The 57,671-nt window shown below is 52.9% G+C and carries 55 protein-coding genes and 4 tRNA genes (2 of these 59 running past the window's edge); 15 read left to right on the top strand and 44 right to left on the bottom strand.

Features of this window, described 5'->3' with window-relative positions:
* The 3 genes in view from NQF89_RS02485 to NQF89_RS02495 are tightly spaced (at most 14 nt apart) and all read right to left on the bottom strand, a layout consistent with a single transcriptional unit that may run on beyond the window.
* Positions 1-259 carry the start of a shikimate dehydrogenase gene (locus tag NQF89_RS02485; RefSeq protein WP_266137496.1) on the bottom strand. Its footprint begins 572 nt before the window's first position, so 259 of the gene's 831 nt are visible here — the first part of the coding sequence; its start codon is at positions 257-259; its stop codon lies off the left edge, out of view.
* On the bottom strand, positions 259-1,026 hold the full coding sequence (locus NQF89_RS02490; protein WP_407652347.1) for an N-formylglutamate amidohydrolase: 768 nt from the start codon (positions 1,024-1,026) through the stop codon (positions 259-261). Before NQF89_RS02490 ends, NQF89_RS02485 begins: the two co-directional genes overlap by 1 nt.
* A gap of 14 nt (positions 1,027-1,040) precedes the next feature.
* Positions 1,041-1,613, bottom strand: coding sequence for a TlpA family protein disulfide reductase (locus tag NQF89_RS02495; protein WP_196424596.1), 573 nt, complete (start codon positions 1,611-1,613; stop codon positions 1,041-1,043).
* Between the two features lie 10 nt (positions 1,614-1,623).
* Here NQF89_RS02495 and argH point away from each other — a divergent pair, with 10 nt between their 5' ends.
* A complete protein-coding gene (gene argH, locus NQF89_RS02500; protein WP_155573259.1) occupies positions 1,624-3,078 on the top strand; it encodes an argininosuccinate lyase in 1,455 nt (484 codons plus the stop codon).
* A gap of 1 nt (position 3,079) precedes the next feature.
* Complete coding sequence (locus NQF89_RS02505) at positions 3,080-3,238, top strand: hypothetical protein (protein WP_196424597.1); 159 nt, start codon at positions 3,080-3,082, stop codon at positions 3,236-3,238.
* 43 nt (positions 3,239-3,281) lie between these two features.
* Here NQF89_RS02505 and NQF89_RS02510 read toward each other — a convergent pair whose 3' ends face one another.
* From NQF89_RS02510 to NQF89_RS02540, 7 genes are all read right to left on the bottom strand, one after another.
* Positions 3,282-4,070, bottom strand: coding sequence for an MBL fold metallo-hydrolase (locus tag NQF89_RS02510; RefSeq protein ID WP_155573260.1), 789 nt, complete (start codon positions 4,068-4,070; stop codon positions 3,282-3,284).
* Positions 4,067-4,852 carry a TatD family hydrolase gene (locus NQF89_RS02515; protein WP_155573261.1) on the bottom strand — a complete coding sequence of 262 codons (786 nt, stop codon included), beginning with the start codon at positions 4,850-4,852 and terminating at the stop codon, positions 4,067-4,069. Before NQF89_RS02515 ends, NQF89_RS02510 begins: the two co-directional genes overlap by 4 nt.
* On the bottom strand, positions 4,849-6,390 hold the full coding sequence (gene metG, locus NQF89_RS02520; protein WP_155573262.1) for a methionine--tRNA ligase: 1,542 nt from the start codon (positions 6,388-6,390) through the stop codon (positions 4,849-4,851). Before metG ends, NQF89_RS02515 begins: the two co-directional genes overlap by 4 nt.
* Positions 6,391-6,444: 54 nt before the next feature.
* Positions 6,445-7,362, bottom strand: a complete 918-nt coding sequence (locus NQF89_RS02525) for an AAA family ATPase (protein ID WP_266137497.1) — start codon at positions 7,360-7,362, stop codon at positions 6,445-6,447.
* A 2-nt stretch (positions 7,363-7,364) separates the two neighbouring features.
* Positions 7,365-8,024 carry a dTMP kinase gene (tmk, locus tag NQF89_RS02530; RefSeq protein ID WP_155579379.1) on the bottom strand — a complete coding sequence of 220 codons (660 nt, stop codon included), beginning with the start codon at positions 8,022-8,024 and terminating at the stop codon, positions 7,365-7,367.
* Complete coding sequence (locus NQF89_RS02535) at positions 8,011-9,240, bottom strand: D-alanyl-D-alanine carboxypeptidase family protein (RefSeq protein WP_266137498.1); 1,230 nt, start codon at positions 9,238-9,240, stop codon at positions 8,011-8,013. The genes tmk and NQF89_RS02535 overlap by 14 nt, the downstream gene beginning before the upstream one ends.
* A gap of 102 nt (positions 9,241-9,342) precedes the next feature.
* Complete coding sequence (locus NQF89_RS02540; protein ID WP_155579380.1) at positions 9,343-10,359, bottom strand: lytic murein transglycosylase; 1,017 nt, start codon at positions 10,357-10,359, stop codon at positions 9,343-9,345.
* Positions 10,360-10,483: 124 nt separating this feature from the next.
* On the opposite strand from NQF89_RS02540, the gene NQF89_RS02545 reads away from it, so the two are divergent.
* Positions 10,484-11,056 carry a DedA family protein gene (locus NQF89_RS02545; RefSeq protein ID WP_266137436.1) on the top strand — a complete coding sequence of 191 codons (573 nt, stop codon included), beginning with the start codon at positions 10,484-10,486 and terminating at the stop codon, positions 11,054-11,056.
* On the top strand, positions 11,053-12,120 hold the full coding sequence (locus NQF89_RS02550; RefSeq protein WP_155573265.1) for an ATP-grasp domain-containing protein: 1,068 nt from the start codon (positions 11,053-11,055) through the stop codon (positions 12,118-12,120). The genes NQF89_RS02545 and NQF89_RS02550 overlap by 4 nt, the downstream gene beginning before the upstream one ends.
* A 13-nt stretch (positions 12,121-12,133) precedes the next feature.
* Here the strand turns inward: NQF89_RS02550 and NQF89_RS02555 are convergent, their stop codons facing one another.
* Positions 12,134-12,592, bottom strand: coding sequence for an MlaD family protein (locus NQF89_RS02555; protein ID WP_155573266.1), 459 nt, complete (start codon positions 12,590-12,592; stop codon positions 12,134-12,136).
* 162 nt (positions 12,593-12,754) lie between these two features.
* Here NQF89_RS02555 and NQF89_RS02560 point away from each other — a divergent pair, with 162 nt between their 5' ends.
* The 3 genes from NQF89_RS02560 to NQF89_RS02570 are packed head-to-tail and all read left to right on the top strand — an operon-like array spanning position 12,755 to position 16,838.
* Positions 12,755-13,624, top strand: a complete 870-nt coding sequence (locus NQF89_RS02560) for an undecaprenyl-diphosphate phosphatase (RefSeq protein WP_266137437.1) — start codon at positions 12,755-12,757, stop codon at positions 13,622-13,624.
* A 48-nt stretch (positions 13,625-13,672) separates the two neighbouring features.
* Entirely contained in the window at positions 13,673-15,244 is a 1,572-nt protein-coding gene (locus NQF89_RS02565; RefSeq protein ID WP_266137438.1) for an APC family permease, read from the top strand.
* 28 nt (positions 15,245-15,272) lie between these two features.
* Positions 15,273-16,838, top strand: a complete 1,566-nt coding sequence (locus tag NQF89_RS02570; RefSeq protein ID WP_155573268.1) for an amino acid permease — start codon at positions 15,273-15,275, stop codon at positions 16,836-16,838.
* Here the strand turns inward: NQF89_RS02570 and NQF89_RS02575 are convergent.
* On the bottom strand, positions 16,826-18,028 hold the full coding sequence (locus NQF89_RS02575; RefSeq protein WP_155573269.1) for a mechanosensitive ion channel family protein: 1,203 nt from the start codon (positions 18,026-18,028) through the stop codon (positions 16,826-16,828). The genes NQF89_RS02570 and NQF89_RS02575 overlap by 13 nt on opposite strands.
* A gap of 190 nt (positions 18,029-18,218) precedes the next feature.
* Here NQF89_RS02575 and NQF89_RS02580 point away from each other — a divergent pair.
* Positions 18,219-18,293: transfer RNA gene (locus NQF89_RS02580), tRNA-Met, on the top strand.
* Positions 18,294-18,449: 156 nt separating this feature from the next.
* Here NQF89_RS02580 and NQF89_RS02585 read toward each other — a convergent pair.
* The gene (locus NQF89_RS02585; protein WP_099027112.1) at positions 18,450-18,923 is read right to left on the bottom strand and encodes a DUF4167 domain-containing protein; all 474 of its coding nucleotides are present in this window, start codon (positions 18,921-18,923) and stop codon (positions 18,450-18,452) included.
* 179 nt (positions 18,924-19,102) lie between these two features.
* The gene (prmC, locus tag NQF89_RS02590) at positions 19,103-19,942 is read right to left on the bottom strand and encodes a peptide chain release factor N(5)-glutamine methyltransferase (protein WP_266137439.1); all 840 of its coding nucleotides are present in this window, start codon (positions 19,940-19,942) and stop codon (positions 19,103-19,105) included.
* 44 nt (positions 19,943-19,986) lie between these two features.
* Here prmC and NQF89_RS02595 point away from each other — a divergent pair, with 44 nt between their 5' ends.
* Positions 19,987-20,475, top strand: a complete 489-nt coding sequence (locus NQF89_RS02595) for a hypothetical protein (protein WP_155573271.1) — start codon at positions 19,987-19,989, stop codon at positions 20,473-20,475.
* Between the two features lie 9 nt (positions 20,476-20,484).
* On the opposite strand, the gene prfA is transcribed toward NQF89_RS02595, so the two are convergent.
* The 6 genes from prfA to NQF89_RS02625 all read right to left on the bottom strand — a co-directional run bounded on the left by prfA (position 20,485) and on the right by NQF89_RS02625 (position 27,552).
* On the bottom strand, positions 20,485-21,558 hold the full coding sequence (prfA, locus tag NQF89_RS02600; protein ID WP_155579383.1) for a peptide chain release factor 1: 1,074 nt from the start codon (positions 21,556-21,558) through the stop codon (positions 20,485-20,487).
* On the bottom strand, positions 21,555-22,805 hold the full coding sequence (hisS, locus tag NQF89_RS02605) for a histidine--tRNA ligase (protein WP_266137440.1): 1,251 nt from the start codon (positions 22,803-22,805) through the stop codon (positions 21,555-21,557). Before hisS ends, prfA begins: the two co-directional genes overlap by 4 nt.
* A complete protein-coding gene (gene ispG / locus NQF89_RS02610) occupies positions 22,805-23,926 on the bottom strand; it encodes a flavodoxin-dependent (E)-4-hydroxy-3-methylbut-2-enyl-diphosphate synthase (RefSeq protein ID WP_155579384.1) in 1,122 nt (373 codons plus the stop codon). Before ispG ends, hisS begins: the two co-directional genes overlap by 1 nt.
* 90 nt (positions 23,927-24,016) lie before the next feature.
* On the bottom strand, positions 24,017-25,183 hold the full coding sequence (locus tag NQF89_RS02615; protein WP_266137441.1) for a RodZ domain-containing protein: 1,167 nt from the start codon (positions 25,181-25,183) through the stop codon (positions 24,017-24,019).
* An 18-nt stretch (positions 25,184-25,201) separates the two neighbouring features.
* The gene (locus NQF89_RS02620; RefSeq protein ID WP_155573276.1) at positions 25,202-26,245 is read right to left on the bottom strand and encodes an NAD(P)H-dependent flavin oxidoreductase; all 1,044 of its coding nucleotides are present in this window, start codon (positions 26,243-26,245) and stop codon (positions 25,202-25,204) included.
* Positions 26,242-27,552 carry an aspartate kinase gene (locus NQF89_RS02625; RefSeq protein ID WP_407652345.1) on the bottom strand — a complete coding sequence of 437 codons (1,311 nt, stop codon included), beginning with the start codon at positions 27,550-27,552 and terminating at the stop codon, positions 26,242-26,244. Before NQF89_RS02625 ends, NQF89_RS02620 begins: the two co-directional genes overlap by 4 nt.
* Before the next feature lie 125 nt (positions 27,553-27,677).
* Here NQF89_RS02625 and ubiG point away from each other — a divergent pair, with 125 nt between their 5' ends.
* Complete coding sequence (gene ubiG, locus NQF89_RS02630) at positions 27,678-28,439, top strand: bifunctional 2-polyprenyl-6-hydroxyphenol methylase/3-demethylubiquinol 3-O-methyltransferase UbiG (protein WP_266137442.1); 762 nt, start codon at positions 27,678-27,680, stop codon at positions 28,437-28,439.
* A 72-nt stretch (positions 28,440-28,511) separates the two neighbouring features.
* Here ubiG and NQF89_RS02635 read toward each other — a convergent pair whose 3' ends face one another.
* From NQF89_RS02635 to NQF89_RS02665, 7 genes are all read right to left on the bottom strand, one after another.
* Entirely contained in the window at positions 28,512-29,753 is a 1,242-nt protein-coding gene (locus tag NQF89_RS02635) for a lactonase family protein (protein WP_155573279.1), read from the bottom strand.
* A gap of 104 nt (positions 29,754-29,857) precedes the next feature.
* The gene (locus NQF89_RS02640; RefSeq protein WP_155573280.1) at positions 29,858-30,343 is read right to left on the bottom strand and encodes a DUF2147 domain-containing protein; all 486 of its coding nucleotides are present in this window, start codon (positions 30,341-30,343) and stop codon (positions 29,858-29,860) included.
* A complete protein-coding gene (grxC, locus tag NQF89_RS02645; RefSeq protein WP_099027124.1) occupies positions 30,321-30,581 on the bottom strand; it encodes a glutaredoxin 3 in 261 nt (86 codons plus the stop codon). Before grxC ends, NQF89_RS02640 begins: the two co-directional genes overlap by 23 nt.
* A gap of 18 nt (positions 30,582-30,599) precedes the next feature.
* On the bottom strand, positions 30,600-31,370 hold the full coding sequence (locus NQF89_RS02650; protein ID WP_155573281.1) for a ComF family protein: 771 nt from the start codon (positions 31,368-31,370) through the stop codon (positions 30,600-30,602).
* 11 nt (positions 31,371-31,381) lie between these two features.
* Positions 31,382-32,791 carry a phosphoglucomutase/phosphomannomutase PgmG gene (gene pgmG, locus NQF89_RS02655; protein WP_155573282.1) on the bottom strand — a complete coding sequence of 470 codons (1,410 nt, stop codon included), beginning with the start codon at positions 32,789-32,791 and terminating at the stop codon, positions 31,382-31,384.
* 15 nt (positions 32,792-32,806) lie between these two features.
* Positions 32,807-33,676, bottom strand: coding sequence for a UTP--glucose-1-phosphate uridylyltransferase GalU (galU, locus tag NQF89_RS02660; RefSeq protein ID WP_155579388.1), 870 nt, complete (start codon positions 33,674-33,676; stop codon positions 32,807-32,809).
* A gap of 224 nt (positions 33,677-33,900) precedes the next feature.
* Positions 33,901-33,987: transfer RNA gene (locus NQF89_RS02665), tRNA-Leu, on the bottom strand.
* An 83-nt stretch (positions 33,988-34,070) separates the two neighbouring features.
* Between NQF89_RS02665 and lipB the strand changes: the two genes are divergently transcribed.
* Positions 34,071-34,754, top strand: a complete 684-nt coding sequence (lipB, locus tag NQF89_RS02670) for a lipoyl(octanoyl) transferase LipB (RefSeq protein ID WP_370513433.1) — start codon at positions 34,071-34,073, stop codon at positions 34,752-34,754.
* Here lipB and NQF89_RS02675 read toward each other — a convergent pair.
* Positions 34,738-35,385 (bottom strand): LolA family protein, encoded by a 648-nt coding sequence (locus NQF89_RS02675; protein ID WP_266137443.1) that lies wholly within the window; start codon positions 35,383-35,385, stop codon positions 34,738-34,740. The two genes, lipB and NQF89_RS02675, sit on opposite strands and share 17 nt — an antisense overlap.
* A complete protein-coding gene (locus NQF89_RS02680) occupies positions 35,382-35,681 on the bottom strand; it encodes a BolA family protein (RefSeq protein WP_155573285.1) in 300 nt (99 codons plus the stop codon). The genes NQF89_RS02675 and NQF89_RS02680 overlap by 4 nt, the downstream gene beginning before the upstream one ends.
* 133 nt (positions 35,682-35,814) lie before the next feature.
* Here NQF89_RS02680 and NQF89_RS02685 point away from each other — a divergent pair, with 133 nt between their 5' ends.
* The 4 genes from NQF89_RS02685 (at position 35,815) to NQF89_RS02700 (ending at position 40,301) form a co-directional block, all read left to right on the top strand.
* Positions 35,815-36,426 carry a J domain-containing protein gene (locus NQF89_RS02685; protein ID WP_155579390.1) on the top strand — a complete coding sequence of 204 codons (612 nt, stop codon included), beginning with the start codon at positions 35,815-35,817 and terminating at the stop codon, positions 36,424-36,426.
* A gap of 116 nt (positions 36,427-36,542) precedes the next feature.
* Positions 36,543-37,511 (top strand): AAA family ATPase, encoded by a 969-nt coding sequence (locus NQF89_RS02690; protein WP_266137444.1) that lies wholly within the window; start codon positions 36,543-36,545, stop codon positions 37,509-37,511.
* Between the two features lie 3 nt (positions 37,512-37,514).
* Positions 37,515-39,347 carry a cobaltochelatase CobT-related protein gene (locus NQF89_RS02695; RefSeq protein ID WP_266137445.1) on the top strand — a complete coding sequence of 611 codons (1,833 nt, stop codon included), beginning with the start codon at positions 37,515-37,517 and terminating at the stop codon, positions 39,345-39,347.
* A gap of 54 nt (positions 39,348-39,401) precedes the next feature.
* Positions 39,402-40,301, top strand: coding sequence for a hypothetical protein (locus tag NQF89_RS02700; protein WP_266137446.1), 900 nt, complete (start codon positions 39,402-39,404; stop codon positions 40,299-40,301).
* A gap of 56 nt (positions 40,302-40,357) precedes the next feature.
* Here NQF89_RS02700 and dnaE read toward each other — a convergent pair whose 3' ends face one another.
* The 15 genes from dnaE to NQF89_RS02775 all read right to left on the bottom strand — a co-directional run.
* A complete protein-coding gene (gene dnaE / locus NQF89_RS02705) occupies positions 40,358-43,786 on the bottom strand; it encodes a DNA polymerase III subunit alpha (RefSeq protein WP_266137500.1) in 3,429 nt (1,142 codons plus the stop codon).
* Between the two features lie 48 nt (positions 43,787-43,834).
* Positions 43,835-44,533 (bottom strand): ABC transporter ATP-binding protein, encoded by a 699-nt coding sequence (locus NQF89_RS02710; RefSeq protein ID WP_155579393.1) that lies wholly within the window; start codon positions 44,531-44,533, stop codon positions 43,835-43,837.
* The gene (locus NQF89_RS02715; protein ID WP_099027134.1) at positions 44,526-45,773 is read right to left on the bottom strand and encodes a lipoprotein-releasing ABC transporter permease subunit; all 1,248 of its coding nucleotides are present in this window, start codon (positions 45,771-45,773) and stop codon (positions 44,526-44,528) included. The genes NQF89_RS02710 and NQF89_RS02715 overlap by 8 nt, the downstream gene beginning before the upstream one ends.
* Before the next feature lies 1 nt (position 45,774).
* Positions 45,775-47,091 carry a proline--tRNA ligase gene (gene proS / locus NQF89_RS02720; protein WP_099027135.1) on the bottom strand — a complete coding sequence of 439 codons (1,317 nt, stop codon included), beginning with the start codon at positions 47,089-47,091 and terminating at the stop codon, positions 45,775-45,777.
* Positions 47,092-47,103: 12 nt separating this feature from the next.
* Positions 47,104-48,762: a ribonuclease J gene (locus tag NQF89_RS02725; RefSeq protein WP_155573292.1), complete on the bottom strand. Its 1,659-nt coding sequence runs from the start codon at positions 48,760-48,762 to the stop codon at positions 47,104-47,106.
* An 18-nt stretch (positions 48,763-48,780) separates the two neighbouring features.
* Positions 48,781-49,614 (bottom strand): type III pantothenate kinase, encoded by an 834-nt coding sequence (locus tag NQF89_RS02730; protein WP_266137447.1) that lies wholly within the window; start codon positions 49,612-49,614, stop codon positions 48,781-48,783.
* 8 nt (positions 49,615-49,622) lie between these two features.
* Positions 49,623-50,360, bottom strand: a complete 738-nt coding sequence (locus tag NQF89_RS02735) for a biotin--[acetyl-CoA-carboxylase] ligase (protein WP_155573293.1) — start codon at positions 50,358-50,360, stop codon at positions 49,623-49,625.
* 21 nt (positions 50,361-50,381) lie between these two features.
* Positions 50,382-50,456: transfer RNA gene (locus tag NQF89_RS02740), tRNA-Val, on the bottom strand.
* Between the two features lie 89 nt (positions 50,457-50,545).
* The gene (locus NQF89_RS02745) at positions 50,546-50,833 is read right to left on the bottom strand and encodes an HU family DNA-binding protein (protein ID WP_155573294.1); all 288 of its coding nucleotides are present in this window, start codon (positions 50,831-50,833) and stop codon (positions 50,546-50,548) included.
* A 126-nt stretch (positions 50,834-50,959) separates the two neighbouring features.
* The gene (gene lon, locus NQF89_RS02750; RefSeq protein ID WP_266137448.1) at positions 50,960-53,524 is read right to left on the bottom strand and encodes an endopeptidase La; all 2,565 of its coding nucleotides are present in this window, start codon (positions 53,522-53,524) and stop codon (positions 50,960-50,962) included.
* A gap of 165 nt (positions 53,525-53,689) precedes the next feature.
* On the bottom strand, positions 53,690-54,955 hold the full coding sequence (gene clpX / locus NQF89_RS02755) for an ATP-dependent Clp protease ATP-binding subunit ClpX (RefSeq protein ID WP_155573296.1): 1,266 nt from the start codon (positions 54,953-54,955) through the stop codon (positions 53,690-53,692).
* 33 nt (positions 54,956-54,988) lie between these two features.
* A complete protein-coding gene (locus NQF89_RS02760; RefSeq protein WP_155573297.1) occupies positions 54,989-55,633 on the bottom strand; it encodes an ATP-dependent Clp protease proteolytic subunit in 645 nt (214 codons plus the stop codon).
* A gap of 159 nt (positions 55,634-55,792) precedes the next feature.
* Entirely contained in the window at positions 55,793-57,121 is a 1,329-nt protein-coding gene (gene tig, locus NQF89_RS02765) for a trigger factor (protein WP_155573298.1), read from the bottom strand.
* Positions 57,122-57,188: 67 nt separating this feature from the next.
* Positions 57,189-57,273 (bottom strand) — tRNA-Leu (locus tag NQF89_RS02770).
* 129 nt (positions 57,274-57,402) lie between these two features.
* A protein-coding gene (locus NQF89_RS02775) for an NAD(P)H-hydrate dehydratase (protein WP_266137449.1) crosses the window boundary here: on the bottom strand, positions 57,403-57,671 show its 3' portion. 1,207 nt of this gene lie beyond the right edge of the window; 269 of the gene's 1,476 nt are visible here — the last part of the coding sequence; its start codon lies beyond the right edge, outside the window; its stop codon occupies positions 57,403-57,405.

Below are 57,671 nucleotides of genomic sequence, written 5' to 3' on the forward strand. Positions count from 1 at the left end.
CCCGCTTTGCGGTCATTGTTAGCTCATCACATAAGCGAAAAGCCTCCTCCTTATGGGGGATTGTAACATTCACGCCGCGAAATCCCGCTGCTGCCAAGCCACGCAACGCGACCTCTAACTGCCCCGGCGCAACAGGCAGAGGGACATAAGCCCCATTGATCTGATGCACCTTACACCAATGATTATGCAACATAGGCGAGCGTGAATGGGCAACAGGCCACCCAATAACGCCCGCTAAAACCGTTTTACCATTAATCATCATGCTCTCTCTTTGCGTTGCGCCCATAAAAGCGGCAAGAGACGTGCCAAACGCTCCGCCCATGCGCGTTGCCCAGCGTCATCGGAGATTAAATCTTGCCTAATTTCAATCTCCAAAGCAGGGAGCTGACGCCGCCCTGCATGATAAGGCACGCTATATTCATTATGGCTATTTAACACATAAGGCTGATTATCCCCCACACATAACCCGCCTTCTGCCTCCAAAAGGGTACGCATAAGGCGCGCTGAATGTGGGTCATGATCATGCAAAAGGCCAATCTCCCACGGGCGCGGCTCTCCACCCTCCATAGCGGGGGTAAAGCTATGGAGAGAAACAAACAAAAACTCCCCTTTATCCCGCTGAGCAAGATGACGCTCTATCTCATCATGATAAGCATGGAGTATCTCCTCCTCCCGCGCATACCGCTCTTGCTGGGAAAGATTCTGATTCCCCGCAATCGCCGTGCCATCACTCACCGGCGGGATAGACGTTGGATGCCCTGCGGCTCGGTTACAATCAATCACCAGGCGAGAATAGACCTGCTCAATCAACAAACATCCCAAGGCGTTTTGCAGATGCCGCCCAACCTCCTTAATGCCAATATCATAAGCGATATGCCGCTCCCATGCCTGAGGGGGCACCCCCATATCCCTCAGAGATGAGGGCACAGCCTGCCCGGCATGGTCGCTAATCATCACAAAGGGACTTTCCTCCCTTGCAGGGAGGATATGATAAGGCAAAGGGTCTGCCGCACTTAATAACGGCATGGTTGGCGCGCGCGTCATTCAGTCTCCTGCAATAAATTACGAATTATAGACGCAGCCTGAGCTTCATCCCATGTCACCCCACCATCGGAGATAGCCCGCACCTGACCGCTTGCATCAATGAGCAGCGTCATCGGCAAGCCCGGATCTTTCACCGTTTTGATGAAAGGTTGCACATGCTCACGCTCTGCGACCCATACGGGTAAACCGACAGCATGCAGGCGGGGCAAGGCCGCTGCTACTTGCTCTGCTGACCCACTATCTAACGCTACAGGCACAATGGGAAGATCGGGATGTGCCTTTAACAAAGCTGCAAGCTTAGGCAATTCCTCCCGGCAAGGCAGGCACCATGTCGCCCATAAATGCAGCATATAAGGCTTATTTTCATGCAATGGGAGGGTCGCCTTCTGCCCTGCTACGCCAGTGACGGGAAGCATCACCGGGGCAGAGAGAGCGGGCTCTGGCTCCAATTCTTGCAGATTCTGCAATCCATCAGCCTGCGCGTAATTGTGCCTTACCCCCACAGCCGCTACAGTAAGGAGAGCCAAACAAACGGCACCTACGCGAATCTTCTTTAAGTATCTCATCATATCGGTCCTCATGACGCACCCTAATACCAGCAACGCCTCCCCTGCAAATAAACCAGCCGCTCCCGAAGCTGCCAACCCCCAATGGGGTGGACGTTTTGCCAGTGGCCCCGCCGCGATTATGGAGGAAATCAACGCCTCCATTGGGTTTGATAAAACCCTCTGGCGACAAGATATTCGCGGCTCGCTCGCTCATGCAGCTATGCTGCGCAAGGTTGGCCTACTTACAGCCCAAGAAGAAGCCGAGATTCAGAGCGGCTTAGCAGCCATTGGTAAGGAGATTGAGGAAGGGACATTCCCCTTCTCCCCCGCTTTGGAAGATATTCATATGAATATCGAATCCCGCCTCTCTGAGCGCATTGGTGAGGCTGGTAAACGTCTACACACCGCCCGCTCTCGCAATGACCAAATCGCAACGGATTTCCGCCTTTGGGTGCGGGATTCCATTGATGGCATCATAGAGCAAACCGAAGCCCTCATGCGGACCCTCGCCCGCCGCGCTTTGGAGTATCACGATACCCCCATGCCGGGCTTTACGCATCTTCAAGTTGCTCAGCCTGTGACCTTTGGGCATCATTTACTCGCCTATGTGGAGATGCTCTCCCGCGATGCCTCTCGCCTGCGTGATGCGCGCCGCCGGATGAATGAGTGCCCCCTTGGCTCTGCCGCGCTTGCGGGGACCTCTTTTCCCATCGACCGCGAGATGACGGCCCAATCCCTAGGGTTTGACCGCCCTACAGCTAACTCTCTTGATGCTGTATCTGACCGTGATTTCGCGTTGGAATATCTCTCCGCCCTCTCTCTAGAGGCGATGCATCTCTCTCGTCTCTCTGAAGAGATTGTACAATGGGCGTCTGCCGCGTTTAATTTTGTGCATCTCTCAGATGCCTTCACAACGGGCTCCTCCATCATGCCGCAAAAGCGTAACCCTGATGCGGCGGAGCTTGTCCGCGCCAAAGTCGGCCGCATTACGGGAGACCTCATCGGCTTACTAACCGTCATGAAGGGCCTACCCCTCGCTTATGCGAAAGATACGCAAGAGGATAAAGAGCCTGTTTTTGACGCAACAACGGCCATCACCCTCTCCCTCGCCGCGATGGAAGGTATGATTCGGGACCTCAAAGCCAATAAGGCACGCATGAGGGAGCTAGCGGGGGCAGGTTTCTCCACCGCCACAGACCTTGCCGATTGGCTTGTACGCGCACTGCGCCTCCCCTTCCGCACGGCGCATCATGTTACAGGGCGGCTTGTGAGTTTGGCCGAGCAAAAAGGCTGTGACCTTGCCGACCTCTCCTTAGAGGAGATGCAGGCTGTAGAGCCCGGGATTAATGCCTCTCTCTATGAGGTTTTGACGGTTGAATCCTCCCTCGCGTCACGCACGAGCAAGGGCGGGACCGCTCCGCAGAATGTACATGCTCAAGCCACTGCATGGCTAGAACGCCTTAATCATCATAAAGAAGGAGAGTAAGATGCGCTCCATCCGTACGACACTCATCAAACTAAGCCTTCTTGCCCTTGTGGGGGGAAGCATGCTGTTTGGGCTAAATGCTTGCGGTCAATATGATGACCCGCAACCACCCGGCCCCGCTAACAAAGTAACGTACCCGCAGCCTTATCCGCCAGAATAAGGCTAAGACAGTAAACATCATCTAATGCATGGTGCTGCAACATTTAAGGGGACAGCACCATGCCATCCCATGCGGGCCTTACATCCTCTGGCAATAAGCGGCAGAGGGACTCATAATCCATATCCGGCCCCATATGGGTCAGGACTGTATGACGGGGGCGGAGTTGTTCACGCCACTCCAACACGCGCCCTACCCACCCATGAGAGGGATGAGCCTTCCGTTGAAAGCACCCTACCACCCACATGGATAGATTCTGCAAAACCGTGAGGGATTCAGGGGGGAAGCTCTCAACATCAGTGCAATAAGCAAAATCCCCTACCCTAAGGCCGAGGCTCCTCGTCCAACCATGCTTCTGCGGGAAGATATGGCCTGTTAAAGGGCCAAGACTAAAGGGGCCATAATCTGGGACCTCTTGTACGTCAAAAGCCGGGCAATAGAAATTACCGCCCTCCCACGGGCGAAAAGCGTAAGAGAAACGCTGCCGCAATTCACTCAATACCACCTGGCTCGCTAACAGTTGGATGGGACGGCCAATCACACGATTCACCGCCCGTAATTCATCTAGCCCTGCGATATGATCACTATGTGCATGGGTGTAAAAGACTGCATCAATATGCGTCAGCCCATTATGAAGCATTTGCTGGCGGAGGTCTGGCCCGCTATCGACTAACAGACGAAACCCCTCATACTCTATCACAATAGAAGAGCGCAGCCGATAATTCCGCTGATTAGCAGGGTCACACACGCCCCATATCCCCGTAGCAGCTCCTTCAGCACCCCCAATCATCGGGACACCGGCCGAGCCACCACAACCGAGGATTGTCACCTTCATGCAGCACTCTTTGTAAAAAGACGCTGCGTATTAGCCCGCGTCACTGCCGCAAGCTGCTCCATCGTCATCCCACGCTCCTCAGCTAAACGCTGCGCCGTATGCACAACATAACCCGGCGTATTGGGCTTGCCACGCTTAGGCACAGGGGCCAAGAAGGGGCTATCAGTCTCCACCAAAAGCCGATCTTCAGGGGCATGACGCGCGACCTCGCGGATTTCCTCGCATTTTTTAAAGGTCAAAAGACCAGAGAAGCTAAGATACCCCCCCAACGCCAAAGCCGCCTCAGCAAGCTTCGCCCCAGAGGCAAAACAATGGATTAAGAAAGGGAACGCCCCTTTCTCATGCTCATCCCGCAAGATAGCAATCGTATCGTCATCAGCTTGACGCGTATGAATCACCAACGGCAAACCCGTTACCCGCGCGGCCTCGATATGACGGCGAAAAGAGGCTTGTTGCGCAGGCTTCACCGCCTCTGTCCCGTGGAAATAATCCAACCCAGATTCCCCAATCGCCACAACTTGCGGGGCCTCAAGGGCTGTGAGCATCTCATCAAGACTAGGGAGGGCCTCCTCATGGGCATGGTCGGGATGTGTCCCCAACGCACACCACACACGCAGCTCCGGGCTATCATGCGCGGTTAAAGCCAGTTGGCGCGCCCGCTCTGACCAGCGCGTGCCAATCGTAATCATCCCCGCTAACCCATGATGCCGCGCAAACTCCAAAGCGGCTGGCACGTCCTCTAGCCGGTCCAAATGGCAATGAGTATCAATCAGCCCCTTCATGCGCCTTTTTCATCCTCCACAAAGCGCGGGAATAGCCCTTGCGGTTTTGGCAACACCCGCCCGCCGGGGAGGGGTGTTTCCAACGCTTTAAAACAACGCTCAGCCTCCTCAACCCCTAGCTGGTCGAGCATCTTCGCCATCGTATCAGGCATATAAGGTTGGAGCAAAGTCGCCACTGTGCGGATAACATCGACCAACACGCGCAATACATCAGCCATGCGGGCGGGGTTTTCCTTCTTCAACACCCAAGGGGCTTGCCTATCAATATACGCATTCGCCTCACGGATGAGTTTCCAAATCTCCTCCAACGCATCACTAATGGCCAAACGCCCGATATAATCACGCGTCATAGAGGGCAGAAGGCTAGCTTGTGCTAAAATATGCTCATCATCTTCCTGCAATGCGCCACGCTCTGGCAACACACCATCAAGATTACGCGCAATCTGGCTGAGTGTTCTTTGAGCAAGATTGCCGAGGTCATTGGCTAATTCGACATTCATCCGCGTAATGAGCGACCGGCGGCTAAAGTTAGAATCCCCTCCAAAGGGGACTTCCCGCATTAAAAAGAAGCGCAGCTGGTCTAGCCCGAACTCATCAGCAAGGGCTTTGGGGTCCAACACATTACCAAGCGATTTGCTCATTTTCTCGCCTTCAACGGTCCACCATCCATGAGCAAAAACACGTTTAGGCAAGGGCAAACCTGCGGCCATGAGGAAGGCAGGCCAATAAATGCAATGGAAGCGGATAATCTCCTTACCCACCACATGCACATCCGCTGGCCAATGCACATGCCGCGGGTCCTTCATATCAGGATAGCCCACGGCGGTGAGGTAATTCGCCAAAGCATCGAACCACACATACATGACATGGTCCGCATCGCCGGGTACCTCAATGCCCCATTTAAAGCTCGTCCGGCTGATGGAGAGGTCCCGCAGACCCTGCTTTACAAAGCTAATCACTTCTCGCTTTGGCCCATGAGGGCCGATAAAGTCGGGGTTCTCCTCATATAACGCCAATAATTTGTCTTGGAAGTCAGACAGGCGGAAGAAGTAAGAGGGCTCCCGCACCCATTCTAGCGGAGCCCCAGAGGGAGCCGTCCGGCTGCCATCGGGATGTTTGGTAATCTCATCCTCGCCCACGAACATCTCATCGCGTGTGGAGTACCACCCCTCATAAGCATCCAAATAGATATGGCCATTTTCCGCCACTTTTTCCCATAATGCTTGGGCGGCCTTTTTATGGCGCGGCTCTGTCGTGCGGATGAACTCATCAGTCTGCACCGCCATATCACGCTGCATCTGACGGAAGCTTTGGGAGATACGATCGGCAAACTCTTGCGGCGGAACAGACTGCGCTTTTGCGCTTTGCTCCACTTTTTGACCATGCTCATCCGTCCCGCTGACAAACAACACCTCTTGGCCATCTAACCGATGGAAACGTGCAATGACATCACACGCAATAGAGGTATAGGCATGGCCAATATGTGGCGCGCCATTCACATAAAAAATGGGGGTCGTGATGGTAAAACGCCGCGTCATAAGCCGTCCTATCTCGCTTCAAGTCTTTATACTGCCACCTGTTATTGCCAGCCTTTAGGGGGCTAGAGCAAGGGCTTCTCGGAGTGCTTCTGCTTTATCAAGGTTAAAGCGTTCTGTCTGCTGGCGCAGTTGCGCTAGCTGACGAACACGCTCCGCCCGCTCTGCGGCTTGTAGGCTGTTGCCTTCCATCGCCGCATCCCGCGCTTGCGTGGCTAAAGCCTCACTAAACAAATCACAAAAAAGGGCAAAGCCCTCCCCTTCGCGCGCAATCTGCTTAACACGCTCCCACATCTCGGAATCCATAGCCGTGCCTGCCATCACTTGCTCAACCAAGCCCGCGCATAAGCCATCACGATCTTGTGCCAAAAAGAGCGCACGCCCCGGTGAGCCATGAGCGCGGCGTAGCAAATCAGCAGATATATCGGGAATCAAGGCCCGCATGGCCTGCTCATCCAAGCCAGAAAGCGTTAAAGACCGACAACGGCTCCGCAGCGTAGGCAATAACGCGCCGGGAGCTGATGTTGTCAAAAATAACACAGCCTCAGGGGGAGGTTCTTCTAGAATCTTTAACAGCGCATTCGCCGCAAAGCGATTTAAGCTCTCCACCCCATCTACAATCACAACGCGCCACCCGCCCTCTGTAGCGGTATGATGAAGAAACGTTTGTACCGGCTGGACCTCTGCAACCGTAATCTCGCCCTTCAACCGCCCTTTGCGCGGGTCAATCTTACGAGCAATCTCCAACAAATCCCCATGTGTACCAGCGGAGATGCGCCGCCCGGCAGGGCTATTTAGGTCACTCCCCCCCAATAATTTACGCGCAAGATGAAAGGCCAAAGTCGCCTTCCCCACCCCCGCTGGGCCAGAAATCAACCACGCATGATGCAAACGCCCAGACTGCCACGACTCCTCAAACCGTTGTACAGCCGCTTCATGCCCCCATAAACGCGCGGCCTGTCGCGGTTCTGGCAGGCTCACGATGCTCCCCTCTTTTGGGCGAGATATTGGGTCACAACCTCATATAAACGGGCTTGTACCTCTGCCTCTGAAGGCTCTGCATCCACCCGAACAATGCGCTCCAAATCGCACTCAGCCATGGCCTGAAAGCCTTCACGCACGCGCTCATGAAAAGCCGCTTGCTGGCCCTCGTAACGGTCCAGCTTGCCCCCACGTTGTGCGATACGTTTATGAGCGACCTCACAAGGGAGGTCCAACCATAAGGTCAGGTCTGGCTCCCCACCAACAAGCTGACGCAACGCATTGATGAAGGCTAAAACCTCCGGCTTCTTCTGGCCTATCCCATAACCTTGATACGCCCATGTGGAATCGTGGTACCGATCACACACCACAATCTGCCCCTCAGCTAAGGCGGGGTGAATCACTTTGGCGAGATGGTCCGCTCTAGCTGCCATATGCGCCATAATCTCGGCCTGCCAGCAAAACTCCGCCTCGCCAAAAAGGAGAAGATTCCGCAAGGCTTCCGCCGCAGGGGTACCACCGGGCTCGCGCGTTTGATAAACGCGCCATCCATCCGCCCGCAAACGCTCACTCAAAAGGTGGGATTGGGTAGTTTTACCCCCGCCTTCTCCACCTTCTAGCGTAATGAAAATACCGGGATGCTTACTCCGGCGCATGGCCAAATCGTGCCATAAGCCGCCCCACAATGCCCAACTCCTCCACAGAATCCACCGTATAAAGCGGTGAATATACACGCGGCTGACCGGGCAACCCAGCCGATACATGGCCGGACTTCTGCCCTACAACAACGGGTGCAGCAATCGGAGATGGATAATCCACGCTAATTTGCACCCTCGAGGACCAGCCGATAGGGATTGTCAAACTAACATCCTCTGCCACGGCAAGGGCCACGCTGCGATGCTCTCCCATCCAAACAGCCGCTTTAGGCTCGACCACCTGCCCACGACTTAGGAACTTAACTGTCTCAAAGCTAGAAAACGCCCAGCTCATCAATCGTTCCCCTTCATGAGCGCGCTCATTGGTAGAAGAAGTCCCGTTAATGACGACAATAATGCGATTCCCATTATGCTCCGAGCTTGCACAGAGGCCAAAGCCACCCGCATCCGTATGGCCTGTTTTTAAACCATCGGCTAACCCTTTATCGACAAGAACATTTCTGTTGCCTTGGCGAATATGATTAAAGGTAAACTCCTTCTCCCCAAAGAAGTGATAATAACGCGGGAAGTCAGAGATGAGATGTTGGGCCAGTGCTGCCACATCCCGCGCGCACATATAATGGTCATCCGCAGGCAGGCCGGTCACATTCATAAAATGAGAATTATGCAAGCCGATACGATGGGAGGCTTCATTCATCAAGGTGACAAATCGTTCCTCAGAGCCAGCAATCCCCTCCGCTAAGACCACGCAGGCATCGTTACCCGACTGGATGAGCATGCCGCGGATTAAGTCCTCCACGCTGACAGAACTCCCCAGCGGCACGAACATACGCGAGCCTTCCATCCGCCACGCCTTATGACTAACGGGGAACATCTGCTCCAGCCGAATACGACCAGAGGCGAGAAAGGCAAAAACAACATAAGCCGTCATCATTTTTGTTAAGGATGATGGCGGCATGCGCTCCTCCGCATTGCGGCTGAGCAATACGGTGTTGGTCGTACTATCAAGAATATAAGCCCAACGCGCAGAGGTTGGCATCGGCCCCATAGGGGTTGTGGCATCCCCTGTAGCCGAATCCGAAACACTCGCCGAATGCGCGGCAACGGCTTGTTTTACAGCCAGATTCCCTTGCTCTGACCGCGCGGCCCCTTTAGCGTGCCCCAGCCGTGATAATGCCAGTAAGGAACAGGCCGAAAAACCTGCTACTCCCCCCATAAGAGAACGTCTTGTCTGCACGTCAATCCCCGCGCTATAGGCCCTGCCACAATGGCGAAGCCCTCTTTTTAGAAACCATCATGCCATACCCGATAAAACATCTTAGCGGGTAATGTAATCACCTAAAATCCCAACCGCTAATGCGTAATAATCGGACGGATTATAAGCTCGTATCGCTCGGAAATTACGATAAACAAGGAAGGCTTGTCCACCAGGCCCATCAGGTTGAAGCAAACTCCCCTCAGCTTGCGGGGCTAAAAAACGCGATGACTGCACAGGCCGGACACCTAACGCCGCCCATGTCCCCACCGGATGAACGGCAGCGTGACGCGATTTTGTTGCAGCAATTTGTTGGAACTGCCCATGAACTCCCAAGGGAACCGTTACTTCCTCCCCCCATGGCTCCCCACGCTGCCAACCAGACCGGCCTAAATAATGCGCAATAGAGGCAAAAACATCGGCCTCAGAGGTCCAAATATCGCATTTGCCATCACCATCACCATCGGCACCATAACGCAGATAAGCACTCGGCATGAATTGCGGTTGCCCCATCGCCCCTGCATAACTCCCCATCATCCGCGCGGGAGCTATCGCCCTTTGACCAAGAATATGCAGGGCCTTTAATAATTCACTCCGAAAAAAGGCGGCCCGGCGTCCATCATAAGCGAGTGTGGCAAGGGCGTCGATCACATTAAACCGCCCTTGCGTAGCCCCAAAGCCGGACTCCAAACCCCATATGCCCATAACGCTCGATTCATCACTGCCAAACCGCGCCCCTAATGGGCTGAGTGTGCCTTTAACACGCTGATAAACCTGTCGCCCTTGCTCTATGCGCGATGAGGTAATGACACGCTGACGATACTGCGCCCATGTCATTGTAAACTCAGGTTGATGACGGTCTAAGCGTAAAACCTCCTGATTCGGCTGTGCCGTCAACGCTAACGCTGCCTTCAACACATCAGAGGGGACATCTTCTGCAAGGGCCTGTTGGCGAACTCCCTGCAAAAAGGCCTGATACGAATCCCCACGCGCCCATGCATTCCGTGCGCCCCAGAGCGGCACGCTAGAGGCTACCGTACTGGCCATCATAGTTGCTAAAAGCTTACGTCTACCTAGCATATTAACCATCCCACACTATCCCTTCCTCTATAAAAACCTTATCCCACATCATGCGTTGTAGGAATTGAAGAACAATCTATTTCGTGCCACAACGCGCTCACTTCATAGTTAAGGCCGTTTCTTTGTGATTCGTCTCAATGCTCTTATGGCGTCCCAGCCTCTTTGGTTGAAGGCGTTCTCAATCATCCTTGGTACGTTCATCCTAGAGGATGTTGCAACCGTCTTAGCGGCCACTGCTGCTAAAAATGGCAATATTTCCAGCATAGCCGCTTTATTAAGCCTTTATGTAGGAGTTGTTGTTGGGGATGTTGGATTATACGGCCTTGGCCTTGCTGGGAGCCATTGGCAATTTCTTAGACGTTTTCTCACATTGCCGAGTGAGGAACAGGCCCGCAAATGGTTCTCCCGCAACATCATTGCAGTTGTCGCTATTGCGCGTTTTGTCCCCGGTGTGCGCTTGCCACTTTACACGGCTTGCGGGTTTTTCCGTGCTCCTTTCTGTGCGTTTGCCCTTACAGCCATTGCCGCAACATTAGTATGGACGAGCTTACTCTTTCTTCTCTCCCTACATATTAGCGGGTGGCTTCTCGCCCATAAAACCGGCTGGCGTTGGGCGGGTATTGTAGGATTCGTACTCTGTATTTTCATGATGGGCCGCTTCATCGGTCATCTTCAGCGTAGAAGTCACAAATCATGACCCTTCAGTCCGACCATAATGGTTCCTCCCTCTCTCTATTTGAGTTTTGGCCTGACAAAATCTTCTATACCCCCATTGCACTTTATTGGTTCTTTATGGGGTTACGCTACGGGGATTTAACCATCCCTACCGCGGCTAACCCTCGTATTGAAACAGGCGGGCTGTGTGGGGAGAGTAAAAGCTCCATCTTCGATCTCGCTGGCCCTATCGCCCAAGAGGTCATCGCCCCTTATCGTGTTATCCAAAATGACGCTCAGGCCTTCGAAAAGGTACTCGCTGCTTTGGATTCATTAGAGATTACCTACCCCTTCGTATTGAAGCCTGATATTGGCTGCAACGGAACAGGCGTAAAGCTCATCACCTCTCAAGACATGCTCCAAAATGTCCTGCCCCTGTTCCCTACCGGGGTGGCGTTGATGGTGCAAAAGCTTGTCCCCTATCCATCGGAAGTTGGCGTTTTTTACATTCGGCATCCTCGTGATGAAAAAGGCCATATTACCTCCCTCACCTACAAGGAGTCTCCCATCCTTACTGGTGATGGACATTCAACATTAAAAGACCTTATCCTCAACGACCCACGCATGGGGCAGATTCCTCAATTATATCTTCCTCGTATTAAGGGGCGGGAAAATGAGGTTCTGCCTGTTGGAGAGACGCTCTCACTCCTCTTTGCGGGGAATCATTGCAAAGGGTCCATCTTCCGTAACGGTAAGCAAGACATCACCCCTGCGCTAGAGGAACGAATCTGCGCCATTGTGCAGGATATACCTGATTTCCACTTTGGACGAATTGATCTTAAAGTCCTCTCCCCTGAATCCCTGCGTGAGGGGAAGGACTTCCAGATTATCGAAATTAATGGTGTCGGGTCAGAAGCTATCCATATTTGGGACCGCAGAACGACTCTAGCCGAGGCCTACCTCACCCAGTTCTACCATTATCGGCAGGCCTTCCTCATTGGGGCTGAAAAACGCAAACAAGGGTGGAAAAGCTCAGGCATCCTCGGCACGCTGCGTTCTTGGTTAAAGCAACGCCGCCTCCTCGCCTCTTATCCAACAAACGACTAAGCCACGCGCTTTTTTAAAGCTGCCCCGCACCGAAGATATAATTGCTAATCTGCTGCTCCAAAGAGAGCAGCGGATGCGCGTCCATAATTACAGCCCCAGCAGGTAAAGTCTGGGTCGCCTTACCGGGCATTATCTGCAAGGCATTATCCCCACCCACAGTGGGTGCCCCGATACCAACGGCCGTATCGGACGGTAATTTTAAACGATCCTCCACCACAAAGGACACATCCACAACGGCTGTCTCTGGGTTCAGGGTAATCGCCTTCACCCGGCCAACCGTCACCCCGGCAAGGTCTACATCCGCACCATTGGCTAGACCATTTGCGGAGCTAAAAACAGCATGATAGCCCACCATATGCCGTCCCGGCCCCTTTAGCAGCCCCAGCCCATAGGCCAAGAACGTGCAGGCCGCTATAAGAACACAGCTACTGGCGATAAATGCCCCACCACGCCCTTTAATCATTGCCTGCATAGACACCTCGAAATCTCATCGACCTTCTGTTACCATTATGGCGAAATGAAGGGCTTGATAATATATTACACATTCACGTTATCATGTCCTTTTACACCCTACCAGCGTTGACGCGTATTTTCCCCGCTTCTCCGTAATGAAGCACGACATCATGGTCCTTTTATGACATTATTTCAGGCTGTTATCCTCTCCCTCCTCCAAGGTATTACAGAGCCCTTCCCTGTCAGCAGCTTGGGTCATGCTGTTCTCCTTCCTGCTTTGTTGCATTGGCCATTGGATGAGCATAGCCCACTCTTTCTGCCCTTCTTAACCATGTTACATGTTGGCACACTGGTTGCTCTCGCTCATGTCTTTTGGGCCGATTGGTGGATGATTCTTTCTGGGCTTTTTACGCCGCGTCAAACCCCACAAAAACGCTCTCAAGCAATACATTTATGCCGTTTGCTCGTAGTGGCAACGCTACCAGCGGTGTTCATCGGGGGGATATTTGAGCATTATCTCCGCCATATATTTGCCAACCCCCTTATGGTAGCGGGTTTTCTTACCCTCAATGGCCTTTTGCTCATCACGACAGAAGCTATGCGCCGCCGTGCTTTACGCCAGACACACTTTAGTAAAAACGATTCACCTAAGCTTGATTCCCTAACCCTAAAAGATGCTCTTTCGATAGGTTTTTGGCAGTGTCTTGCCCTGCTCCCCGGCCTCTCACGCTCTGGCGCAACCATCAATGGTGGTTTAATGCGCGGGCTAGACCATCTTACAGCCACACGTTTCTCCCTCCTCATGGCTCAACCGATTATCCTTGCCGCTACGGCTAAAGAAGCGTGGCAGCTCCGCCATGCTCACCTCTCCACCCCTATCATTGAACAATCCCTCTTAGGGGCCTTCATTGCCGGAATCACGGCGTTTATTTGCTCGCGCTTATTATTGCGCTTCTTTAAGGAGGAGAGCCAACATACCTTAACGGGCTTTGGTCTTTACTGCCTCATTGCCGGTATTGGCAGCGGATTATGGCTCTATATCGCCCCCTAAAAGCAGAAAAAAGACATCTCATAATTTACAAATGCGCTCTAAAAGGCCATGAAAGAAATATTCCGGTATCATACCGTTTTCGGAGCGTTATGGATGAATAAAGCCCGCCGCAAAACTCTTGCCCAAATCCAAGCCACAGGCAAGCAACACAACCTCAAGCGCAGCCTTGGGGCAACGCAGCTCCTCCTCTTAGGGGTTGGTACGGCTATCGGGGCGGGGGTTTATGTCATCACCGGGACAGCCGCGGCGGAATATGCTGGCCCTTCTGTCTTACTCTCCTTTCTCATCGCTGCAGCGGCCTGCCTTTTTGCTGCACTTTGTTACGGAGAGTTAGCCTCTACCTTCCCCGTATCTGGCTCAGCTTATTCTTACGCTTATCTCTCCATGGGGGAGAGGATGGCATGGGTTATCGGCTGGCTCCTCTTGTTGGAATATGGCGTTGCTGGCACGGCTGTTGCCGCTGGTTTTTCGGGGTATCTTACCTCGTTGTTGGAAAACTTTAACATCCATCTCCCCGCCATTATTACCCAAACGACCTTTCAATCTATTCCTCATTCCACCAGTGGGCTTTTATCATTTCACCATAACATCAACCTACCGGGGCTGCTTGTGATGCTCTTTATCAGCCTCATTCTCATACGCGGGATTGAAGCTGTCGCACGGTTTAATACGACTTTTGTGTGCATCAAAATCGCTGTTCTTGCCCTCTTTGTGGCGATTGGTGTGTTTTATATAAGCCCTGCCAACTGGCATCCCTTTATTCCCCCCTCACAAGGGAACTTCCATTTCGGCATTGCGGGGATTTTTCGGGCAGCGTCTATCATCTTCTTTGCTTATGGCGGATTTGAGACCGTCTCCACCGCTGCGGCAGAAGCCCGCAACCCAACGCGTGATGTCCCTATCGGCATCATTGGTAGCCTTGTAATTTGCACCATCGTTTATGTAACCGTTGCCGCTGTCCTTTTAGGGGTAGCCCCTTACCATCTTCTTGATAGAGCTGACCCTTTAGCGGTTGCCACAATGCTCATCCATAAGCCATGGCTTGCTTTGCTCATCAATGCAGGGGCAACCATCGGCCTTTTCTCGGTCCTAATTGGGCTGCTTTATGCAATCTCCCGCATGGTCCATGCCATTAGTCATGATGGTTTATTGCCACGCGTCTTCAGCATTATTCATCCCCAGTTTAAGACCCCATGGCTCGCCACAATTCTGCTCGGCCTCCTCATGGGAGTGATGAGTGCAACCATGCCTATCGCCCTCCTAGGAGACCTCCTTTGCATTGGGACGACCCTAGCCTTTGCCATGGTCTGCTTTACCGTTATCTGGCAACGTAATCAGGACCCCAAGGCGCATCGTCCCTTCCAAGTGCCACTGGGGGCTATCTATATTCGTGGTATTTGGTTGGGCATTACCCCTTTATTAGGGATTTTCTTCTGCCTTTGTATGCTCATACCCCTTGGGCTGAACATTATACGCTCCACACTCAACGGAAATCTCATCCCATTGCTCTTTTTCATCATCTATGCCGCTCTTGGGGTATGCACTTATCTCTTTTATGGGCGACATAACTCGACTATGAACCAGAAATCTCCCCATCACCCTCATAATCATCACTCCTAACGCCATTACTGGATAGCCTCTCACTCTTATGCCTAAACACTCTCGTCACTCCGCTAAGAAACGTCGTGATCCACGGCGGAAAACGATGGATCAAATCACGGCGGAAAATGATTCCATGACGCTTAAACGCAGCCTAACAGCCACCCAATTACTGCTAATGGGAGTGGGGACGACCGTTGGGGCAGGTGTTTATGTCATGACGGGTACTGCCGCGGCAGAATATGCAGGTCCGGCCGTCCTGCTCTCCTTCCTTATTGCCGCAGCATCCTGCTTATTTACGGCCTTTTGTTATGGGGAACTTGCTTCAACCTTTCCCGTAGCAGGCTCCTCCTACTCTTATGCTTATATCGCTATGGGAGAGCGCACGGCATGGAACATTAGCTGGCTCATGCTGTTGGAATATGGCATCTCTTGCACGGCAGTGGCGGCTGGGCTTTCGGGCTATCTAAACTCCTTATTAGGCATCTTCCACATCCATCTCCCGCAATGGTTAACCCATACCAGCCTACAGCCTGTCCCCGGCTCTGAAGGGACTGCCCTAACAGCGGGATGGCGGCTCGATCTTATTGGGTTTCTCTCCGTAATTTTGGTGACGGCCTTATTAGCCCGTGGGGTGGAAGAATCGGCACGCTTTAACTCCCTCATCGTAGCGTTAAAGATTGGCGTGTTATTTCTCTTTCTCATTATCGGCGTGGGCTATATTACCCCTGCCAACTGGGTCCCTTTTATCCCGCCTGCTCAAGCGAATTTCCATTTTGGCGTGGCAGGGATTTTCCGTGCCGCCTCAATTATCTTCTTTGCCTATGGCGGGTTTGAGGCCGTCTCCACCGCCTCCTCCGAAGCCCGCAATCCAACGCGAGATATTCCTATCGGGATTATCGGTAGCTTGCTTATCTGCACCGTTATCTATGTCGCGGTAGCAGCTGTTCTATTAGGGATTGTCCCTTACGCTAAGCTTGATGTTGCAGACCCCCTCGCCGTGGCCACGCAAATTATGGGCAAGCCATGGCTTGCGCTGTTAGTCAATGGTGGGGCAACCATTGGCCTTGCCTCTGTGCTGCTAGGTTTAATGTATGGGCAATCGCGCATCCTGCTAACCACTGGGCGCGATGGATTAATCCCCTCCGTCTTTAGCGAGATTCATCCCCGTTATCGTACCCCTGCGCGTGGAACCTTCATTATGGGCGGGATTATTGCCCTTATGACGGCGACCCTCCCTATTGATATTATCAGCGACCTCGTTTCCCTCGGTACGGCCCTTGCCTTTGCCATGGTCTGCTTTACCGTCATTTGGCAACGTAATTACGCACCTGAAACTAAACGCCCTTTCCGCGTGCCTTTAGGGGGAATCCGCATTCGCGGTTTTTGGATTGGTGTTACCCCCCTTCTCGGAATTATCTTCTGCCTTGTGATGATTCTACCGCTGCTCTTTAATATGGTGCATGCCCTATTGGGAGGAAACCCCGTGCCTGTCCTTCTCTTGGTCGGCTATTTCCTCATCGGGGTACTAACATATCGTTTTTATGGATTTCACAACTCCCTCATGGCCCCATCGCGCCCTCACGAGCAAGGGACATCATCTCACCCGGAGTGAGCCCCACTCTCCGGCCCCCTATAGCTGCCCGGCGGGGGGCAGTGTATAGGGGGTGAGAGTAATGTATCGGGGTCTGTTATGTCCAGCTTCGCCCCTGTCTCGGGTGAGACAAATGCCACACGCCGCCGCGGCAGGGCTTGAGGGAAATGCTCCCGAATATGGGCAATAGCCTTCTCCCGAATATCGCAGCGTAAATCCCAGCTCTGCATCGCATTGCGCGCACTCGCAATGATACGCACTGACATAGCTTGGTCTGTACAGTCGGACACTTGGGCATCAAACACCTTGCCATCCCATAAAGGGCAGCCCCGTACGATTTCCCGCAACACATCGCGGATTTCATCCATTGGGGCATCATAATCCAACCAAAGAAACACAACCCCCGTAATCGCTGCGGAATTATGAGTCCAATTCTCAAAACGATTTTCAAGAAAATAAGAGATAGGCACAATATGACGCCGCCAATCCCAGACGCGCAGCACCACATAGGTGGCTGTTATCTCCTCCACCCAGCACCAATCCCCATTAATCACCACCAAATCTTCCATACGGATAGGCTGGGTAATGGCAATTTGTACCCCAGCGATAAGATTCGTCAGTAAGCCACGGGCTGATAAACCGACAATCAAAGACGCTGCACCAGCAGAGGCAAAAAGAGACACCCCATATTGCTTCACCGAAGGAAAGAGCATTAACGCTGAAGCAACCGTGATAAGGCCAATTAGGATCTCCCCCAGCCGCCGCAATACTTTAATTTGCGTCTGATGGGCACGCGCCATGATGTCATCTGCATAATCTAGCCGCTCCAGACGGTTAAGATACGCCTCTGACATTAAGCGAAATGTAGTGATGAGGGAGAAGCCAAATACCAAAATCAACACAAAGAATAGGAAAAGGCGAAGGTCTTGCTCTTGATCGTAAGAAAAGCCTGTCGCTGCGGGTAAGGCGGCGAGGAGCGCAAATACCGTCACCATCACCTGCATAGGCCGCCGCAATGCACTCACCGTATTGCGAATCATCGCCCCGCTACGCGTACCCGGAATACGCAAAATGAGCGCACTAGCCCCATAACCTAAATAAAAGGCCGCCAACCCCACAATCAGCAACATAAGGATAGATACGATGGCCGGTGGTAACCAAGACAACGCATTGCTGAAGGTGAACAAGACATCTGTAAAATGCTGAGACAAAAAGGCCGCCCCCATTCTCTTATGGCTAATATGGCTGAACGTTCACGAGGGAGAAAAATAACAGCCACATCTCTGAAAGAACATAGAAAAGAATAAAAAACGTAAACTCTATTCCTCTAGAGTGTTGACTCACCCAGCCGCTTGCCATAAAAGCACACCCATCGTGAGCGCGGGCTTACGAAGACATGATGGCGGCGTAGCTCAGTGGTAGAGCAGGGGAATCATAATCCCTTGGTCGGCGGTTCAAATCCGTCCGCCGCTACCATCTTCTTCCTATAAAATGATGTGGCGTTCTTCGATAGGCGTGCTTTAGCGCAAGCGCGTTATATTGCTTGGCGTTTTGCACCACTTCTCTTTATAAAAAAAAGCAGATTGACCTAAGGCCAATCTGCTTCCTCCATCTCCCCCTTACGAAAGATAATCAATCTTCATCATCCTGAGGCTCAGCGTCCTCCTCATGACGTTCAGCACGTCTCCGCCGTTCTGTCGGGCGGCGTTCACTGCTGCTCGCTACAGGGGCAGAATCATCTTCATCCTGCTCTCTACGCTCCCGTGCATCGCGGCGTTCTTGCCGTGCTTGCTCATAATTACGCTGCCGCTCGGCACGTTCTTGCTGAGCAGCTTGTGCGGCTTGATTCATCGCATTCAAAACGCGGAAATAATGCTCCGCATGTTGGAAATAGGCCTCCGCCTGCACACGATCGCCTGTCCCAGTTGCATCGCGCCCTAGCTGAAGATATTTCTCAAAAAGCTGCTGAGCTGTGCCACGAATACGCAAATCCGGCCCGTGACTCTCAAACACATGGTTCCGGTTCAGAGGAATCTGACCATTATTGCCGCGGGACGTTCCCCCGCCCCCGCCTGCACGATGATGACGGTTCCTCATTCGCTTCATATTCTCAAACCCGCAATCTTTTCAAAATGGTGCATTAAAGTCGCCAATTTGTTGCTTCTTCTTATTACGCTTGGGAAGAAACACCAGAACAAAGAGGCAAGGGCTATCGCTGCCCGCATCACCTCTCTCTTTAACAAAGCGCAATCTATCAGGCCTTAGCGCATAAGCCAACCGCTTTCCTACGAAAAGGTAAGAACCAACGCACGTTCTATCCCGCCAAGGTCTTTCCGGCACGCTACTCGCTTTAACCCCTCGGCCTCTGCTAATAGGGTTACGGCCTCGGCTTGGCCTATCCCTAGCTCTAAAATTGCACAGCCATCTTCTGCCAATAAATGCGGTAGGCTTTTGCATAAAGCACGATAGGCGATTAACCCATCATCACCGCCATCTAAAGCACGATGTGGCTCATATTGCCGGACCTCCGGCATGAGCTGTGCCATGACCTCATGCTCAATATATGGCGGGTTAGAGAGCACCACATCAAAAGGCCCTTTCACTGCCTCTGCCCAGCAGCCTGCAATAAAAGCGGCTCGCTCTGCTAAGTGATTCCGCCGCGCATTATGCTGGGCTAACTGCGCAGCTTGGGGCGCAATATCCACCCCCAATCCCCACGCTTGCGGATACTCACTGAGAGCAGCCAGGAGCAAGCAACCCGTCCCTGTCCCTATATCCAGAATCGAGCGTACAGACTCACGCTCTGGCTTATGCGCCAATAACGCCTCAATTAGGCTCTCACTATCCCCGCGTGGGATGAGTGTCTCTGGTGAGACGGAGACATCCAACGTCCAAAAGCCCTGCTCCCCCGTGATGAAGGCCATAGGCTCCCGCGCACATCGCCGCTCCAGCGCGGTGGAAAAACGATCCACAGGTGCTGCCTCAATCTCCGTAAGGTGCATAAGCTCCAGCGGCGTACATTCACACGCCCAGCAAAGTAATAAACGTGCCTCAGAGCTAGCATCTTCTATCCCTGCGAGAGAAAGCCTCTCCACGGCGTGCCGTAAAAGGTCTATTTTACGCATAACATCATCTCCGACGGCTCACCTGTCTTTTTTGGGAGGATAACATGACCATACGCCCGTACCTTCGCTCCGTACTCTTATCCTCTTTAGGCGGTTTCATCCTCACCGCCTCGGCATGGAGTGCCACAACACCCCCCATGCCCGATGGCCCAACGGGAGGGAGTTTTACCGTCCATGATGGCCGCGCCTCGGATGAATTATCCGAAGAATCACGCCTTTATGTAAATGGACAGCTTGCAGCGACCTTCCATCTCGACCTCGCCCATGCTGATGATTCCGCTATTATTCCACTACCTTTAGGCCGGACGGACCTGCCTTACAGCCTGTGCGGTACAATCACCATTATGCGTGATGGCCATGCTGTAACGCGCTCAGTAAGTGGGGAAGGTATCCTCCATAACCCTGATGGGCATTATTACGAAGCCATCGGCACAGAAGAGTTTAAAGATTTCTTCTTGATGGATGAGGATGACCCCACCGCCGCTGAGCATCGCAATGGCCCTTCTTCCCGCTGTATTACCTCCAACAGCTAATCGCGACCATTAAGGCTGGCCGATTTCCTCCGCCAAGAGGGCCATCTGCTCATGATGGGTGAGCGCATTGACAATCTCACCAAACTCCCCGCCCATCACCTGAGCAATCTTATAAAGAGTCAGATTAATGCGGTGGTCCGTCACGCGCCCTTGGGGAAAATTATAGGTCCGAATCCGCTCTGACCGATCCCCCGTCCCCACTTGGGACTTACGATCTGCCGCGCGGTTCTCATGGGCTTTTTGGCGTTCTGCCTCATAAAGACGAGCGCGCAAAATCTGCATTGCCTTGGCCTTATTGCGGTGCTGGCTCTTTTCCTCCTGCATCGCTACGACAACACCCGTGGGTAAATGTGTGATACGGACAGCACTTTCAGTCTTATTCACATGCTGTCCCCCTGCACCGGAGGCACGATACACATCAATCCGTAAATCTTCCTCATTTACCTCCACATCCACTTCTTCCGCCTCTGGCAGAACAGCGACTGTAACAGTGGAGGTATGTATCCGGCCTTGGCTCTCTGTCGCAGGGACACGTTGAACCCGATGCACACCAGATTCATACTTAAACCGTGCAAACACGCCGCGCCCTGTGATGGTCGCCATCCCCTCCTTCATGCCAGAAAGTTCACTCTCTGTGAGGGACATGACCTCAAAACGCCAGCCGTTATTTTCAGCAAAACGGCGATAAGCCTCAAATAATTCTGCAGCGAAAAGAGCCGCCTCATCCCCACCAGCCGCGGGTCGAACCTCTAAAATCGCGCTACGCTCATCAGCATCATCGCGAGGGAGCAGTGCAAGCTGCATCGCCTGCTCCAAAGCAGGCATTTCCGCCTCGACCTCTTCTAGCTCTTGCTGAGCAAGCTCTTTCATCTCCGGATCTTGCAAAAGGCTTTGCGCCTCTTTGAGACGTTTCTGCCCCTCTTGCCATGCCCGAATCGCCGCAACAGGCTCCTCCATCGCCGCATAATCACGCGATAGACGGGAGAAAGCCTCTCCCTCCACCTCACCAGAGGCCATGAGAGCCTGCAATTCCTCAAAACGAGCAATAATCAGCTCTAGCTTATGCTCAATCGCCGTGCTCATGAGTTCCGAGCGCGCTCCAAAGCCTCAACAAGCTGCCCAATGGGGACTTCCTCTTGCTCCCGTGTGGCCAGATGACGCAACTGCACCACATCACGAGCGAGGTCATCATCACCGAGGAAAAGAACATGAGATGCCCCGGATTGCACAACGCGATCCATCCGCTTCTTCATATTCCCCCGCGTCTCTATCGCAAGGGAGAAACCATGGTCACGCAATGTGCGGGCAAGAGACGCCGCCTTAAGCAAGGCTGTATCTCCCATAGGGAGAATCGCAACATCGCTCACCTCCTCCGCAGGGGGGGCAATTAATGCCGCAAGACGCTCAATCCCCGCAGCCCAACCGATACACGGCACGGCAGGGCCGCCCATCTCCTCCACTAATCCTTCATAACGACCACCAGCCAACACCGTCCCTTGTGCGCCCAATTTATCCGTGACGAACTCAAAGACTGTATGGCTGTAATAATCCAACCCACGCACAATGCGGGGATTCTCCACAAACGCGACGCCAAAAGCCGCTAAGGCCGCCTTCAACTCCTGCCAGAAATGACGAGAATCCTCATTAAGGAAATCATCAAACGCAGGGGCATCCGCTAAGAGGGCTTTATCCTGCTCGGCCTTACTATCCAAAATGCGCAAAGGATTCAGCGCAAGCCGTGCCCGACTCTCTTCCGAGAGACGCTCTTCATGCTGGCGAAAATAAGCGACCAACGCCTCCCGCCATGCCATACGGCTCGCTTTATCGCCCAGCGTATTTAGCTCCAACGTGAGGTCATCACCCAAGCCAAGCGAGACCAGAAAATCCCGCGCCATGGCGATAATCTCTGCATCTCGAAAAGCACTCTCCGCCCCAATCAGCTCCGCCCCAATTTGATGAAACTGGCGAAAACGGCCTTTTTGTGGACGCTCATAACGGAACATCGGTCCCGTATAGAAAATCTTCTGCGGGAGGACTTGCGTCAACGCATTGGAGACTAACGCCCGTGCAACCCCCGCTGTTCCTTCTGGACGTAAGGTGAGGCTCTCACCACCGCGATCCTCAAATGTGTACATCTCCTTAGAGACAACATCCGAGCTTTCCCCTAAGGAACGCGCAAAAACGGCCGTATCCTCAAAAATAGGCGTTGCCCATTGGCGAAAACCATAGCGGTGGAAGATTGTCTGCCCAGCGTCAATCACCCGCTGATGGCGGCGCATATCCTCGCCTAAAAGATCCTTTGTCCCGCGCGGGGGTTGCAAACGTGCCATTAATGTGCGGCCTTCTCAGCTGTACCGGCCTCTATAGCCTCCACGCGTGCTTCTACCAGCTGAACAATATGCTCAATCATATTGTCAGCGGGCATTGTATGATCCTGCTTACCCGCCGCATAGACCATATGGCGACCAGAGCCACCGCCTGTTACCCCAATGTCGGTCATCAAAGCTTCACCCGGGCCATTAACCACACAGCCAATGATGGAGAGTGTCAACGGTGTTTTAATATGCTGCAACCGGTCCTCTAACGTCTGGACGGTTTCCACCACATTAAAGCCCTGCCGCGCACAAGAGGGGCATGAAATAATCTTCACCCCACGATGACGCAGACCAAGGGATTTGAGAATATCCCACCCAACCAGCACTTCTTCCTCTGGAGGGGCAGATAGTGAGACACGCATCGTATCACCCACGCCAGCCCAAAGGAGATTGCCAAGCCCTAGTGCGGATTTCACCGTCCCCGCACGTTTAGACCCGGCCTCTGTAATGCCAATATGAAGCGGATGGTCACAACAAGCAGCAAGCTGCTTATAGGCTTCCACCGCCATAAAGACATCCGAAGCCTTCACGCTGATTTTAAACTCATGAAAATCATGATCCTGAAGAATCTTCGCATGCTCTAACGCACTTTCGACAAGAGCTTCCGGCTTTGGCTCGCCATATTTCTCCAATAGGTGACGCTCCAAAGAGCCAGCATTGACCCCAATACGAATGGAGCAGCCATGATCACGCGCTGCCTTTACAACCTCGCGCACACGCTCCGCACTGCCGATATTCCCCGGATTAATCCGCAAACAAGCGGCCCCGGCCTCAGCAGCCTCAATAGCCCGTTTATAGTGGAAATGGATATCCGCAACGATGGGGGTGTTGACCTCCTCCACAATGGTTTTTAAGGCCTCCGTACTCCCCACATCAGGACAAGATACACGCACAATATCCACGCCAGCTAATTCAGCTTTGCGTATTTGAGCAATTGTACCTTCAATATCTGTGGTGAGTGTGTTCGTCATAGTTTGCACCGAGACAGGTGCATCACCACCAACGGCAACATCACCAACATAGATCTTCCGTGATTTACGGCGTTCAATATGCTGATAAGGACGTAAACTGCTCATTAAAACCTCTCCGGGTTACTTCTCTTATAACCCATGATGAACCAACCTGCTCCCACATACAGAGCAAGCATAATAGTATGGCGGCGTTTATCAGTGCGCAGCCGCTGCAGGGGACGCTCCCGTTAATGGAGAGCCATAACCATAATGACCCTGCGTGATGGCGATAGCATCCACAGTTAGATTACGCACCACGCGCCCACGCTGCCCTAAAGGTGCGCTTACAACATTCCCTGTCTGAAAAACAACACCCCCCGCATTACCACAGGTGATGCGATAACTCGCCCCAGCCGTGCCTTGCCATGTTTCACCCGGCTTCAGAACCTTCGCGAAAAGGACCTTCCCCGTTGAATCACTTACCTGCACCCAACTATCCTCACGCGCCACAATGCTTACAGCATCTTCCACGGACTGAGCAGGCTGAAACGGCTGAACAACCGGCTTTTGTGCAGGTGTTGCCGCAACAGGTTGGGCCGCAGTTGAGGGGACATCCACCGGCTTTTGCTCCGCTGGCCCCTGCGTTGGAGACGTTGTTTGAACAGATGTAACAGGCCCATTAGCGATAGCCTGTCCTTCTTTATCAAAAGAGCTGCTTCCCTCCGTGGAGGACGGTAGAGCCTCCGGTGCTGGTGGTATGTCGGGCGTATCTTTGGCCGACTCATCTACCTTCTGCGCGCCTTCCTGCGGTGAGGTCGCTCCTACTGGGGGAGATACTGTAGCAAGCTGCTGAGATTGTGTCTCTGAAGTGGATGTGACAGTCGCAACGGCCTTTTTCTCCACTGCTTGAGGGGCATTAGCCTCGCTTGTCATATGCGCAGGCAAAATGGACGAGCCTAACTCCCCATGGGAATAGAAATGATACCACCCCACATAACCACCGGCGATAACGATCAACCCAACGCCCAGTAGGAGCCACAAACCCGCAGAGCGTCCCTCTTGCGGGCCGGGAAGGTCTAACTGCATTGTGTGTCGTTTTGGCACAAGGGAGGCAAGCTCTCGCTCGGCTTGCTCCATAACATTTGCAACATCAAGACCAAGGAAGTGAGCATAGCTTTTGATGAAACCAAACGCATAGACCTTATCGGGCAAATCCGCATAACGCTCGCTCTCAATCGCCTGAAGAGTCGCATGTCGCATTTTAAGATACGACTCAACCTGCTCTAAGCTCCAGCCTAGCTCTACGCGCCGCTTCCGCAAGCGGGCACCAAGCGTCACAGATGCCTGCCCGGCCATATCATGCCTTTTATTTGCTTCTGTCATGGTACCCTCTCGCTTGCCTTATTCCATACCCTGAAGGCGACGCTCACGCACTTGCAAAGCCTCGACTGCTTGGTCCACCAATGTTGTAATAATCTCTGCAACAGGGCGAATCTCTTTCACCATCCCCACAGATTGTCCGGCCATCATCGAGCCATTTTCAACATCGCCTTCAATCACCGCGCGCCGCAACGCCCCAGCCCAGAAATGCTCAATCTCTAACTGGGCTGCTTCACGCTCAATCTGACCTTTACGGAAACGCTCAATCACATCAGCCTGATGTTCCATAAAATGACGCGTTGCAGCATTGGCTAAGCCGCGTACCGGGATGACGGGGAACCGCTCATCCAACTGTACGGACATTACAGCATCACGCGCATTACCGCGGCGGAAAGCCTGCTTAAAACGCTCATGCGCAATACTCTCCTGCGAGGCCGCAAAAATCGTCCCAAATTGGCCCCCAGCCGCCCCTTGCTCCAAGTAAGAGAGAACCGCATCCCCGCGGCCTAACCCCCCTGCAACAAACACGGGCACCTCGGTGATATTCGGTAATATCTCTTGAGCAAGAACATTCAACGAGACGGGACCAACATGCCCCCCGGCCTCAGACCCCTCAATCACCAGAGCCTCAATCCCTAGCTTGACCAAGCGTTTCCCCAAGGCCACAGCCGGCGCAAAACCCATAGCCCGCGCCCCACCATCACGCACACGGCGGATAATCGACCCGCTCGGCACGCCACCAGCTAAAACAACATGGCTGACATTATGCGCTAAGCAGACATCCACCAAGGCTTCTAACTTCGGGTGCATAGTGATGAGATTCACACCGAAAGGCTGGTCCGTAAGAGCTTGTGTCGCCACAACCTCCTCCTCCAAACGCTCCGGCTCCATCGCTCCACAGGCAATTACGCCAAATCCCCCTGCATTAGAAATCGCAGAAACAAGATTGCGCTCACTCACCCATGACATCGCCCCGCCAAGAATAGAGTACCGGCTCCCTAAAAAGTCACAGCCCGGCTTCCAAAGCTGGTCTAATACAGCGCGTGCCTTCATCTCGTCACTCATGGCTGTTCTCCAACAGGTGCATCCAAGCCATAAGCTGTGTGCAATGCACGCATAGCCAGCTCCATATATTCTGCATCAATAAGGACGGAAATCTTAATCTCACTGGTGGAGATTACCTGAATATTAATCCCCTTCTCCGCCAAGGTGCGGAACATGGTTGCCGCCACGCCTGTATTAGAGCGCATACCAACGCCCACCACGCTTATTTTGGCCACATTGCGGGAGGTACTTAATGCCCCATAGCCAATATCAACCCGCATTTCCTCTAAAATCTGGCATGCCCGCTCAGCATTACCTTTCCCTACGGTGAAGGTCATGTTCGTGCTACGATCTGCCCCAATGCTTTGGACGATCATATCAATATTCAAACCAGCAGCCGATAAAGGGCCAAAAATCCGTGCGGCTATACCCGGTTCATCGGGCACTTGTCGGATGGTGATTTTCGCATCATCCATAGAATAGGCAATCCCGGTAACCAGCTTCTTTTCCACGCTTTCGTCCTCATCCACAACTATGGTCCCGCTCTTATCGTCCGTTTCGACAAAAGAAGACAGAACGCGCACATGCACCCTCTCGCGCATGGCAAGCCCAACGCTGCGTGTTTGCAGCACCTTAGCCCCTACAGAGGCTAGCTCTAACATTTCCTCATAAGTAATACGATCTAACCGCTGGGCCTGCTTTACGATGCGCGGGTCGGTTGTATAAATCCCATCGACATCAGTATAAATGTCACACTGGTCCGCCTTAATCGCCGCCGCTAATGCAACGGCTGATGTATCGGACCCACCGCGCCCTAACGTGGCAATACGCCCATGCGCATCTACCCCTTGGAAGCCAGCGATAACTGGCACTACCCCTTCATCCATACAGGCGCGCAAAGCACGTCCCTCCACATCTTCAATCGCAGCACAACCATGTGATTCATCGGTCCGTAACGGGATTTGCCATCCTTGGAAGGACCGCGCAGGCACCCCAATCGCCCCCAAAGCAATGGCTAATAAACCACTCGTCACCTGCTCACCAGAGGCGACAACAGCGTCATATTCAGCAGGATCAGCCTGTGAGTCGAGGTCGCGACAATAATGCACCATTTGGTTCGTCACACCCGACATCGCCGAGACAACCACAGCCACACGTTGCCCACGCGCACGCTCTTTTTTAACTTTCTCCGCTACAATGCGAATACGCTCTAAGTCTTTGACGGACGTACCGCCAAACTTCATTACGACTGTACGAGAAACAGATGGCGACGAAAGCGCATCATCAACGGACTGCGCTGTATCATCTGAACAGTCGGGCATGGACATCTGAAAGGCGGCTCCAATATTAAGGCTATCATTGCATAAATATCTGTCTCACATAGCTCCCCTGCCCTTTTCCGTCTAGCCACAACATGGCAGAAAAGCATCTCGACTCTTGGAGAGGTGCCAAAATGCCCATTTCATCACCATTACACGAACACTCTCACACGCACACCTCGTCCGTTGTGGAGGATGAAATTAACCAATTCGCAGCATTAGCCGCACAATGGTGGGACCCTAAAGGGCCTATGGCCCCCCTCCATGCTATGAATCCGCTGCGGACCTCATGGGTTTTCAAGCGTCTCCCCTCCGCCTTATTCTCCCAAGCGACACCACCCAGCCTCCTAGATATTGGCTGCGGCGCGGGGATCGCTTGTGAACGCTTTGCAAGCCTAGGCTTTAACACATTAGGGGTTGATGCCAGCCAAGAGGGCATTAAGGCCGCCCAAGCCCATTTGGAGCGTTACCCTTTACCCCCCCATGCAGCCCCTCTCCATTATATATGCAGCACAGCAGAAGCATTATTGGAGGAAGGACGGCAATTTGATGTTATCTCCGCTTTGGAGGTCATCGAGCATGTACGGGACCCGCAAGAGTTCCTCTCCACACTTGTAAGCCTGACAAAACCCGGCGGGTATATTGCCATCTCGACCATGGATCGCAGCATCCGCTCCTTCCTCATGGCGAAATTGGGAGCGGAATATCTGCTGCGCCTTCTGCCCATCGGCACCCATGATTGGAAGAAGTTTATCCGCCCAGCGGAGTTAGACCAAATGGCACGCCGAGCAGGCCTGCGGCTTTTGGACCTCAAAGGCCTTAGCTATCGGCCTCCTCAGTGGTATGAGAGCCATGATACGAGCGTGAATTACATCGCTCTTTTCCACAAACCCTAACATTTCAGCAAAAAGAAAAGGCACCTCATCACAAGGTGCCTTTCTTCCAGAAAACCCTACCTTATAGCGAGCTTATGAATCCGCCACCATAAAGGCAAAGGTGGTGGGGCTGCCCACAGCGGTAAAGTGATTGGTGAAGACAGGCTTGCCCGTCTCCCGGTCCACACGGAAGGCTGTCACAGAATCAGACCGCTGGTTCGCACAGAAGAGGAAGGTCCCGCTGGGGTCGAACATCATCGCACGGCCATAATCGGCATGCATCCAGACCTCATCCTCCAGCGTCAATGTGCCATCAATCCCTACAGAGAAGACAGCCAAAGAATCACCAAGACGGTTGGAGACATAAACAAAGCGGCCGCTCTCTGCGATCAAGATCTCAGCAGCAAGCGTGGAACCACGGAAGTGAGACGTCACCGTGCTGACAGATTGAATCTGGGTAATCTCCCCCGTTTGCGGATTAAACTTGGAGACCACAACCTTGGAGTTCTGCTCACACAGATTATACAGCACACGCCCCGTATGATCGAAGACGAAGTGACGCGGTGCAGAGCCCGGCTCCATCTCGTAGAACGGCTTCTTCGCAGGGATCAACTTACCTGTATTAAGGTCCAGCCGCCAGACATATACACGATCCAACCCAGCATCATCCACCAACACGAATGTACCGCTGGGGTCTGTGGCAATCATATGCGGATGCGCACCAGAGTGATCGGACACAGCGAAATTACCCTCTGGGTTATCAGCTGCGCGCTCAGGCTGTTTAGGGCCAGAATTATGTACAACATCCGTTGCTTTACCCAAAGACCCATCAGCATGGATAGGCAGAACAGACACGCTACCGCCCATATAATTAGCAACAAGCAAATATTTGCCTGAAGGATGAACACTTAGATGCGCAGGCACTGCCCCGCCAGAGCTTACCGTGTTCAACTTGGCCAATGTGCCATTGCGCGTATCAACCGAGAATGCCGTGACAGAGCCGCTACCGGCCTTATCAAAATCATTAACCTCGCTCAGCGCGTACAGGAACTTCCGGTTCCGGCTTAATGTGATGAAGGATGGGCTCGGGATGTCCATAAAGGTGGTAACCAAGGTTAAGAAACCCGTTTCCCGGTCCATCTCGAAAACGGCAATCCCCTTACCATAGCCTGTCACACCGGGCGGCCCGTGTTCCGTATAACCACCAACGAAACACAAAATACGCGGCTGTTGCGCCTGCTCGGCTTTAACACTACGCAGCGGTGACAGGGCTGTCGCAGCCCCTAGCCCAGCAAGCCCTAGAGCGAATTGACGCCGGGAAAAACTCTGTGACATGACGTATCTACTCTCCTTCAACTGCACCCCATGGCCAAGAAAATAAAATAAAATTTTATTTTCTGCCGATTCACTCCACCCCTACAAGAAAAAAGGGCCTAACACTAGCCACCTTTCTGCATACGACATTGCGCACCAATAGCAGGAGAGTCTATGCGGCTCCATGTCTGGGTTTGGCCAAAAAGACTCAGCCCTACATAGCCGCGTAATTTCAACGTCCCATCTTTTGCCAACCACATACTCGCCTGATACCGGCTTCCCGTCCGTGGGTTAAGCACCGTTCCATGCCAATGACCATTCTTACGGGGAATCATATCGCTGATGATTTCCATCCCACATTCCGAATGACCCGTATAATCCTTCTCTGGCTCGGCTTCGGTATAATCCATCCCGACCAAATAGCCGCATAATTTAGCAGCATCATTTTGGCATGATTGGATGAGGAAAATACCATCCTTCTCCTTAACCAACCATGTACCAGCCAAAGGCGATGATGCCGCATAGGCGGATGAAAAGGCTGCCATGACCAGCCCCCCAACAACGCCCATCAAACCTGTATGAAAGGCGTTAGGAACGGCCCAAAAGCGCATCCAACTGGCCCGCTTTCTCCAACTGCATAAGCTCACTGCACCCTCCTATGGCTTTCCCATCAATAAAAATCTGTGGAACAGTTGTCTTCCCACCAGAACGCTCCTGCGCCTTTTCGCGCTCGGCAGAGCCACGAGGGGCGTGGATTTCCTCAAAAGGCACGTCTTTCGCTTGAAGCAGCGTAATTGCACGCACGCAATAAGGACAACCTGGTTGCGTATAAATCTCGATCTTTGGCATTACAAAACTCCTTCCCTCTCAAAGTAACGTTACCCGCGCTGCCACTAGAATATCTACCGAAACACAGCCAATCTCAAACAATGCTTTTGCACAACTCCCCAATGTTGCGCCTGTCGTCAAAATATCATCCACCAAAATGACAGAACGCCCCTGTAGGAACTCACAATGCCGCGGATTCACCGTCATGGCCCCCGCTAATTGGTGATGCCTCCCATGCCGTGATAGATGAGCTAACGCCTCCGTACGGAACTGCCGTTTTAACCCATTAGGGCAATGGGCCAGCCCCTGTTTACGCGCAATGACGCGCGATATTAGAGCCGCTTGATTATAACCACGCGTCCATAAACGCCAACGATGGACTGGAACAGGCACAAGTACCGTATCTGGCTTTAAAATGTCCGCCCCAGCAGTGGTCATAAACCGTGCTAATGTTGCAGCATGTTCGGTTTTACTGCCATATTTTAAGCCCATGATGAGCTGACGCGCTTGACCTTCATATAAAAAGGCAGACCGGCCTTTCCGCCATAAAGGCGGGCGTATTTCGCACGTCTCACACAGCCACCCGCGCTCTGCCACCTCATCTTGGGTAAGAGGCAAAGCGCATACATCACAAAAGGGCGGATGCACAAAACGGATCGCATTAAAACACGCCCCGCACACACCCGCACTACCGGGTGCGATTTCACAACCGCAAGATAGACAACTGGGCGGGAGGAGCCAATCCAGAACATTACGCCCGCATTGCCGTCCCCAACGAGCTAAACCCGCCGGTACATCCCCCTCCCACATCAGTTTAGAGCTTAATGACCAGCGGCCGCCGCATCAAAATCCGGGGCTTGCAGGCCAGACGCCTCTAATTGCGCGGTAAAAGCTGCTTTAAGCCGCGCTAACCCCTCATGAGTGCGTGCCTCAATCCGCCCGACTAGCACTGCCTGCGTGTTAGAGGCCCGCAAGAGCCACCAGCCATCATCCGTGTTCACCCGCACACCATCTACGGAGGAGACATCAGCCCCTTCCTTCTCCAGACGGGAGGCGACCTCTTTGATAACATCAAATTTTCTAAGGTCATCACAGGGGAAGCGCAACTCTGGCGTATTGACCATCTGCGGCAAGCCCTCACGCATCTCCGCTAATGTACCGGTGAGACGGGCAACAATGCCAAGCACGCGGATAGCCCCGTAAAGAGCATCATCAAAACCGTACCATTTATCTGCAAAGAAAATATGGCCCGACATTTCCCCTGCCAGGGGTGAAGACGTCTCCGCCATTTTACTTTTGATGAGCGAATGACCCGTCCGCCACATGAGCGGTTTACCACCGGCTTTGCCGACTTCATCAAAAAGAACTTGGCTCGCCTTCACATCAGCAATGATGGTCGCACCAGGATGCTTCTTCAGCACATCACGCGCTAAGAGAACGAGGATTTGATCGCCCCAGAGAATCTCTCCCTTACCATCCACAACGCCTACGCGGTCCGCATCGCCATCAAAAGCGATACCAACATCGGCCTTACGCGTCCGCACCTCTTTGATGAGGTCCTGTAAATTGCCTTCCACAGTAGGGTCAGGATGATGATTGGGGAATGTCCCATCAATCTCTGGATATAGAATCGTATGCTCACCGGGGAGTTTCTTAATCAGACGAGTGAGGACCTCCCCCGCGGCGGAATTACCATTATCCCACACTACCTTGAGCGGCCTCTCGCCGTCATAATCCTCAAGAAGGCGGGCAATATAGGCTTCGGAAGGGTCGATGGTCTCAACGCGACCTTCAGCCTTAGGCACAACATCGCCTTGCGCGGCCAAACGCCCCACCTCACGAATCTGCTCACCAAAGAAGGGCTTGCCCTTCATCATCATCTTAAAGCCATTATGATCCGGCGGATTATGGCTTCCTGTAACCATAATCGCCCCATCAGATTGCCCCGTAACGGCTGCATAATAGAGCATCGGTGTTGGACCACGACCTACACGCCGCACTGTCACGCCAGAATCCACAGCCCCACGGACCAAGGCTTCTTCCAAAGACGGTGAGGAGAGACGGCCATCATAACCGACCGTCACCACATGCCCACCATTACGGCGAACCATGCTCGCAAAGACGCGCCCTAGAGCATAAGCATCTTCGGGATGGAGGGTTTTACCTACAATGCCGCGAATATCATATTCACGCAGGCTTGTTGGCTCAAAATCATGCTTAAACGCAGTCATCTTACGGCTTACCCCTCACACATATTTCTTTAAGAAAGCGCGGACATCATCAGCAAGGTCGTCGCGTTCCAATGCCATGGCGACCTGAGCCTCCAAAAAGCCGAGCTTGCTCCCACAATCAAAGCGCGTCCCTTCGTAGCGCAACCCGTGGAAGGGCACCTTACCAATCATCTCCGCCATAGCGTCCGTCAGCTGGACCTCTCCCCCTACGCCCGTTTTTAACGCAGAGAGCGGTTTCAAAACATCCGCTGTGAGAACATAACGGCCAATAATCGCGAGGTTCGAGGGGGCATCCTGCGGGGCGGGCTTCTCAACAAGGCCGGTGACTTCCACCTTCTGCCCATCATCTTTACCAATCTTGAGGACACCGTAGCGGTCTGTCCATTCGTGAGGGACCTCATTTACGGCGACAACATTACCACCTGTTTGATGATACACATCGGCCAATTGCGCTACACAACTACGCCCCCCATGGACGATATCATCCGGCAGAAGGATGGCAAAAGGATCATTACCAATAAAGTTACGCGCACACCAAATAGCATGACCCAAACCAAGTGGATTCTGCTGCCGCACAGCCACAAGAGATCCCGCCTCCACGCTGCTACTCTCCAGTGCTTTCATGGCCGATTCTTTTTGACGTGCCTGCAGCGTGGCCTCAAGCTCATAAGCAACATCAAAATAATCAATCAAATTATCTTTACCACGAGCCGTTACAAGACAGAACTCCTCAATCCCTGCGGCACGGGCTTCATCAATCGCATATTGAATTAAAGGTTTATCAACAACTGGGAGCATCTCTTTCGGCATAGCCTTTGTCGCCGGGAGAAAGCGCGTCCCCAAACCTGCAACCGGCAAAACGGCTTTTTTCAATGGCTTAATCATCTTAGCTCTCTTTCTGTCCGTTCCTACTCTTGTACATTCATACTGAGAGGCATGCGTTAACTTAATAAACACCCTCTCCGAAGCGGGGCTAGTGTAAAAGAAAACACAAGCTTAACGCCACCCCATACAAGGAGATGAATACAAACGAATAGGGGTTTTTTTATGAATTTATAGCAATCTGCCAGATGGGCAGAGGAACCATTCCTTCATCCTTATGAAAGAAATGGTGCGGCCGAGAAGACTCGAACTTCCACGGGGTTATCCCCCACAAGCACCTCAAGCTTGCGCGTCTACCATTCCGCCACGGCCGCTCCGTGACAAGCGGTCTTTTTTGCCTAAGAAGGCGTGACCGCTTCGGTGACATCGCCTATAGCTTAGCCACGCAGAAAGGGCAATGGTCATGACACAGTTTTATGAAGAAATTATTTGGCAGAGAGACAATACCCTCTCCCCCTACCCCCACGCTCTCACGTTTATGCAGCAAAATGTGGAGGCCATTGCCCATCACCAAGCCCCACAACGTATTTGGCTAACAGGACATCCACCACTCTACACAGCTGGTACATCAGCGAAAGCAGAAGACCTCATCAACCCACATCATTACCCAACATTTGAGGCCGGACGCGGTGGGCAATGGACATATCATGGCCCCGGCCAACGCATTGCCTATATTATGCTCGACCTCACACGCCCGCACGGCCCCCTCCCCGCACGGGATATACGCGCCTTCGTCCAATATTTGGAACATTGGCTCATTATGACCCTCGAATCCCTCAATATCGAAGCCTTTACGCGGGAGGGACGCATTGGCGTATGGTGCTTTGATGCCCAAACAGGGCAAGAGGCAAAAATTGCCGCTTTAGGCATCCGTGTAAGCCGCTGGGTCAGCTGGCATGGGATTTCCCTCAATGTCGCGCCAAACTTAGAGGATTTTGATGGTATCATCCCCTGCGGCATACGCGATTACGGCGTTACCAGCCTGCAACGCTTTAACCCCTCCCTTACCATGGCGGAAGCTGATGCCGCCTTGCTAAAAAACTGGGTTGCCCTCTTTGGCCCTGTTAAGCAGGAGGGATGAAGTGGCTTTCATCCAGCGGTTGATTCTCTTGCACATCAAAGAGGGAAAGGCCGAAATGATGATGCCGCCCATCAACCCCCTGTATGCCAATCAAGCTCAACTTGCCCCGCACATCAGAAAATTGCAGGGTCAGCAACCCTTGGGAAGGGTCGTTCGCTTCCGCTAGGGAAATTTGCAGCGATTCTTCACCCCGTGCGACTTGTGTTACCTGCACATCTTTATCAAAGCTGATTGGATGGCGTAGTAGCAACCCCATTGGGTTACGCTTTAGCGATAAATGCGTCACGGCTCCATTATCGTCATTGCGTAAAATCAGATGACCATCACGCGCAACAGCCCGCGTTGCATGTGGGACGTCATACACCATCTCAAAACGCCCCGGGACGTAGAAGAAACGACCATCTCCCTGCTGCTGGGCCGGTCCATCCTGAGCAAATTGCGCTTGGATGGAACTCAACCCGTTTAAATATGCTTCTACCCGATGAATATCATGCCGCTCCCCTGCGGCAAGATGGTCATATCCTGCTGTAGCGCACCCTATTAAAGAGAGCGACATGACCAGCAAAACAGACCACAGCCTAACATGATAAATCGCACCATAGCGCATGAGCCGAGAGCATAAATCCTTCACGCAGATATCTCCCCTTTTAAGGTCAAAGAAAGGGCGTGCAAACCGCTCTCAAACTCTGCGGCCAAAAGCTGATGAACAAGGCGATGGCGTTCTACCGGCTTCATCCCATCAAAATGACGACTCACAATATGCAGACGATAATGCGTCTCGCCCACCTGCCCCGGCCCTCGCGCCTCCTGCTGTGCACTGCGTGCGTGGGCATGATGGCGATGGCGTGCGCTTTCATCATGAATCTCTAGCTGAGAGGGCATCAATGCTTCCTCCAGCACTGCCTTCATACGCTCGGCTCTTGTCATTAACTTTCTTCCACGCTGACCCACAGATAACTAGGGAACATACGCCCCTTCACCGCCTTGTATAATAGAAAACTTTCCTTCTCTAAAAAAGGATGCTTGCATCTAAGGCGAACCTCTCCCCATATCGTCCATTATGCAACGCAAATCCTCTCGTCATAAGGCCTTCGCGCCCGACCCAGATGCCCCAGAGCAATGCTGCGACCATCCTGATTGCGACCTTCCTGCTGGCTATCGTGCCCCACGCGGGCGGGATAATTTGCGCGCTTATTACTGGTTTTGCCTAGAACATGTCCGCCTTTATAATGCGAACTGGGATTATTACCGGGGCATGACACCCGGCCAGATTGAGCGGCATCTACGTGAGGATACCTCATGGCAACGCCCCTCTTGGAAGATGGGCACACCGGGGCACGATTCTGCACGCACCTCTTTTACGCTTGATGGGCTGCATGACCCGTTGGATATTCTTGCAGGCCGTAGGGCTCGCCCTTCACACGCTGCTGAGACTCGCAAGCAAGCTCCCCCCGCCCTGCGTGACCCCCTTGCTCAGCTTGATCTCGACTGGCCAACCACTATTGAAGTGGTAAAAACACGTTATCGTGTCCTTGCGCGCCGTTATCATCCCGATGCGAATCAGGATGACCCGCGTGCAGAAGAACGCTTTAAAGTCATCGGGACGGCCTATGCCACACTCCGCGCACACTTCGCCCATAATACAGACTATGAGGACAGCAATGTGCCATAATGACGCTGCCCCTCTTTTCTTCCCATTATAGGGTGATTATGTAATCGTACTGATGAAGTCCATAATCAGAGGTTATTCCCTCCTCCGCCACATTTCTTCATGACAGGATTTTCGCTATGGCTCTTCCCTCTACACAGTCTCTTTCTGACATATTGCCAGCGACTCCCGATGCACAAAAATCAGCACGGGAGCTTTTCGGCCTGGATTTAGATTTTGATGTGCCCCTCTGGTCCAAAAAGACAGACCATGTGCCAGAGATTGACCCGAGCTATCAATTTGACCGCGATACGACCCGCGCGATTCTGGCGGGGTTTATGTATAATCGCCGTGTGTTAGTGCAGGGCTTCCATGGGACGGGGAAATCCTCTCATATCGACCAAATTGCCGCACGTCTTAACTGGCCTTGTGTACGCATCAATTTGGACAGTCATATCTCCCGCATCGACCTCATCGGCAAAGATGCCATCACGCTAGAGGATGGCAAACAAATCACCGAGTTCCGCGAAGGCTTGTTACCATGGTGCTTACAAAGCCCATGCAGCCTCATTTTTGATGAATATGATGCTGGGCGGCCTGATGTAATGTTCGTCATCCAACGCGTGTTGGAGACTGATGGTGCCCTTACTTTGCTGGACCAAAATCGTGTTATCCAGCCTCATCCCTCCTTCCGCCTTTTTGCAACAGCCAATACAGTAGGGCTGGGTGATACAACGGGGCTGTATCACGGCACGCAGCAAATCAACCAAGGGCAGATGGACCGTTGGAACATCGTCACCTCCCTCAATTACCTCCCCAAAGAGCAGGAAGTCCGCATCATCAAAGCCAAAATGGGCGGTAAGCTGGATGATACACTCATCGGGCAAATGGTAGAGCTTGCCGACCTTAGCCGCGCAGGCTTTATGAATGGCGATATTTCCACCGTTATTTCCCCCCGTACGGTCCTCTCTTGGGCGGAAAATATTGACATCTTTAAAGATGTTCCTTTCGCCTTCCGCCTCAGCTTCCTCAATAAATGTGATGAGGCAGAACGCAGCATCGTTGCTGAATATTATCAGCGTTGTTTTAATACCTCACCTTTAGGGTGATTTATGTCTGACCCGCACGACCTTTTCCGCAAGGCGACCTTAGCCACACAGCGTGCTTTAAGTGGGCAGCAGGACATTCCCTTAACCCCTGCTCTAGCCTCTTTAGAGCGTGCGGCTCTTACCCCGGAGGAGATAGCTTATATCCGTGGGGCGACCGATGCCGCAGCCCTACAGCAACGGCATCACGACCCTGCAAAGCGCGTCACTTTGGCGGATGCTCAAACGCAAATCATCACCGATGGGATGGAGCAAGCCCGTTGTGAGATTTATGGCTCCCGCCATATGGCCGGGGTGCGGGCGAATATAAATAACCACCTCGCCCGGCGGCTCTACGCGCTTAATAGCGCGCGCATGATGGAGCGTGCAGATATGCCCGCCCCCCTCGCGTTAGAACTCCTCACGCGCGAGGCACTCTCTGGCCAAACATTGCCAGAAGAGATAACCGGCCCCGCCTTGGCAGAATGGCGACAAGCCCTTGGCCCCAAAGCCCGCGCTGCTTTAGAGACGCTCGCCCTCGTCCAAGACGACCAATCACGCTTCCACCAAGCCACACAACATTTTGTAAAAACCTTCACTCTAGAAGAAACGGGCCAAAGTGATGAGGAAGAGCCGGAATCCTCTAGCTCCCGTAATCAAAATCAGAGTGAAGACAGTGAAGCTGGAGAGTCCGCCTCCCCCGACCCACAAGGCGAGGAGGAGGAAGAAGGCAGCTCTGACGATGAGCACTCCATCCTCAATGATGAAGCGGAAGATTCCACCTCCAGCGGGGAGGACCCGGCCTCCGATGAGATTGAGGCCCTTCTTGCAGAAGGGGAAAATGGGTTTGAGCAACCTGCTGGCCCCTCTGAGACGCGTGAGGATGAGCCACCCTGCCCAATTACGGGCCTTGGAGGGTACCATGCTTACACGCAGGAGTTTGATGAAGAAATCCACGCCCATGAGCTTTGCGACCCGACCGAGCTAGACCGTCTGCGCGAAAGGCTGGATGAGCAGTTGCAACAAACCCAAGGGTTTGTCTCCCGTCTGGCGCATCGTCTGCAACGTAAGCTTTTGGCCCAACAGCAACGCCGTTGGCATTTTGACCAAGAAGATGGGATTCTTGATGCAGCCCGCCTGCCGCGTATCATCAGCAATCCTTCTCTCCCCCTCTCTTATAAGCAAGAGGGCAAGGCGGATTTCCGCGATACGGTCGTCACCCTCCTGATTGATAATTCAGGCTCTATGCGCGGCCGTCCCATCACCACAGCGGCCATTTGTGGCGATATTCTTGCCCGCACGCTCGAACGCTGCGGCATTAAAGTGGAGGTTCTCGGCTTTACTACCCGCGCTTGGAAGGGCGGCCAAAGCCGTGTAAAATGGAGCGAAGATGGCCGCCCTAAAGAGCCGGGGCGGCTTAATGACCTCCGGCACATCATCTATAAGTCAGCCGACACTCCATGGCGGCGTGCCCGGCGTAATATTGGGCTGATGCTCCGCGAAGGGTTGTTAAAAGAAAATATTGATGGTGAGGCCCTCCTCTGGGCATGGAAACGTCTAAAACATCGGCCAGAACATCGCCGTATTTTAATGGTGATTTCCGATGGGGCTCCAGTGGATGATAGTACCTCCTCCGCTAATGGGCCGGAATATTTGGATCTGCATCTCCATCGCGTCATTCATCAGCTCGAAAATGACCATGCAGGGGAGCTTTTGGCCATCGGCATTGGGCATGATGTCACCCGCTATTACGCCAATAGTGTGACCATTAGCTCGGCAGAGGATTTAGGCGACACGATGGTAGCCCAACTCACAGCTCTCTTTGCCCCGCCCTCTGGTAAGACAAAACGGCGCGGATAATTTTCCCGCGCCCCATTGCCAGAAGGGCCAGACTCCGCCACTCTACGGGGTACTATGTTACATTCTTCTACACATCGTCTCCGTATGGCAGCGCACGCAAAAGGCTTAGGCTTACTGGCTCTTTTAGGGGTTATGGCCCTGCCAGCAGCATATGCTGAAACACTGCCCCATCTTTCAGCCAACTGCTTTACCTATAGCCCCGGGCAAGTGAGTAAGACGAAGCAGGGCGGCCTCATCATCAAAAACATGCAGGCGGAACTTACTGGCACGCAACATCGCATCACCGTGCGCTCCAGCACAGTGGTAGACCATAAACGCACCCTTGATGCAGCCGGTCTAGCCCGCCTTAATGCCGCTGTTGCTTATGCTGCCCTCACCGCTTATCACCGTGGCATGACGGAGGCTTGCGCTAACCAACCTCTACCGGGAGTGCAAGAAGTCAAAAATGCGCTGCCAGAAATGAGCTGGCAAGGCATCACCCTTACCCGGCCAGACCGCGCCTCCACCGCAAGCACGGCTCATGTGCGTGTCCTCAGCACAAGCCCGGCTATTCATTTCCTTTTTGATGCAAACGGGATGACCTCCCCACAGGCGATTCTCCTACCGCCGTCTGTCTCGGGAGATATTACCTTTATCCCCTCTTCTCAGCCGCCTTATCATGTAACGGTCAATCAACTCCATACGGCTTTAAATGGTAGCGATATTGATGGCCGAGGTGATGTTCTCGCCACGGCAGGGCGTGAAAATCTCAAAGCTGATATTCATCTCTCCATCAGCCATATTGGGGAGATGATAGACCAGCTTGGCAAAATCGCTCCCACAAAAATCACCGCAGCTTTGCTTATTGCCCGCATCATGGGGGAGAGAGAACCCAACCACCGCACGGGGTGGCACATCACGCTAGAGCATGACACCATCCATGTGAATGGCGTTAAAGTCCCCATGCCTTTTTAAAAGGATGCGATAACGTCTTGCTTATTAGAGGCCACCCTTCCCGGTGGCCTTTTCTTTTACGCTTGTTTTAACTCCTTAATCCCCTCCAACGTCTTCATCTGCTCGGCAAGACGTGGGGTAACGCGATAGAATCCGGGCAACCTAATCTCAATCGCCTGCGTCTCCTCCAGCTCTGGCAGCAAGACAACACGGCCTCGGCCACCCTTTACATCCTCTAACATTGTCTGAAGGGGGGCTAGAGCGATGGCGCGGTTAATCCATATCCGCAATTCCCCTTGCTCCTCAGCTGCAGCAGCCTCTAAATCTTGCACATGTTGGGCCGTAATACGCAGCGCATCACCATCTAGCTTCAACTCCGCCTGCACCAACACAGCCTGCCCTGCAACCAGCAAATCCCGACAGGCTTGCAATGTCTCGGAAAAGAGCGTGACCTCGCAACTCCCGCTCGCATCGGTCAACGTCACCCACGCCATTTTCTTTCCTGTTTTGGTGGGGCGTTCCTTCTTCTCCACCACACAACCAGCAATCGCAACACGCATCTGCCCTTGATGCGCCTTTGGCTCTAGCTGCACCGCAGGGGTCACAGCCAGCCGCCGCAACACATGCTTATACGCATCTAAAGGATGTGCGCTCATATGGAAGCCAATCACGCTAGCCTCATGCGATAACCGCTCGAAATCCGGCCAAGGGCGTACCTTCTTCAGCCGCAAGACTTCGCGCAGGCTACTATCCACGCCGCCGCCAAAAAGCCCCGCTTGCCCGACCTCTTTCTCCTGCGCGCGCGATTGGGCACGGCGTAACACAATCTCCGCACTGGCAAAGACTGTGTGCCGGTCAGGCTCTAAATTATCAAACGCTCCAGCCTTGGCTAAACTCTCCATTTGAAGCTTATTGATATGACGGGAATCACAACGCTCGGCAAAATCTGTCATATCGCAAAAAGGCTGTGTGCCACGGTCTTTTACCAGGCCTTCCATCGCCACAAACCCAACACGCTTTACGGCAGCCAAAGCGTAACGAATCCCCAACTGCCCATCCTCTAACCGCTCGATAGAGAAATCAGCTTGGGATTTATTAATATCCACGGGCAGGACGGGAATCCCCATCCGTTTAGCCTCTTGGCACAAGGCGGCTAGCTTCTCCGTCTTTTCCCGTGCGAGGGACATACAGCCCGCAAGGAAAGGCACCGGGTGGTTCGCCTTCATCCATGCGGTTTGATAAGAAACTAACGCATAAGCCGCCGCATGGGATTTGTTAAAGCCGTAATTGGCAAATTTCGCCATGAGGTCGAACACTTCCTCGGCTTTCTCTGCAGTAATGCCCCGCTTTGTTGCGCCCTCACAGAAGATGGCCCGTTGTTTTTCCATCTCCGAGGCGATTTTCTTCCCCATCGCCCGGCGTAATAAATCCGCCCCACCAAGACTATAACCCGCCATCTTCTGAGCAATTTGCATCACCTGCTCTTGATAGACCATAATCCCGTAGGTCTCCTCAAGGATGGGACGAATCTCCTCATGGGGCGGCTCCCACGGGGCTCCATGTTTCCGGCGGCAATATTCGGGAATATTCTCCATCGGGCCGGGGCGGTAAAGCGACACCCCAGCAATGAGATCCTCCAACCGGCTGGCTGCCATCTGCTTGAGCATGTCGCGCATACCCGCGCCTTCAAACTGAAAGACGCCCGCCGTATCCCCCCGCGCCATCATATCGAAGGTTTTTTTATCATCGAGTGGAATATGGGAGAGGTCCACCTCCTCCCCTAAATCACGCAGAAAATCGACCCCGCGCTTGAGGATGGTCAATGTCGTCAAACCGAGGAAGTCGAACTTCACCAGCCCGGCTTGCTCAACAAACTTCATATTATATTGCGTAACGAGCATCTCACTACGCGGGTCTCGATAGAGGGGGACAAGCTCTACAAGGTCACGGTCCCCAATCACCACACCGGCTGCATGGGTGGAGGCATGGCGAAATAACCCCTCCAACTGCAAGGCAATCTCCAAGAGGCGGCGAATCATCTCATCATTATCGCGCATCTCCTGCAAGCGTGGCTCTTCCTCAATCGCTTGCGCTAAAGGCGTTGGCTTAGCCGGATTATTCGGGATAAGCTCTGCCACACGATTGACCATACCATAAGGCAAGCCCAACACACGCCCCACATCGCGCACTGCCGCCTTGGCTTGTAATTTCCCAAAGGTGATGATTTGCGCCACACGCTCATGGCCATATTCATCGCGCACATAGCGGATGACCTCATCGCGCCGGTCCTGACAGAAATCGATATCAAAGTCCGGCATGGAGACACGTTCAGGGTTGAGGAAACGCTCAAATAACAGACCAAAGGGGATGGGGTCGATGTCGGTAATCGTCAAAGCATAAGCCACTAATGACCCTGCACCAGAACCACGCCCCGGCCCTACAGGAATATCATGCGCCTTCGCCCATTGGATGAAGTCCGCCACGATGAGGAAGTAACCAGGGAACCCCATGCGGGCGATGATGCCGAGTTCCGTCTCCAATCGTTCTTCATACTCAGCGCGGCGGGCCTCGCCATCCTTCATAACCGCAAGGCGTTTTACCAGCCCTTCTTGGGCCATAGCACGCAAGGTTTCCTCCTCCGTGCTGCCTTCGCGCACTTTAGGGCAAACAGGCAAAAGCGGCTTGCGTGTATTCACCGCCGCGGCACAATGCTGCGCGATAATCAACGTATTATCACATGCCTCTGGCAGGTCATGGAATAAAGCGCGCATCTCCTCCGGTGTTTTAAACCACGCTTGTGGGGAGACACGCCAGCGGTCCTCCTCCGCCATTGTCCGGCCTTGAGCAATACAGAGCAAAGCATCATGCGCTTCATGCAAATCCGGCGTAGGGAAGAAACATTCATTGGTGGCTACTAAGGGGAGGTCAAGCTCATCAGCTAAAGCGATGAGCTGAGGTTCTGTAACATCCTCCCCTGCTTCATCCAGCCGGTTAATCTCCACCGCCACATAGCCATGAAACGCTTCTTTAAAGCGTTGGAGCATCTGTTTTGCTGCGTCTCTTTGCTCACCTAGCAATAATTTATTGATAGGCCCGCGATTACCGCCTGTAAGCAAAAATAACCCATTAGCCCGGCTGCATAAAACATCCAGCGGCATAGAAGGATCCGCCGAATCTCCGTTCAAAAAACCTTGGGTGGAGAGATATTGAAGATTCTCCAAGCCTTCTTCCGTGCGCGCCAACACAACCAACGGTTCTGCTGGAATACCGGGCCGAGCAGAGGGAGATGGTAAAGCTAATTGGCACCCAATAATCGGCTGAATCCCCGCCTTACGACATTGTTGGGAAAACTCCAGCCCACCAAACATATTGCCGCTATCAGTCAATGCGACAGCTGGCATGGCGTTTTCTTCTGCCAACTTCACAAGATCAGGCACGCGGATAGCACCCTGACTAAGAGAATAGGCTGAATGATTACGGAGATGGACAAAATGAGCGTAAGACATGCCCTCCATTTACCACGCCCTCATCCCCGCATGGAACAGAAAACAGATTTACGCGCGGAATGGGACGATGTGCCCTTCCGCCAATGTCACGGTGCGGTCCATCGCAGCAGCCAGTGCCTCATTATGAGTAGCAATAAGCGCGGCTACGCCTTCTTCTCGCACGATGCGCGTTAATTCCGCAAAAACAAGCTCCGCTGTTTTTGTATCAAGATTACCCGTTGGCTCATCAGCCAAGAGTAAACTAGGACGATTCGCTAGAGCGCGAGCAATGGCTGTGCGTTGCTGCTCCCCACCGGACATCCGCCCCGGCAAAGATTCTAACCGATGAGACAGGCCAAAACGTGTTAATAAATCAACCGCTCGCAAACGTGCCTCGACACGGCTTACCCCCGCCGCTAATTGAGGCAGCATGACATTCTCACAGGCTGAAAACTCACCCAGAAGATGATGGAATTGATACACAAAGCCAATCTCATCACGCCGCAATGCTGTCCGCCCGCTCTCACTCATTTTGCGCGTGCTACGCCCTTGAATCAGCACATCCCCAGAATCAGGACGCTCCAACAAACCTGCTAGATGCAGTAAGGTCGATTTCCCCGTCCCACTGGGGGCAACCAAGGCCACCAGCTCCCCGCTTTGTAGAGTGAAATCCGCCTCTTTAAGGATATGCAGCTCCTCATCACCGGAGCGGAAAAACCGGCTTAATCCCTCAAGGGATAAAACGTAAGCCTCTGAATCCTTACTCATGACGCAGAGCCTCCACCGGGTCCGTCTTTGCCGCACGCCATGAGGGATAAAGCGTAGCTAAGAGCGATAAAACCAACGAGAGCACCGCTACCTCTACCACTTGCGACCACACTAACCGCGCCGGGAGACGCGCTAGGAAATAGACTTCCGGGTTAAATAAGTTCGTCCCTGTTAGGGATTCCAAAAGATGGCGAATATGCTCGATATTGAGGGCAAAGCAAATGCCCAACCCCGTCCCTACCAGAGTACCCACCACACCAACAGAGGCTCCACACATCAAGAAGATACGCATCACGCTCCCACGGCTCGCCCCAAAGGTGCGCAGAATGGCAATATCGCGCGTTTTATCCTTCACCATCATAATGAGGGAGGAAATCACATTAAACGCCGCCACAAGGATAATGAGCGTGAGGATAAGGAACATTACATTCTGCTCCACCGTCACGGCATCCAAAAAGCCATTGGCACTATCTGTCCAATCCAGCACTTGCAGGCGCGGATCATTCAACGCATCCTCAATCTGGCGGCTAAGAGGCTGAATATTGAGCGGGTCATGCGTACTCACTTGTATAAGAGAGACACTATCGCCCATCATCAAAAAGGCCTGAGAGGCTGCCAAAGGCATGAGGATGACATTGCTGTTATAGTCGTTCCAATTCGCATCAAAAATGAGCGCGACATGCACCTTCCGCACCCGTGGCATCGTGCCAAACGGCGTTGCTTGGCCATTGGGGGACAGGATGGTCAAGCTTGAGCCAACATGCAGCCCTGCACGCTCGGCCAAAGTCACGCCAATGGCCACCGCATCATTGCCGCGGAAATCCTCTAACCGGCCATCCATCACCCCTTGGGTGAGGGCTTTCCACCCCTGTAAATCCTCTGGGCTTAGCCCCTCCAACAATGCCCCGGTGGAGTAACGCCCCGCCTCTGCCAAAACAGTGCCTTGCGTCATGGGCAGAACCTGCGTCACACCGGGCACCTTACGGATGATAAACGCATCATCACGATAATCGCGAATTGGCTGCCCATAGGCATAGACGTTCAAATCCCCATGCAGGCCGAGAATCCGGCCCATGAGGTCTGCTTTAAAGCCATTCATCACGGCCATGACGATGATGAGCGTCGCCACCCCTAAAGCAATGCCAACAAGGGAGAAAAGCGCAATGACAGAGGCAAAACGCTCCCCCTTGCGGGCCCGCAAATAACGCAAGGCGATTGTTCGCTCAAACCGTCCGAACATGTTAGCCCAGCCCTAGCTTGGCCAAAGCGTCATCAAGCGGCAATTCACTCCGCTCGCCAGTAGCACGGTGTTTTAGCTCCACCATACCGGCTTTAGCCCCACGCGGGCCGACAATAATTTGCCAAGGATGGCCCATCAGGTCAGCATCATTAAACTTCACACCAGCACGATCGGCGCGGTCATCATAAAGCAACCCTTCTGGGTCACGGCTATAAATGCTCTCACAAAGCTTATCACAAAGCTCATCACCGGGGCGAAGATTGAGCAAAGCTGCCCGATAAGGAGCCACTTCCTCCGGCCAAATAATACCGGCTTCATCATGAGAGGCTTCAATAATCGCCCCGACCAGACGGGAGACGCCAATCCCATAGGACCCCATATGCGGGTGCAACGGTGCCCCATCAGCCCCATTAACCTCAACGCCCATAGCCTCGGTATATTTCGTCCCGAAATAGAAGATATGCCCGACCTCAATGCCACGGCCACCACGCCGGCGCGACTCTGGCACGCTCTCCCAAGCTGAGAGGTCATGCTTTTCATCCGTAGCGGAATAGGTTGTCTTCACAATCTCGCGCAGTTTTTGGAGGTCATCCTCCTTCTGCGGGTCAAGACCGATGCTATCCCAGTCGATCTCATCCCACCCGGCATCATAAAAGACTTCACTCTCCCCCGTTGGGGCAAGGACGAGGAACTCATGGCTCAATTCCCCACCGATAGGCCCCGTATCAGCAGCCATAGGCACGGCTTGCACACCCAACCGGCGGAAAATCTTCAAATAAGACAACATGATACGATAATAGCTGCTTACGGCATCCTCATAAGAGAGGTCGAAGCTATAACCGTCCTTCATGTAGAACTCACGACCACGCATCACACCAAAGCGCGGGCGGATCTCATCCCGGAACTTCCATTGGATATGATACAGCATCTTCGGTAGTTCACGGTAGGATTTCACCGTGCTGCCAAAGAGGTCCGTCACCATTTCCTCATTGGTTGGGCCATAAAGCATCTCGCGCCCTTGCCGGTCCTCAATGCGCAGCATCTCCGGCCCGTACGCATCATACCGACCAGACCGCCGCCATAGCTCGGCAGATTGAACAGTCGGCATCAGGATTTCCTGACCACCAATTTTATCCTGCTCTTGCCGCACAATAGTAGCAATGTTGCGCAGGACACGCAGCCCTGCTGGCAGCCATGTATAAATGCCAGATGACGTCTGCCGCACAAGCCCCGCCCGCAGCATCAAGCGATGAGAGGCGATTTGTGCCTCGGCGGGGACTTCCTTCAAAGTGGGCTGAAAAGCCTGACTTAGACGCATAATATTAAGGCCTCAGACACGCAGAAGATGGACATCAACCAGCGGACGCTTCCGCAATTTCCGCCCCAAAGCGCGGCGCAGAGCCGTGCGTGCTGCATCGCGGAACGCTTGATCATCTTGGCGGAACTCATCGGGGATTTCATCAATCGCATAAGCGAACTCTTCCCGAATCCGTGCGCTTTCAGGGTCATCCCGCTCCAGCAAGCCTGGTGCGCTAATACGTGGCTCGCCGATAACATAGCCCTCATCATCCACAGCAAAGCTTGCCAGAACGATGCCGTTAAAGAGCATCCGCCGCCGTGCCGCTAAGACCCCACCCGTCATGGGGAGGAGGCGGTCGCCATCCAGAGCCAACAAACCCGTTGGCGCGGTATCAATCACCTCGACAGGCCCCGGCCCTAAATTGAGGATATCGCCATCCTCTAACAACACAGCCTCTGCCCCCGCCTCACGCGCTAAAGCCCCATGAGCGGTAAGATGACGCCATTCCCCATGTGTTGGGATGCTATAACGCGGGCGCACCAAGCTATAAAGATGCCGAATATCCCCACCTGTTGCATGGCCGGATGTATGAACCATGCCGTCTTTATCCGTCAGCACCGTAACACCACGGCGCGTTAGGTTATCTTGCACGGTCATCACCGCTTGCTCATTGCCCGGAATCACGCGGGAGCTGTAAATGACCGTATCACCCTCACCAAGTGAAATGGTGGAATGTGTATCGCTCGCAATGCGCGATAGAGCTGAACGCGCCTCACCTTGGCTGCCTGTGATAATCATCAACAGATTATCATCAAGGACATCCTTAATGTCATATTCCGTCAAGAAGGGCGGCAAATCAGCAAAATAGCCACATTCCCGCGCTGCTGATTCAAGATTGCGTAAAGAACGCCCTACCACCATGACCTCACGGCCAGAGGCTAACGCTGCTTTGGCGATGCTCTCCACACGGGCTACGTTACTGGCAAAGCAGGTCACAGCCACGCGCCCTTCTAGCCCGGCAATCATTTCTGTTAAGCCAACGCGAACATCCGCTTCGGACTGGGACCGCCCCTCCTTCATGACGTTCGTGCTATCACCGACAAGGGCCAACACGCCCTCATCCCCCAAAGCACGGAAGGTCTCTTCATCCGTCACAGGCCCAACAAGTGGGGTGGGGTCTAACTTCCAATCCCCAGTATGAATAATAATCCCGTGCGGTGTACGAATAGCTACCGATTGTGCTTCCACAATCGAATGGGTCACCGGGATGAATTGGAGGTCAAACGGGCCAACCTCAAAACGAGAGGATGGCATGATGATATGGATAACAACCTGATTCTGTAATCCAGCCTCAGTTAATTTACGGCGCAACACCGCAGCGGAAAAAGGCGTGGCATAAACCGGGCACTTTAAATACCGCCATAAATGCGCGACCGCCCCGATATGATCCTCATGCGCGTGGGTAATCACCAAACCGCGCAAATCCTTCTTACGCTCTGCAATAAAAACAGGGTCTGCAATAAGGACATCGGCCTCTGGCGTATCATTACCCGAAAACCCAATACCGCAATCAATCGCCAACCAATGCTCCTCACCGTTTTCACGCATACGGTAGAGGTTAAAATTCATACCGATTTCGCCCGTCCCTCCTAAAGGGAGAAAGGCAAAATCACTTACTTGCTCTGTCATAAACGCATCTGATCCTCTTCAAGCGTTACCATTATGCCCAAAGGCATTGCGGGCCTGTTGCCCAGAAAAATCAGTGATGAAACGCCCCTCATTCTGCTCCGCGAGAAGTCTTAACCCCTCCAGCGTGAGGTCTGGTGCTACTTCATCAAATAATGTCGTCCCCTCGGAGAAAAGCGGGGCTAAACCGCCTGTCGCCACAATTTTGGGACTCTTATCCATCTCACCGGCAATACGGTGAACAATCCCTTCAACCAGACCAACATAACCCCAAAATAAGCCTGACCTCATCGCCACACTCGTATTGCGGCCTATGGCCGTCATTGGTCGTCCTACACTCACACGCGGCAACCGTGCTGCAGCTTGATGCAACGCATCCATCGAGAGATTCACCCCCGGTGCAATCGCCCCACCGCAATAACGGCCCTGCGCATCAACAACATCAAATGTTGTCGCCGTACCAAAATCCACCACAACCAAGGGACCGCCACCATAAAGCTGACGTGCCGCAAGGCCGTTTAACAACCGGTCTGCCCCCAATTCTGCCGGGGTATCAACCAGCACATCCATTCCCCATTCCAGCTCATGATTCGCCACCAAAGGCTCCACATGCAGCCAGCAACGGCAAAAACGCCGCAAATCATACAACGCAGCCGGCACCACTGTGCCAATAATCGCCTGCGTTACACAATCCGCACCAATGCCTGCACGCTCCATCAACCCCAAAAGCCACGCGGCATATTCATCCGCTGTTCTACGGTCATCGGTCGAAATACGCCAGCGGCCAATCCATGATGAACCATCATGAATAGCAAAAACCACATTCGTATTGCCTGCATCAATGACGAGCAGCACAGCTCCCCCTACTCACAGATAACATCACCCGTCACAACCGAGGTCACAGTGCCATCATCTTGTGTGAGCAAAAGACGCCCCTGCACATCCAGTCCGGCAAATCGGCCTGATGTCCTCTTACCATGTCTTTCTAATATCAGTCGAGTACCTAGAGGGTGCGCACGTTTAAGCCATGCCTTCCATAAGGTAGCCTCGCCCTCCTTCTGCCACTCATTCCACCATTTATCAAAAGCCCGCAGAATAGACTCGGCACATAATTGTGGCTCAGGCGGTGGCTTTAATGCGGAGAAAGCCACAACCTTACGTTCGGTAAGGGTGGGAGCTTTCTGCAAATTGACCCCTATGCCAATAACAACCCAACAGACCGTTGCAGAGACCACTCCAGTCTCGATGAGGATACCAGCCATTTTATGAGAGTTAAGCAGAAGGTCATTCGGCCATTTTAAGTGAAGCTGCTGACACTCATCAGGTGATAAAGCCGCTGCTTCAACAAGCCCATCATAAAGAGCCAACCCGGCCAAATAGGGTAAAATTGAACGAAAAGACGCTGTCTCTGGTGCATGAAACAAAAAGGAGAAAGCGAGGTTCCCCTCTCCACTCTCCCATGTACGGCCACGGCTACCGCGTGCTGCGCTTTGGCGTCGTGCCAAAACAGCTAGCCTCGTCTTCTCGCCGGCCTCAGCGCGCTCTCGACAAAAATCGGAGGTAGATGCCAGCGTTTCATAAATCTCGAAACGCCAGGTCATAATAATAAACTTACAAAGGGATGGTGGGCAATGACGGGATCGAACCGCCGACCCTCTCGGTGTAAACGAGACGCTCTACCGCTGAGCTAATTGCCCGCCACGATCTATAGACAAAACCCTAATGGAAGGCAACGGGGAATTTTCTTTTTTTTACAAAAAAACTTCCCCGCTAATCTGTCATGCAATTACTTGCTGACAGCGTCCTTTAAGCCCTTACCCGGCTTGAAACGCACAGAGGTAGAAGCAGGAATATCAATTTCCTCACCTGTACGCGGGTTACGACCCTTAGCAGCCTTACGCTGTGCTGTAACAAAGCTACCAAAGCCTACGAGACGAACTTCCTGCCCTTTGGAGAGGGTCTCCTCAATCGTCTTGAAAACAGCGTCCACAACATCCCCAGCCTTTGCTTTAGGGAGGTCAGCAGCTTCAGCAACAGCAGAAATAAGCTCCTGCTTGTTCAATGGTTTCTCCATGACAAACCTTTCTTATTAGTTAAGTGAATCAACCCACTGGGATTAGAATCACCTGATAGCGTTTCCACCTGCACTATGAAGCGGATTTTCCCTGCGTCAACCATCAGAAAGCAAGAATAGCCCCACTTAATGCCGAAAAGAGCGAGAAAGTCCCTTCGGAGTCTCTTTTTTGCCTTTTGTGCCTACTATATGCGCTCCCGGCAGAGCCTTAGGGGCCTCTGTCAATGCGACACTCAGCACATCATCCATATGATGAACGGGGATAATCTCCAGCCCTTCTTTCACATTTTCTGGAATCTCGGCGAGGTCTTTAACGTTCATTTCAGGGATTAACACAGTCTTAATCCCTGCGCGCAACGCAGCAAGAAGCTTCTCCTTCAATCCGCCAATCTCCAACACGCGACCACGTAAGGTGACCTCCCCCGTCATCGCAATATCATGCCGGATGGGGATGCGTGCCAGCGCACTGACCAGAGAAGTCGTCAAGGCTGCACCGGCAGAAGGACCATCCTTAGGTACGGCCCCTTCAGGCAGATGCACATGAATATCAGTTGTCTCTAAGAGTTTAGGGTCAATCCCCCAAACATCCATACGCGACTTCACATAAGAAAATGCCGCAGAGACGCTCTCTTTCATAACATCCCCAAGCTTACCAGTTTGGCGAATATTGCCTTTACCGGGCATGGTCAGGCTCTCGATCGTCAGAATCTCACCACCAACTTGCGTCCATGCTAAGCCTGTGACGATACCAATCTGATCCACCTTATCTGTTTCGCTATGGCGATAGCGCGGAATACCGGCATATTTCTCCAGCGTTTCCGGTGTGACCTCAATGCTCTTTACCTTACTGCTGAGAAGCTCGCGCACCGCTTTGCGGGCAAGACGTGCAATCATGCGCTCCAAATTACGCACCCCAGCTTCCCGCGTGTAAGAACGAATCAACGCCAGCAGAGCCTCATCACTCACATGCCATTCACCGGGACGCAAATTATGCTCTTTAGCTTGCTTAGAGAGGAGATGCCGTTTTGCAATCTCCAGCTTTTCTGCCTCCGTATAACCAGAAAGACGGATAATCTCCATCCTATCCAGGAGCGGTTGCGGCATATCCAAAGAGTTCGCCGTGGTGATGAACATAATATCTGAAAGGTCGTACTCTACCTCCAGATAATGATCACCAAAGGTGCTGTTTTGCTCAGGGTCTAGCACCTCTAACAAAGCAGAAGATGGGTCACCACGCCAATCCGACCCCAGCTTATCCACCTCATCCAGCAAAAAGAGCGGATTATTTACTCCAACCTTTTTAAGCCCCTGGATAATCTTCCCCGGCATGGCCCCGATATATGTCCGGCGATGGCCGCGAATCTCGGATTCATCCCGCATACCCCCTAGGGACATACGCACATATTTCCGCCCTGTTGCGCGCGCAATGGAGCGTGCAAGAGATGTCTTACCCACACCCGGTGGGCCAACCAAGCAAAGAATAGGGCCTTTCAACTTCTTAGCCCGACTCTGAACAGCGAGATATTCTAAAATCCGCTCTTTGATTTTCTCCAACCCGTAATGGTCTGCATCCAGAACATCTTCTGCTTTTTGGAGGGATTTTGTAAGTTTGCTGCGCTTAGCCCATGGCAAGCCTACCAACCAATCCAAATAGCTACGCACCACAGTGCCCTCGGCGGACATCGGGCTCATATTCCGCAGCTTTTTCAACTCACTGCGCGCTTTTTCTTTCGCCTCTTGACTCAGGCCTTCTTTTTCAATCTTATCTTCAATTTCACTAAGCTCATCACGGCCATCCTCGCCTTCACCCAGCTCCTTTTGGATCGCCTTCATCTGCTCATTCAGATAATATTCGCGCTGCGTCTTCTCCATCTGTTTTTTAACACGGCTGCGGATGCGCTTCTCCACCTGAAGCACGTCAATCTCCGCCTCCATGCAGGAGAAAACACGCTCCAACCGTTCCTCAACAGACACAATCTCCAAAAGCTCTTGCCGCTCCGGAATCTTAAGATTCAAATGGCTGGCAATCGTATCGGCTAAACGTGATGGGTCCTCAAGCTGACTAACAGAGGTAAGAACCTCCGGTGCAACCTTGCGATTTAAACGGGCATAATCCTCAAAACGAGATAGAGCAGAACGCGCCAGAGCCTCACGCTCACCCGGCCGTGCCCCTAACTCATCAGGCACTATCTCCGCAGAGCTTTGGAAATAACCATCCTGCTCTTTCAGCCCCACTAAATGAACGCGGTGCAAGCCTTCCACAAGGATTTTTACCGTGCCATCAGGCAGTTTTAAAAGCTGAAGAACATTCGCAACCGTGCCAACACGAAAGAGGTCATCAACTGTTGGCTCATCTTTTGCCACATCCTTTTGGGAGACAAGTATAATCTCCCGCACATCCTCCGGCATTTGCTCTAGAGCATGAATGGACTTCTCCCGCCCCACAAAAAGCGGCACAACCATGTGAGGGAAAACCACAATATTGCGTAGCGGCAATACAGGCAGAACAGGCTTTTTAACGCGCGCTGGCCGCTTAACCTGCGCTTTAGCCGCGGCAGGTTCGGCCTGTTTTGCTTCCTCTTTCGCGCTAGAGGCCCGCACACGCCGTGCAGGGACCTTGCGCGGAGATGTTGGCGTTGCTTTATCAGCCGTTTTGCGGCGGCTAGTTTTTGTTTTCTTTTCGTCACTCATGATTTCAAGATCTCCATAACGGACGATCAAACCCCTATACCGCCCAATTAAGGCACGGCAGGGGCTTTCACTCTATGGGCTCAATGTGGGGTGTTGGGAGATGAGGGGCAAGACCCAACACCACAGGAAGCATACATAAACAGACCAAAACCGCTACAAAGCCGGTCAGTCTGCCTCCGTTTTAGCGTCATCACCTTCTGCATAGACATAGACCGGCTCGGCTTTGCCCTCTGCAACATCGCGATTAACAACCACTTTCTTAACCGTCTTTCGCCCGGGAAGGTCGAACATTGTCCCCATCAAGATTTTCTCCATGATGGAGCGCAAACCCCGCGCGCCTGTTTGACGTTCGATCGCACGAGCTGCAATCCCTTTAATCGCCTCCTCCTCGAACTCCAACTCCACCCCTTCCATTTGGAAGAGCTGCTGATATTGCTTCACCAAAGCATTCTTTGGTTCGGTCAATATCTGCACCAAAGCGGCTTCATCGAGGTCATTGAGTGTGGCGATAACAGGAAGACGGCCTATAAACTCCGGGATAAGGCCATATTTCATCAAATCTTCAGGCTCAATATCCTTAAGAATATCACCAAGCTTGCGATCATCTTCAGAGCGTACATCCGCCCCAAAGCCAATCCCACTTCCCTTACCGCGTGCGCTAATGACTTTGTCCAACCCAGCAAACGCCCCGCCGCAAATAAAGAGCATGTTCGTGGTATCGACCTGCAAAAACTCTTGCTGAGGATGTTTACGCCCCCCCTGCGGTGGAACGGAGGCTACGGTCCCTTCCATTAATTTTAGCAAGGCCTGTTGCACACCCTCACCGGAGACATCCCGCGTGATAGACGGGTTCTCAGCTTTACGGGAAATCTTATCGATTTCATCAATATAGACAATCCCACGCTGGGCCCGCTCAACATTATACTCGCACGCTTGCAAAAGCTTGAGGATGATATTTTCAACATCCTCCCCCACATAACCGGCCTCTGTCAGCGTTGTGGCATCGGCCATTGTGAAGGGGACATCCAAAATCCGCGCTAAGGTTTGGGCTAATAAGGTCTTACCGGTCCCTGTCGGGCCGATGAGCATAATATTCGCCTTACCAATCTCTACATCACTGCCTGATTTTTCGGTATGCTCGAGGCGTTTATAATGATTATGCACCGCAACGGAGAGGACTTTTTTCGCATCGTCCTGCCCAATGACATAATCATTTAAAATCGCACAAATCTCACGCGGCGTAGGGACCGAACCGCCAGTCGTAATAGGGCCTGCCCCACGCTCCTCACGGATAATATCCGTGCATAACTCTACACATTCATTGCAAATAAAAACGGTCGGCCCGGCGATGAGCTTCTTCACCTCATGTTGAGACTTCCCACAGAATGAACAATAAAGCGTGTTTTTAGAATCGCTCTCTTTTTCGCTCATTACAGCTCCTCAAACCCATACTAGCGGGTATGTTCAGGCACCGGCCTTCTTCTCTGCTGGGTGGCGCAGCACGACTTCATCCACCAATCCGAAATCTTTCGCCTCTGTTGCGGAAAGATAGCGGTCACGCTCCAACGCTTCTTCAATTTCCTCTAAAGCGCGACCTGTATGCTCACGATAAATCTCGTTCAAGCGGCGGCGAATCTGTAGAATCTCGCGCGCTTGAATCTCGATATCAGAAGCTTGACCCTGCGCCCCACCAGAAGGCTGATGCACCATCACGCGGGCATTGGGCAAGCAAAAACGCCGCCCCGCCTCACCAGCAGCTAACAACAAAGAGCCCATAGAGGCCGCCTGACCAATACACACCGTACTCACGGGCGAGCGGATATATTGCATTGTGTCATACATCGCTAAGCCAGCCGACACCACGCCGCCGGGACTGTTGATGTAAAAGGAAATCTCTTTAGTGGGATTAATACTCTCCAAATACAGCAACTGAGCGCAAATTAATGAGGAGACCTGATCATACACAGGCCCTGTGAGAAAAATAATGCGCTCCTGCAAAAGGCGGGAGTAAATATCAAAAGAGCGTTCCCCGCGCGAGGTTTGTTCCACCACCATTGGCACGAGTGTATTATTAAACACTTCCAGAGGGTTACGATCTTCAATGCCCATAGGTATTTTCCTTTACAACGTCCCCTCACCCTAGCACAGCCCGTTAGGCTTTGTCTTTGTGAGATAAAACAGCAACGCGGCTATACAAGAGGGCCAGCACCGGCAAGAGCAAAAAAAAGGGGCAGCGGCAGGCTGCCCCTTCTTTATACAATGCGGCGATTATTCCGCATCTGGCATATCAGCAAGCTCCTCGGCTGTGACTTCTTTATCCGTCACATCAGCAAGCTCAATGAGATAATCCACCACCTTATTTTCTAAGATAGGACCACGGAGGCTCTCAATGGCCTGAGGATTCTTTGTAAAGAACTCAAAGACCATCTGTTCTTGACCCGGATAGCGGCGTGCCTCCTGCTGTAATGCAGAAAGTAGCTCCTCCTGAGAGACTTGAATCTCTTGCTTACGACCAATCTCTGCCAAAAGCAGGCCGAGCTTTACGCGGCGTTCGGCAATTTTGCGATAGTCAGCGCGCAGGGTGTCTTCATCCTTCGCGGCATCTTGCTCATCAAGAGTGCCGTTTTTACGCTCTTCCTCAATCCGACTCCAAATCTGCGCGAACTCGGCATCCACCATGCTCTCAGGCGCATCAAAATTGGTCTTTTCGGCAAGAGCGTCCAACAGCTCGCGCTTAATCCGCATACGGGAAAGCTGTTTATACTCACCCTCGGCCTGCTCGGTGATGAGCTTACGCATTTGCTCAACACTCTCTAGGCCCAGCCCTTTAGCAAACTCATCATCAATGGTTGGGTCAACCGGCTTCTTTAGCGCGTTTGCTTTAATGTCAAACGTCACTTCTTTACCGGCAAGGTCAGCAGCTTGATAATTCTCTGGGAAGGTCACAGTAATGACGCGCTCATCACCGGGCTTCATACCTTCCATCTGGTCAGCAAAACCGGGGATGAAGCCTTCGCCACCAATCTCGACATTCACATCATCAGCGGTGCCACCCTCAAAAGGTGTGCCATCTTTTTTGCCAACGAAATTGACATTCAGCACATCACCCTTCACAGCAGGGCGGCTTTCTTCAATCACTTCAAATGTGCGGTTACGTTGTGCAACCTCACGCAGAGCTTTCTCTACGACCTCATCAGCAACTTTCGCGCTATAACGGGTCAGCTTTGTGCCAGATACATCGGGGATGGTAATCTCAGGCAGGACTTCCATCTCGATTTTAAACTCAAGGTCCTTACCGTCTGTCCCGGTAGAAACAACATCAACTTGCGGCTGCATAGCTGGGCGAATCGCCTCATCCTCTAGCAGCTTACGCACACTCTCCTGCACCAGCTTCTCAGCCACCTCAGCTTGAACAGACTCACCAAAACGCTGCTTTACAACGCTGGCGGGCACTTTACCGGGGCGGAAGCCGGGGAGTTTAACATCGCGACTCACTTCAGCCAGACGAGCCTCACACCGGCCCTGCAGGTCAGCGGCAGGAACAACTACTGTGAAAGACCGTTTCAGGCCCTCATTGAGGATGGGCTTAACCTGCATGAATCCGACATTCCTTCTCTATAATACAGGGGATCTCCAGCATCGTACATTTAAATGGAGAGTGCCTTGGTGCGGGCGGAGGGACTTGAACCCCCACAGCTTGCGCCACCAGAACCTAAATCTGGCGTGTCTACCAATTTCACCACGCCCGCATAAACCAGACGGCTATCTCCAGTACCAGCCCGTTTAAGGACCGATGCCTTCATTGTTCTGCGGATTTAACGCATGAACCCCTTCACGGCAAGGGGCCTTTCCTGCAAATCTCTCTTTTATGCTGTAAATTATCCCTTAATGCGCCATTTTCCTGCATCTTCCGGGCTATGAGAAGCTGCCTGACGCGCCAAACCAAGCTGGGCGAAGATATCTTCTGGCACAATCCATCCCCCCTTTAACGCCGCAGCGCGCCGTGCCGCCTCCCCGTGCACCCACACACTTGCCGCAGCAGCCTCCCAAGCGGGCATCCCCGCTGCGAGACATGTCGCGATAATACCGCTAAGCACGTCCCCTGCCCCTGCTACAGCTAAAGCGGGAGTGGCGTGACTATTAATCG

Source organism: Bombella pollinis (assembly GCF_026385485.1).
Taxonomy (GTDB): domain Bacteria; phylum Pseudomonadota; class Alphaproteobacteria; order Acetobacterales; family Acetobacteraceae; genus Bombella; species Bombella pollinis.

What these genes read in the sequence shown, in the direction of transcription:
- NQF89_RS02490 (WP_407652347.1), bottom strand. Translation starts at nt 1,026, where the DNA reads ATGCCGTTATTAAGTGCGGCAGACCCTTTGCCTTATCATATCCTCCCT.
- NQF89_RS02495 (WP_196424596.1), bottom strand. Translation starts at nt 1,613, where the DNA reads ATGATGAGATACTTAAAGAAGATTCGCGTAGGTGCCGTTTGTTTGGCT.
- argH (WP_155573259.1), top strand. Translation starts at nt 1,624, where the DNA reads ATGACGCACCCTAATACCAGCAACGCCTCCCCTGCAAATAAACCAGCC.
- NQF89_RS02505 (WP_196424597.1), top strand. Translation starts at nt 3,080, where the DNA reads ATGCGCTCCATCCGTACGACACTCATCAAACTAAGCCTTCTTGCCCTT.
- NQF89_RS02510 (WP_155573260.1), bottom strand. Translation starts at nt 4,070, where the DNA reads ATGAAGGTGACAATCCTCGGTTGTGGTGGCTCGGCCGGTGTCCCGATG.
- NQF89_RS02515 (WP_155573261.1), bottom strand. Translation starts at nt 4,852, where the DNA reads ATGAAGGGGCTGATTGATACTCATTGCCATTTGGACCGGCTAGAGGAC.
- metG (WP_155573262.1), bottom strand. Translation starts at nt 6,390, where the DNA reads ATGACGCGGCGTTTTACCATCACGACCCCCATTTTTTATGTGAATGGC.
- tmk (WP_155579379.1), bottom strand. Translation starts at nt 8,024, where the DNA reads ATGCGCCGGAGTAAGCATCCCGGTATTTTCATTACGCTAGAAGGTGGA.
- NQF89_RS02535 (WP_266137498.1), bottom strand. Translation starts at nt 9,240, where the DNA reads ATGGGGGGAGTAGCAGGTTTTTCGGCCTGTTCCTTACTGGCATTATCA.
- NQF89_RS02540 (WP_155579380.1), bottom strand. Translation starts at nt 10,359, where the DNA reads ATGCTAGGTAGACGTAAGCTTTTAGCAACTATGATGGCCAGTACGGTA.
- NQF89_RS02550 (WP_155573265.1), top strand. Translation starts at nt 11,053, where the DNA reads ATGACCCTTCAGTCCGACCATAATGGTTCCTCCCTCTCTCTATTTGAG.
- NQF89_RS02555 (WP_155573266.1), bottom strand. Translation starts at nt 12,592, where the DNA reads ATGCAGGCAATGATTAAAGGGCGTGGTGGGGCATTTATCGCCAGTAGC.
- NQF89_RS02560 (WP_266137437.1), top strand. Translation starts at nt 12,755, where the DNA reads ATGACATTATTTCAGGCTGTTATCCTCTCCCTCCTCCAAGGTATTACA.
- NQF89_RS02565 (WP_266137438.1), top strand. Translation starts at nt 13,673, where the DNA reads ATGAAAGAAATATTCCGGTATCATACCGTTTTCGGAGCGTTATGGATG.
- NQF89_RS02570 (WP_155573268.1), top strand. Translation starts at nt 15,273, where the DNA reads ATGCCTAAACACTCTCGTCACTCCGCTAAGAAACGTCGTGATCCACGG.
- NQF89_RS02585 (WP_099027112.1), bottom strand. Translation starts at nt 18,923, where the DNA reads ATGAAGCGAATGAGGAACCGTCATCATCGTGCAGGCGGGGGCGGGGGA.
- prmC (WP_266137439.1), bottom strand. Translation starts at nt 19,942, where the DNA reads ATGCGTAAAATAGACCTTTTACGGCACGCCGTGGAGAGGCTTTCTCTC.
- NQF89_RS02595 (WP_155573271.1), top strand. Translation starts at nt 19,987, where the DNA reads ATGACCATACGCCCGTACCTTCGCTCCGTACTCTTATCCTCTTTAGGC.
- prfA (WP_155579383.1), bottom strand. Translation starts at nt 21,558, where the DNA reads ATGAGCACGGCGATTGAGCATAAGCTAGAGCTGATTATTGCTCGTTTT.
- hisS (WP_266137440.1), bottom strand. Translation starts at nt 22,805, where the DNA reads ATGGCACGTTTGCAACCCCCGCGCGGGACAAAGGATCTTTTAGGCGAG.
- ispG (WP_155579384.1), bottom strand. Translation starts at nt 23,926, where the DNA reads ATGAGCAGTTTACGTCCTTATCAGCATATTGAACGCCGTAAATCACGG.
- NQF89_RS02615 (WP_266137441.1), bottom strand. Translation starts at nt 25,183, where the DNA reads ATGACAGAAGCAAATAAAAGGCATGATATGGCCGGGCAGGCATCTGTG.
- NQF89_RS02620 (WP_155573276.1), bottom strand. Translation starts at nt 26,245, where the DNA reads ATGAGTGACGAGATGAAGGCACGCGCTGTATTAGACCAGCTTTGGAAG.
- NQF89_RS02625 (WP_407652345.1), bottom strand. Translation starts at nt 27,552, where the DNA reads ATGTCCATGCCCGACTGTTCAGATGATACAGCGCAGTCCGTTGATGAT.
- ubiG (WP_266137442.1), top strand. Translation starts at nt 27,678, where the DNA reads ATGCCCATTTCATCACCATTACACGAACACTCTCACACGCACACCTCG.
- NQF89_RS02635 (WP_155573279.1), bottom strand. Translation starts at nt 29,753, where the DNA reads ATGTCACAGAGTTTTTCCCGGCGTCAATTCGCTCTAGGGCTTGCTGGG.
- NQF89_RS02640 (WP_155573280.1), bottom strand. Translation starts at nt 30,343, where the DNA reads ATGCGCTTTTGGGCCGTTCCTAACGCCTTTCATACAGGTTTGATGGGC.
- grxC (WP_099027124.1), bottom strand. Translation starts at nt 30,581, where the DNA reads ATGCCAAAGATCGAGATTTATACGCAACCAGGTTGTCCTTATTGCGTG.
- NQF89_RS02650 (WP_155573281.1), bottom strand. Translation starts at nt 31,370, where the DNA reads ATGTGGGAGGGGGATGTACCGGCGGGTTTAGCTCGTTGGGGACGGCAA.
- pgmG (WP_155573282.1), bottom strand. Translation starts at nt 32,791, where the DNA reads ATGACTGCGTTTAAGCATGATTTTGAGCCAACAAGCCTGCGTGAATAT.
- galU (WP_155579388.1), bottom strand. Translation starts at nt 33,676, where the DNA reads ATGATTAAGCCATTGAAAAAAGCCGTTTTGCCGGTTGCAGGTTTGGGG.
- lipB (WP_370513433.1), top strand. Translation starts at nt 34,071, where the DNA reads ATGGTCATGACACAGTTTTATGAAGAAATTATTTGGCAGAGAGACAAT.
- NQF89_RS02680 (WP_155573285.1), bottom strand. Translation starts at nt 35,681, where the DNA reads ATGACAAGAGCCGAGCGTATGAAGGCAGTGCTGGAGGAAGCATTGATG.
- NQF89_RS02685 (WP_155579390.1), top strand. Translation starts at nt 35,815, where the DNA reads ATGCAACGCAAATCCTCTCGTCATAAGGCCTTCGCGCCCGACCCAGAT.
- NQF89_RS02690 (WP_266137444.1), top strand. Translation starts at nt 36,543, where the DNA reads ATGGCTCTTCCCTCTACACAGTCTCTTTCTGACATATTGCCAGCGACT.
- NQF89_RS02695 (WP_266137445.1), top strand. Translation starts at nt 37,515, where the DNA reads ATGTCTGACCCGCACGACCTTTTCCGCAAGGCGACCTTAGCCACACAG.
- NQF89_RS02700 (WP_266137446.1), top strand. Translation starts at nt 39,402, where the DNA reads ATGTTACATTCTTCTACACATCGTCTCCGTATGGCAGCGCACGCAAAA.
- dnaE (WP_266137500.1), bottom strand. Translation starts at nt 43,786, where the DNA reads ATGTCTTACGCTCATTTTGTCCATCTCCGTAATCATTCAGCCTATTCT.
- NQF89_RS02710 (WP_155579393.1), bottom strand. Translation starts at nt 44,533, where the DNA reads ATGAGTAAGGATTCAGAGGCTTACGTTTTATCCCTTGAGGGATTAAGC.
- NQF89_RS02715 (WP_099027134.1), bottom strand. Translation starts at nt 45,773, where the DNA reads ATGTTCGGACGGTTTGAGCGAACAATCGCCTTGCGTTATTTGCGGGCC.
- proS (WP_099027135.1), bottom strand. Translation starts at nt 47,091, where the DNA reads ATGCGTCTAAGTCAGGCTTTTCAGCCCACTTTGAAGGAAGTCCCCGCC.
- NQF89_RS02725 (WP_155573292.1), bottom strand. Translation starts at nt 48,762, where the DNA reads ATGACAGAGCAAGTAAGTGATTTTGCCTTTCTCCCTTTAGGAGGGACG.
- NQF89_RS02735 (WP_155573293.1), bottom strand. Translation starts at nt 50,360, where the DNA reads ATGACCTGGCGTTTCGAGATTTATGAAACGCTGGCATCTACCTCCGAT.
- NQF89_RS02745 (WP_155573294.1), bottom strand. Translation starts at nt 50,833, where the DNA reads ATGGAGAAACCATTGAACAAGCAGGAGCTTATTTCTGCTGTTGCTGAA.
- lon (WP_266137448.1), bottom strand. Translation starts at nt 53,524, where the DNA reads ATGAGTGACGAAAAGAAAACAAAAACTAGCCGCCGCAAAACGGCTGAT.
- clpX (WP_155573296.1), bottom strand. Translation starts at nt 54,955, where the DNA reads ATGAGCGAAAAAGAGAGCGATTCTAAAAACACGCTTTATTGTTCATTC.
- NQF89_RS02760 (WP_155573297.1), bottom strand. Translation starts at nt 55,633, where the DNA reads ATGGGCATTGAAGATCGTAACCCTCTGGAAGTGTTTAATAATACACTC.
- tig (WP_155573298.1), bottom strand. Translation starts at nt 57,121, where the DNA reads ATGCAGGTTAAGCCCATCCTCAATGAGGGCCTGAAACGGTCTTTCACA.